The 54,964-nt window shown below is 67.2% G+C and carries 59 protein-coding genes (1 of these 59 cut by a window edge); 33 read left to right on the top strand and 26 right to left on the bottom strand.

The window, feature by feature from the left end; genetic code table 11:
* The coding region (locus AC5Y4T_RS18090; RefSeq protein WP_499954748.1) for a metal ABC transporter solute-binding protein, Zn/Mn family at nt 1–479 on the bottom strand (479 nt) is incomplete at its 3' end.
* A gap of 121 nt (nt 480–600) precedes the next feature.
* Here AC5Y4T_RS18090 and AC5Y4T_RS18095 point away from each other — a divergent pair.
* Nucleotides 601–1,680: an Rv3575c family transcriptional regulator gene (locus AC5Y4T_RS18095; RefSeq protein WP_499954668.1), complete on the top strand. Its 1,080-nt coding sequence runs from the start codon at nt 601–603 to the stop codon at nt 1,678–1,680.
* A gap of 6 nt (nt 1,681–1,686) precedes the next feature.
* On the opposite strand, the gene kstR is transcribed toward AC5Y4T_RS18095, so the two are convergent.
* Nucleotides 1,687–2,286, bottom strand: a complete 600-nt coding sequence (gene kstR / locus AC5Y4T_RS18100; protein ID WP_499917630.1) for a cholesterol catabolism transcriptional regulator KstR — start codon at nt 2,284–2,286, stop codon at nt 1,687–1,689.
* 343 nt (nt 2,287–2,629) lie between these two features.
* On the opposite strand from kstR, the gene AC5Y4T_RS18105 reads away from it, so the two are divergent.
* From AC5Y4T_RS18105 to AC5Y4T_RS18115, 3 genes are all read left to right on the top strand, one after another.
* Nucleotides 2,630–4,753 (top strand): acyl-CoA dehydrogenase family protein, encoded by a 2,124-nt coding sequence (locus AC5Y4T_RS18105; RefSeq protein ID WP_499954750.1) that lies wholly within the window; start codon nt 2,630–2,632, stop codon nt 4,751–4,753.
* Between the two features lie 304 nt (nt 4,754–5,057).
* Nucleotides 5,058–5,411 carry a hypothetical protein gene (locus AC5Y4T_RS18110; RefSeq protein WP_499954670.1) on the top strand — a complete coding sequence of 118 codons (354 nt, stop codon included), beginning with the start codon at nt 5,058–5,060 and terminating at the stop codon, nt 5,409–5,411.
* A 47-nt stretch (nt 5,412–5,458) separates the two neighbouring features.
* Nucleotides 5,459–5,923 carry a lipoprotein LpqH gene (locus AC5Y4T_RS18115; protein WP_499954672.1) on the top strand — a complete coding sequence of 155 codons (465 nt, stop codon included), beginning with the start codon at nt 5,459–5,461 and terminating at the stop codon, nt 5,921–5,923.
* Nucleotides 5,924–6,123: 200 nt separating this feature from the next.
* Here the strand turns inward: AC5Y4T_RS18115 and AC5Y4T_RS18120 are convergent, their stop codons facing one another.
* Nucleotides 6,124–6,378 (bottom strand): hypothetical protein, encoded by a 255-nt coding sequence (locus tag AC5Y4T_RS18120; protein WP_499916996.1) that lies wholly within the window; start codon nt 6,376–6,378, stop codon nt 6,124–6,126.
* On the opposite strand from AC5Y4T_RS18120, the gene AC5Y4T_RS18125 reads away from it, so the two are divergent.
* From AC5Y4T_RS18125 to AC5Y4T_RS18135, 3 genes are all read left to right on the top strand, one after another.
* Nucleotides 6,371–7,183 (top strand): MAP_0585 family protein, encoded by an 813-nt coding sequence (locus tag AC5Y4T_RS18125; protein WP_499954674.1) that lies wholly within the window; start codon nt 6,371–6,373, stop codon nt 7,181–7,183. The two genes, AC5Y4T_RS18120 and AC5Y4T_RS18125, sit on opposite strands and share 8 nt — an antisense overlap.
* A 58-nt stretch (nt 7,184–7,241) precedes the next feature.
* Nucleotides 7,242–7,538 (top strand): hypothetical protein, encoded by a 297-nt coding sequence (locus AC5Y4T_RS18130; protein WP_499916992.1) that lies wholly within the window; start codon nt 7,242–7,244, stop codon nt 7,536–7,538.
* Between the two features lie 288 nt (nt 7,539–7,826).
* Nucleotides 7,827–10,580: an AAA family ATPase gene (locus tag AC5Y4T_RS18135; protein WP_499954676.1), complete on the top strand. Its 2,754-nt coding sequence runs from the start codon at nt 7,827–7,829 to the stop codon at nt 10,578–10,580.
* 19 nt (nt 10,581–10,599) lie between these two features.
* On the opposite strand, the gene AC5Y4T_RS18140 is transcribed toward AC5Y4T_RS18135, so the two are convergent.
* Both AC5Y4T_RS18140 and AC5Y4T_RS18145 read right to left on the bottom strand, forming a co-directional pair.
* Nucleotides 10,600–11,133 carry a hypothetical protein gene (locus AC5Y4T_RS18140; protein ID WP_499947447.1) on the bottom strand — a complete coding sequence of 178 codons (534 nt, stop codon included), beginning with the start codon at nt 11,131–11,133 and terminating at the stop codon, nt 10,600–10,602.
* Between the two features lie 46 nt (nt 11,134–11,179).
* On the bottom strand, nt 11,180–12,274 hold the full coding sequence (locus tag AC5Y4T_RS18145) for a 2Fe-2S iron-sulfur cluster-binding protein (RefSeq protein WP_499954678.1): 1,095 nt from the start codon (nt 12,272–12,274) through the stop codon (nt 11,180–11,182).
* Between the two features lie 212 nt (nt 12,275–12,486).
* On the opposite strand from AC5Y4T_RS18145, the gene hsaA reads away from it, so the two are divergent.
* From hsaA to hsaB, 4 genes are read left to right on the top strand one after another with little or no spacing between them, the layout of a single operon-like run.
* Nucleotides 12,487–13,671 carry a 3-hydroxy-9,10-secoandrosta-1,3,5(10)-triene-9,17-dione monooxygenase oxygenase subunit gene (hsaA, locus tag AC5Y4T_RS18150; protein WP_499916984.1) on the top strand — a complete coding sequence of 395 codons (1,185 nt, stop codon included), beginning with the start codon at nt 12,487–12,489 and terminating at the stop codon, nt 13,669–13,671.
* Nucleotides 13,672–13,674: 3 nt separating this feature from the next.
* Nucleotides 13,675–14,550: a 4,5:9,10-diseco-3-hydroxy-5,9,17-trioxoandrosta-1(10),2-diene-4-oate hydrolase gene (hsaD, locus tag AC5Y4T_RS18155; protein WP_499947449.1), complete on the top strand. Its 876-nt coding sequence runs from the start codon at nt 13,675–13,677 to the stop codon at nt 14,548–14,550.
* Nucleotides 14,547–15,449 carry an iron-dependent extradiol dioxygenase HsaC gene (gene hsaC / locus AC5Y4T_RS18160; protein ID WP_499916980.1) on the top strand — a complete coding sequence of 301 codons (903 nt, stop codon included), beginning with the start codon at nt 14,547–14,549 and terminating at the stop codon, nt 15,447–15,449. Before hsaD ends, hsaC begins: the two co-directional genes overlap by 4 nt.
* A 10-nt stretch (nt 15,450–15,459) precedes the next feature.
* Nucleotides 15,460–16,026 carry a 3-hydroxy-9,10-secoandrosta-1,3,5(10)-triene-9,17-dione monooxygenase reductase subunit gene (gene hsaB / locus AC5Y4T_RS18165; protein WP_499916978.1) on the top strand — a complete coding sequence of 189 codons (567 nt, stop codon included), beginning with the start codon at nt 15,460–15,462 and terminating at the stop codon, nt 16,024–16,026.
* A gap of 6 nt (nt 16,027–16,032) precedes the next feature.
* On the opposite strand, the gene AC5Y4T_RS18170 is transcribed toward hsaB, so the two are convergent.
* Entirely contained in the window at nt 16,033–16,530 is a 498-nt protein-coding gene (locus AC5Y4T_RS18170; protein ID WP_499954680.1) for a hypothetical protein, read from the bottom strand.
* A 130-nt stretch (nt 16,531–16,660) separates the two neighbouring features.
* Between AC5Y4T_RS18170 and AC5Y4T_RS18175 the strand changes: the two genes are divergently transcribed.
* The gene (locus AC5Y4T_RS18175; protein WP_499954682.1) at nt 16,661–17,491 is read left to right on the top strand and encodes an arylamine N-acetyltransferase family protein; all 831 of its coding nucleotides are present in this window, start codon (nt 16,661–16,663) and stop codon (nt 17,489–17,491) included.
* Between the two features lie 18 nt (nt 17,492–17,509).
* Here AC5Y4T_RS18175 and AC5Y4T_RS18180 read toward each other — a convergent pair whose 3' ends face one another.
* The 5 genes from AC5Y4T_RS18180 to fadD3 are packed head-to-tail and all read right to left on the bottom strand — an operon-like array spanning nt 17,510 to nt 23,256.
* Nucleotides 17,510–18,676, bottom strand: a complete 1,167-nt coding sequence (locus tag AC5Y4T_RS18180; protein WP_499954684.1) for a pyridoxal phosphate-dependent aminotransferase — start codon at nt 18,674–18,676, stop codon at nt 17,510–17,512.
* Entirely contained in the window at nt 18,673–19,629 is a 957-nt protein-coding gene (gene ipdE2 / locus AC5Y4T_RS18185) for an acyl-CoA dehydrogenase IpdE2 (RefSeq protein ID WP_499916970.1), read from the bottom strand. Before ipdE2 ends, AC5Y4T_RS18180 begins: the two co-directional genes overlap by 4 nt.
* The gene (locus AC5Y4T_RS18190) at nt 19,626–20,570 is read right to left on the bottom strand and encodes an acyl-CoA dehydrogenase family protein (protein ID WP_499916968.1); all 945 of its coding nucleotides are present in this window, start codon (nt 20,568–20,570) and stop codon (nt 19,626–19,628) included. The genes ipdE2 and AC5Y4T_RS18190 overlap by 4 nt, the downstream gene beginning before the upstream one ends.
* Entirely contained in the window at nt 20,567–21,712 is a 1,146-nt protein-coding gene (locus AC5Y4T_RS18195) for an acyl-CoA dehydrogenase family protein (protein ID WP_499954686.1), read from the bottom strand. The genes AC5Y4T_RS18190 and AC5Y4T_RS18195 overlap by 4 nt, the downstream gene beginning before the upstream one ends.
* A complete protein-coding gene (gene fadD3, locus AC5Y4T_RS18200) occupies nt 21,712–23,256 on the bottom strand; it encodes a 3-((3aS,4S,7aS)-7a-methyl-1,5-dioxo-octahydro-1H-inden-4-yl)propanoate--CoA ligase FadD3 (protein WP_499916964.1) in 1,545 nt (514 codons plus the stop codon). The genes AC5Y4T_RS18195 and fadD3 overlap by 1 nt, the downstream gene beginning before the upstream one ends.
* A gap of 81 nt (nt 23,257–23,337) precedes the next feature.
* On the opposite strand from fadD3, the gene ipdE1 reads away from it, so the two are divergent.
* The 5 genes from ipdE1 (at nt 23,338) to fadA6 (ending at nt 28,383) form a co-directional block, all read left to right on the top strand.
* Nucleotides 23,338–24,486, top strand: coding sequence for an acyl-CoA dehydrogenase IpdE1 (gene ipdE1 / locus AC5Y4T_RS18205; protein ID WP_499916962.1), 1,149 nt, complete (start codon nt 23,338–23,340; stop codon nt 24,484–24,486).
* Nucleotides 24,483–25,271 carry a (5R,7aS)-5-hydroxy-7a-methyl-1-oxo-2,3,5,6,7,7a-hexahydro-1H-indene-carboxyl-CoA reductase gene (gene ipdF, locus AC5Y4T_RS18210; protein ID WP_499916960.1) on the top strand — a complete coding sequence of 263 codons (789 nt, stop codon included), beginning with the start codon at nt 24,483–24,485 and terminating at the stop codon, nt 25,269–25,271. Before ipdE1 ends, ipdF begins: the two co-directional genes overlap by 4 nt.
* Before the next feature lie 82 nt (nt 25,272–25,353).
* Nucleotides 25,354–26,526, top strand: a complete 1,173-nt coding sequence (locus tag AC5Y4T_RS18215; RefSeq protein WP_499916958.1) for a hypothetical protein — start codon at nt 25,354–25,356, stop codon at nt 26,524–26,526.
* Between the two features lie 74 nt (nt 26,527–26,600).
* Nucleotides 26,601–27,221, top strand: coding sequence for a TetR family transcriptional regulator KstR2 (gene kstR2 / locus AC5Y4T_RS18220; protein ID WP_499916956.1), 621 nt, complete (start codon nt 26,601–26,603; stop codon nt 27,219–27,221).
* A gap of 1 nt (nt 27,222) precedes the next feature.
* The gene (fadA6, locus tag AC5Y4T_RS18225) at nt 27,223–28,383 is read left to right on the top strand and encodes a steroid 3-ketoacyl-CoA thiolase FadA6 (protein WP_499916954.1); all 1,161 of its coding nucleotides are present in this window, start codon (nt 27,223–27,225) and stop codon (nt 28,381–28,383) included.
* 21 nt (nt 28,384–28,404) lie between these two features.
* On the opposite strand, the gene AC5Y4T_RS18230 is transcribed toward fadA6, so the two are convergent.
* The 8 genes from AC5Y4T_RS18230 to echA20 all read right to left on the bottom strand — a co-directional run bounded on the left by AC5Y4T_RS18230 (nt 28,405) and on the right by echA20 (nt 34,246).
* Nucleotides 28,405–28,836 carry a VOC family protein gene (locus tag AC5Y4T_RS18230; protein ID WP_499916952.1) on the bottom strand — a complete coding sequence of 144 codons (432 nt, stop codon included), beginning with the start codon at nt 28,834–28,836 and terminating at the stop codon, nt 28,405–28,407.
* Between the two features lie 33 nt (nt 28,837–28,869).
* On the bottom strand, nt 28,870–29,310 hold the full coding sequence (locus AC5Y4T_RS18235) for a helix-turn-helix domain-containing protein (protein WP_499916950.1): 441 nt from the start codon (nt 29,308–29,310) through the stop codon (nt 28,870–28,872).
* Nucleotides 29,311–29,332: 22 nt separating this feature from the next.
* Nucleotides 29,333–30,073 (bottom strand): hypothetical protein, encoded by a 741-nt coding sequence (locus tag AC5Y4T_RS18240; protein WP_499916948.1) that lies wholly within the window; start codon nt 30,071–30,073, stop codon nt 29,333–29,335.
* Nucleotides 30,070–30,717 carry a SatD family protein gene (locus tag AC5Y4T_RS18245; RefSeq protein ID WP_499916946.1) on the bottom strand — a complete coding sequence of 216 codons (648 nt, stop codon included), beginning with the start codon at nt 30,715–30,717 and terminating at the stop codon, nt 30,070–30,072. Before AC5Y4T_RS18245 ends, AC5Y4T_RS18240 begins: the two co-directional genes overlap by 4 nt.
* Before the next feature lie 67 nt (nt 30,718–30,784).
* Nucleotides 30,785–31,858, bottom strand: coding sequence for a (3aS,4S,5R,7aS)-5-hydroxy-7a-methyl-1-oxo-octahydro-1H-indene-4-carboxyl-CoA dehydrogenase (ipdC, locus tag AC5Y4T_RS18250; protein WP_499916944.1), 1,074 nt, complete (start codon nt 31,856–31,858; stop codon nt 30,785–30,787).
* On the bottom strand, nt 31,858–32,610 hold the full coding sequence (ipdB, locus tag AC5Y4T_RS18255) for a cholesterol ring-cleaving hydrolase subunit IpdB (RefSeq protein WP_499916942.1): 753 nt from the start codon (nt 32,608–32,610) through the stop codon (nt 31,858–31,860). Before ipdB ends, ipdC begins: the two co-directional genes overlap by 1 nt.
* On the bottom strand, nt 32,607–33,491 hold the full coding sequence (gene ipdA / locus AC5Y4T_RS18260) for a cholesterol ring-cleaving hydrolase subunit IpdA (protein ID WP_499916941.1): 885 nt from the start codon (nt 33,489–33,491) through the stop codon (nt 32,607–32,609). The genes ipdB and ipdA overlap by 4 nt, the downstream gene beginning before the upstream one ends.
* Nucleotides 33,488–34,246, bottom strand: coding sequence for a (7aS)-7a-methyl-1,5-dioxo-2,3,5,6,7,7a-hexahydro-1H-indene-carboxyl-CoA hydrolase (gene echA20 / locus AC5Y4T_RS18265; RefSeq protein ID WP_499916939.1), 759 nt, complete (start codon nt 34,244–34,246; stop codon nt 33,488–33,490). The genes ipdA and echA20 overlap by 4 nt, the downstream gene beginning before the upstream one ends.
* Before the next feature lie 96 nt (nt 34,247–34,342).
* On the opposite strand from echA20, the gene AC5Y4T_RS18270 reads away from it, so the two are divergent.
* A complete protein-coding gene (locus tag AC5Y4T_RS18270; RefSeq protein WP_499917628.1) occupies nt 34,343–35,098 on the top strand; it encodes an SDR family oxidoreductase in 756 nt (251 codons plus the stop codon).
* A 14-nt stretch (nt 35,099–35,112) separates the two neighbouring features.
* Nucleotides 35,113–36,018, top strand: a complete 906-nt coding sequence (locus AC5Y4T_RS18275; protein ID WP_499916937.1) for an SDR family oxidoreductase — start codon at nt 35,113–35,115, stop codon at nt 36,016–36,018.
* On the opposite strand, the gene AC5Y4T_RS18280 is transcribed toward AC5Y4T_RS18275, so the two are convergent.
* Genes AC5Y4T_RS18280 through AC5Y4T_RS18295 form a run of 4 tightly spaced genes read right to left on the bottom strand, consistent with a single transcriptional unit; the run spans nt 36,015 to nt 38,547 of the window.
* Entirely contained in the window at nt 36,015–36,467 is a 453-nt protein-coding gene (locus AC5Y4T_RS18280) for a nitroreductase family deazaflavin-dependent oxidoreductase (RefSeq protein WP_499916935.1), read from the bottom strand. The genes AC5Y4T_RS18275 and AC5Y4T_RS18280 overlap by 4 nt on opposite strands.
* A 38-nt stretch (nt 36,468–36,505) precedes the next feature.
* Nucleotides 36,506–36,958 (bottom strand): nitroreductase family deazaflavin-dependent oxidoreductase, encoded by a 453-nt coding sequence (locus AC5Y4T_RS18285; protein WP_499916933.1) that lies wholly within the window; start codon nt 36,956–36,958, stop codon nt 36,506–36,508.
* 18 nt (nt 36,959–36,976) lie between these two features.
* Nucleotides 36,977–37,363, bottom strand: coding sequence for a DUF8021 domain-containing protein (locus tag AC5Y4T_RS18290; RefSeq protein ID WP_499954689.1), 387 nt, complete (start codon nt 37,361–37,363; stop codon nt 36,977–36,979).
* Between the two features lie 8 nt (nt 37,364–37,371).
* Complete coding sequence (locus AC5Y4T_RS18295; RefSeq protein ID WP_499916929.1) at nt 37,372–38,547, bottom strand: steroid 3-ketoacyl-CoA thiolase; 1,176 nt, start codon at nt 38,545–38,547, stop codon at nt 37,372–37,374.
* 132 nt (nt 38,548–38,679) lie between these two features.
* On the opposite strand from AC5Y4T_RS18295, the gene AC5Y4T_RS18300 reads away from it, so the two are divergent.
* The 7 genes from AC5Y4T_RS18300 (at nt 38,680) to AC5Y4T_RS18330 (ending at nt 45,590) form a co-directional block, all read left to right on the top strand.
* Nucleotides 38,680–39,930, top strand: coding sequence for a cytochrome P450 (locus AC5Y4T_RS18300; protein ID WP_499954691.1), 1,251 nt, complete (start codon nt 38,680–38,682; stop codon nt 39,928–39,930).
* The gene (locus tag AC5Y4T_RS18305) at nt 39,930–40,943 is read left to right on the top strand and encodes an acyl-CoA dehydrogenase family protein (protein ID WP_499954693.1); all 1,014 of its coding nucleotides are present in this window, start codon (nt 39,930–39,932) and stop codon (nt 40,941–40,943) included. The genes AC5Y4T_RS18300 and AC5Y4T_RS18305 overlap by 1 nt, the downstream gene beginning before the upstream one ends.
* Nucleotides 40,934–42,097, top strand: coding sequence for an acyl-CoA dehydrogenase FadE29 (fadE29, locus tag AC5Y4T_RS18310; RefSeq protein ID WP_499916923.1), 1,164 nt, complete (start codon nt 40,934–40,936; stop codon nt 42,095–42,097). Before AC5Y4T_RS18305 ends, fadE29 begins: the two co-directional genes overlap by 10 nt.
* Complete coding sequence (locus AC5Y4T_RS18315; RefSeq protein ID WP_499954695.1) at nt 42,094–43,056, top strand: bifunctional MaoC family dehydratase N-terminal/OB-fold nucleic acid binding domain-containing protein; 963 nt, start codon at nt 42,094–42,096, stop codon at nt 43,054–43,056. Before fadE29 ends, AC5Y4T_RS18315 begins: the two co-directional genes overlap by 4 nt.
* Complete coding sequence (locus tag AC5Y4T_RS18320) at nt 43,053–43,454, top strand: MaoC family dehydratase (RefSeq protein ID WP_499947473.1); 402 nt, start codon at nt 43,053–43,055, stop codon at nt 43,452–43,454. The genes AC5Y4T_RS18315 and AC5Y4T_RS18320 overlap by 4 nt, the downstream gene beginning before the upstream one ends.
* Nucleotides 43,455–44,624, top strand: a complete 1,170-nt coding sequence (gene ltp2 / locus AC5Y4T_RS18325) for a 17-hydroxy-3-oxo-4-pregnene-20-carboxyl-CoA lyase (protein ID WP_499916917.1) — start codon at nt 43,455–43,457, stop codon at nt 44,622–44,624.
* A gap of 126 nt (nt 44,625–44,750) precedes the next feature.
* Nucleotides 44,751–45,590, top strand: coding sequence for a putative endonuclease domain-containing protein (locus tag AC5Y4T_RS18330; protein WP_499947475.1), 840 nt, complete (start codon nt 44,751–44,753; stop codon nt 45,588–45,590).
* A gap of 130 nt (nt 45,591–45,720) precedes the next feature.
* Here AC5Y4T_RS18330 and chsH3 read toward each other — a convergent pair whose 3' ends face one another.
* Nucleotides 45,721–46,593: an enoyl-CoA hydratase ChsH3 gene (gene chsH3 / locus AC5Y4T_RS18335; protein ID WP_499954697.1), complete on the bottom strand. Its 873-nt coding sequence runs from the start codon at nt 46,591–46,593 to the stop codon at nt 45,721–45,723.
* A 1-nt stretch (nt 46,594) separates the two neighbouring features.
* Nucleotides 46,595–48,277 (bottom strand): 3-oxosteroid 1-dehydrogenase, encoded by a 1,683-nt coding sequence (gene kstD, locus AC5Y4T_RS18340; RefSeq protein ID WP_499954699.1) that lies wholly within the window; start codon nt 48,275–48,277, stop codon nt 46,595–46,597.
* 71 nt (nt 48,278–48,348) lie between these two features.
* Here kstD and AC5Y4T_RS18345 point away from each other — a divergent pair, with 71 nt between their 5' ends.
* The 7 genes from AC5Y4T_RS18345 to AC5Y4T_RS18375 all read left to right on the top strand — a co-directional run bounded on the left by AC5Y4T_RS18345 (nt 48,349) and on the right by AC5Y4T_RS18375 (nt 54,752).
* Nucleotides 48,349–49,134 carry a 2-keto-4-pentenoate hydratase gene (locus tag AC5Y4T_RS18345; protein WP_499954701.1) on the top strand — a complete coding sequence of 262 codons (786 nt, stop codon included), beginning with the start codon at nt 48,349–48,351 and terminating at the stop codon, nt 49,132–49,134.
* 47 nt (nt 49,135–49,181) lie between these two features.
* On the top strand, nt 49,182–50,114 hold the full coding sequence (locus AC5Y4T_RS18350) for an acetaldehyde dehydrogenase (acetylating) (protein WP_499916907.1): 933 nt from the start codon (nt 49,182–49,184) through the stop codon (nt 50,112–50,114).
* Nucleotides 50,115–50,186: 72 nt separating this feature from the next.
* Nucleotides 50,187–51,242, top strand: a complete 1,056-nt coding sequence (gene dmpG, locus AC5Y4T_RS18355) for a 4-hydroxy-2-oxovalerate aldolase (RefSeq protein ID WP_499916905.1) — start codon at nt 50,187–50,189, stop codon at nt 51,240–51,242.
* Between the two features lie 58 nt (nt 51,243–51,300).
* Entirely contained in the window at nt 51,301–51,606 is a 306-nt protein-coding gene (locus AC5Y4T_RS18360) for a hypothetical protein (protein WP_499916903.1), read from the top strand.
* A gap of 88 nt (nt 51,607–51,694) precedes the next feature.
* Nucleotides 51,695–52,822: a hypothetical protein gene (locus AC5Y4T_RS18365; protein ID WP_499954703.1), complete on the top strand. Its 1,128-nt coding sequence runs from the start codon at nt 51,695–51,697 to the stop codon at nt 52,820–52,822.
* Between the two features lie 2 nt (nt 52,823–52,824).
* Nucleotides 52,825–53,607, top strand: coding sequence for an SDR family oxidoreductase (locus tag AC5Y4T_RS18370; protein ID WP_499917627.1), 783 nt, complete (start codon nt 52,825–52,827; stop codon nt 53,605–53,607).
* The gene (locus tag AC5Y4T_RS18375) at nt 53,607–54,752 is read left to right on the top strand and encodes a sulfotransferase family protein (protein ID WP_499947480.1); all 1,146 of its coding nucleotides are present in this window, start codon (nt 53,607–53,609) and stop codon (nt 54,750–54,752) included. Before AC5Y4T_RS18370 ends, AC5Y4T_RS18375 begins: the two co-directional genes overlap by 1 nt.
* 177 nt (nt 54,753–54,929) lie before the next feature.
* Here the strand turns inward: AC5Y4T_RS18375 and AC5Y4T_RS18380 are convergent, their stop codons facing one another.
* Nucleotides 54,930–54,964, bottom strand: partial view of a hypothetical protein gene (locus tag AC5Y4T_RS18380; RefSeq protein ID WP_499916897.1) — the final stretch only. Its footprint extends 424 nt past the window's final position; 35 of the gene's 459 nt are visible here — the last part of the coding sequence; the start codon falls outside the window, past its right edge; the stop codon is at nt 54,930–54,932.

Below are 54,964 nucleotides of genomic sequence, written 5' to 3' on the forward strand. Positions count from 1 at the left end.
GTCGCGAGCCGATCGGCAATGGCGACGGCAACGGATTTGGCGACGGTCAGGTCGTAGAAAACGTGCTCGTTGCGGGGCTGTCCGCTGGTCTCCAGGAAGGAGTAGGCGATGACGGGCTTGGCGTCGCGGTGGTGGGCCAGCACCTCGTCGACCCAGCCGTCATAGCCGCCGCCGTTGAACACCACCAGCGGGGCGTCGGCGATCGCGGCGGCGTCTGCCGGGCTGACCTCATAGGAGTGCGGGTCGATGTCGGCCCCGCTGAGAATGGATTTGACGGCGACGTGCCGGCCGGTGACGGCGCGGGCCACGCTGCCCCACACGTCGGTGGAAGCGACGACGGAAAGGGCGCGCGACTGCGCCATGCCGCTGCAGCCAATGAGCAGCAGGCCGCCGGTCACCACCAGAGCGGCCGCCAGCCATCGCGTCGCATCGGCGGGCCCGGCCTCCGCCGTTCGTTGCCGCGTCAGTGCCGTGCGCAAGTCCGATGCCTCCTGCCGGCCCGTCAGCCGAACCATAATACTAATGAAAATCGTTTCCATTACAAAACCGCAACTTGAAGCTCGTACGCGGGGACCCCGGTCCGCTGTACCCTCAGCGGACGTGAGCCCCCCACCGCGCCGGCGTGCGACTCTGGCGTCGTTGGCGGACGAGCTCAACGTTTCCCGCACGACGATTTCGAATGCCTTCAACCGGCCCGATCAGCTCTCCCCGGACCTGCGCGAGCGCGTGCTCGCGACTGCCAAGCGGCTGGGATACGCCGGCCCCGACCCGGTGGCGCGTTCGTTGCGGACCCGCAAGGCCGGCGCCGTCGCTCTGGTGATGGCCGAGCCGCTGACCTACTTCTTCAGCGACCCCGCGGCGCGTGACTTCGTCACCGGGGTGGCGCAGGCATGCGAGGAGGTGGGTCAGGGGCTGTTGCTGGTGGCCGTCGGGCCCAGCCGCAGCCTCAAAGACGGCACAGCCGCCGTGCTTTCGGCCGGCGTGGACGGCTTCGTGGTGTATTCGGTGTGCGACGAAGATCCCTACCTGCAGGTGGTACTGCAGCGCCGGCTGCCGGTTGTGGTGGTCGATCAACCCAAGGGGCTGGCCGGCGTCTCGCGGGTAGGTATCGACGACCGCGCCGCGATGCGTGAGCTTGCCGACTACGTGCTGGGCCTGGGGCACCGCGAGATCGGGCTGCTGACCATGCGGCTGGGGCGGGATCGACGCCAGGGCCTGGTGGACCCCGACCGGTTGCGCTCGCCCGCGTTTGACGTGCAACGCGAGCGCATCGTCGGCGTGTGGGAGGCGATGGCGGCCGCCGGTATCGACCCGGACTCCCTGACGGTGGTGGAAAGCTACGAGCACCTACCCGAGTCCGGCGGCGCGGCCGCCAAGGCGGCCCTGGAAGCCAATCCGCGGATCACCGCGCTGATGTGCACCGCCGACATCCTGGCCCTGTCCGCCATGGATTACTTACGGGCACACGGCATCTACGTGCCCGGGCAGATGACCGTCACCGGTTTCGACGGCGTGCCCGACGCGATGAACCGCGGCCTGACCACGGTGTCGCAGTCCAGCCTGCAGAAGGGCTGCCGGGCCGCGGAGTTGTTGTTGAAGCCGCCGCGATCGGGTCTGCCCGCGATCGAACTCCTGGACACGGAGCTGATCCGGGGCCGCACCGCCGGTCCGCCGGCGTGAGCCGGACTACTTGGAGTCTTGGTCGCCGATCAACAGCCGCACGGCCAGGTCCAGCCGCTTGCTGACGTCGGTGGCGGAGGCCCGGCGGGTGAGCCATGCCAGCAGGTTCGACAGCCACACGTCCGAGATCACCCGGGCGATGTGGTACTGGTCCTCGGTCGGCTCGCCGTCGGACATCGCCCGCGCGAACATCGAATCGATGAGCTTCTCGACCTGGTCGACCTCGCTGGCCGCCGACGCGTCGGCGAACACGTACGCGCGCGTCATCGCCTCGGTCAGCAGGGGATTGCGTTGCATCGCCCGGTTGAGCTTTTGCACCATGAAGTTGAGTCGCTGAAACGGCGTGCCGCCGGTCATGGCCGAGCGGTCCGTCTTGGCGTCGATGCGGCTGAACTCGCGGCCCAGCGCCGACACGAGCAGGTGCACCTTCGAGGGGAAATAGCGGTACAGCGTCCCCACCGCGACGTCGGCGCGATCGGCCACCGCGCGCATTTGAACCGCCTCGTAGCCGCCCTTGGAGGCGATGGCCATGGTGGCATCGAGGATGCGCTTGCGGCGTTCCCGCTGCGCCTCAGACCCCAGTTCGGATTCCGCCAGTACCGCCACGTTCATGACCTCGCGCGGCTGCGAGTCGGAAACGCGGCTCGGATTTGCGTTGGCTGGCATGTGACGGTTTGCTCCTGTTCCCGGCGGTTCGTTCGCAAACGATACGCATTCTGCGTGTGAATCTCCCACCTCCATACCGCCGCGGACAAGCGTTGTGCTGCTGTGATGGCGTTCGACTTGACGGTCGATCACTGGCACTATTAGAACACGTTCTAGTCTCTGGAGAGCGGGTTGCGTGCCAACACGCGACTGCAGAGGTACCCGCTCGACGGGCAGATCGCACAATCAGGGCAAGGGCCCAACCCTTGTCATCGTCGAAGTCATGGACGCGGAGGTCCTCAAGGTGGTAGCGACCGTCACCGACGAGCAGTTTGCCGCGCGAGCCCTGGTGCGCGACTGGGCCCGCAATGCGGCGTCCGGGCCCGGCGGAACCGCGGCGATCCGCGATGTGGAGCAGGGTAAGTCCGACGCTTGGCGGCCGGTGTTCTCCCGGCTGGCGGAACTGGGGATCTTCGGCGTCGCGATCCCGGAGCAATTCGGCGGCGCGGACGGCAGCATCGAAGATCTGTGCGCGATGGTCGAGGAAGCGGCGAAAGCGCTGATCCCCGGGCCGGTCGCCACCACCGCGCTGGCCACGTTGGTTGTCTCGGATCCAGAGTTGTTGGGCGCCCTGGCGTCCGGGGAGCGCTTCGCCGGGCTGGCTCTGGAGGGCGACATCGAGTTCGACGACGCGACGTCCACGGCTTCGGGCGCCGTGGCGTTCGCGCTGGGGGTGGCCGACGGTGCCGTGTTGTTGGCGCCGGCCGGCGAGAGGTGGCTGCTGATCGACACCGACGGCGAGGGTGTGCAGATCGAGCCGCTGGTCGCCAGCGACTTCTCCAGGCCGTTGGCCCGGGTGGCGCTGAACTCGGCCCCGGCCACGGTGGTGTCGGACACCCGCGAACGCGTCGAGGAGCTGGCCGCGACGGTGCTTGCGGCCGAGGCGGCCGGCATCACCCGGTGGTCGCTGGAGACCGCCGTCGACTACGCGAAGGTCCGCGAGCAGTTCGGCAAGCCGATCGGCAGCTTCCAGGCCGTCAAACACCTCTGCGCCGAGATGCTGTGCCGCGCCGAGCAGGCCGAGGTGGCCGCCGCCGATGCCGCGCGCGCCGCGGCGGACGGCGACGAATCCCAGTTCTCCATCGCCGCGGCCCTGGCCGCGAGCACCGGCATCGCCGCCGTGAAGGCCAACGTCAAGGACTGCATCCAGGTGCTCGGCGGCATCGGCTGCACCTGGGAGCACGACGCGCACCTGTACCTGCGCCGGGCGCATGCCATCGGCCGCTTCCTGGGCGGGGCGGAGGCGTGGCTGCGCCGCGTCACCGCGCTGACCCAGGCGGGCGTGCGACGCCGGCTGGGGATCGACCTCAGCGAGGTCGAAGACCAGCGTCAGGAGATCGCCGCCGCCGTCGCCCAGATCGCCGGCCTGCCCGAGGAGAAGCGGCAGGCCGCGCTGGCCGAGGCGGGCCTGCAGGCGCCGCACTGGCCGGCACCCTACGGGCGCGGCGCGGGACCGGCCGAGCAGCTGTTGATCGACCAGGAGCTGGCGGCTGCCGGTGTGGCCCGGCCCGACCTGGTGATCGGTTGGTGGGCGGCGCCGACCATCCTCGAGCACGGCACGCCGGAACAGATCGAGCGTTTCGTGCCGGGCACCGCGCGCGGCGAATTCCTGTGGTGTCAGCTGTTTTCCGAGCCCGGAGCCGGTTCGGACCTGGCCTCGCTGCGCACCAAGGCGGTCCGGACCGACGGGGGATGGCACCTCACCGGGCAGAAGGTCTGGACGTCGGCGGCGCACAAGGCGAAGTGGGGAGTGTGCCTGGCACGCACGGATCCGGACGCGCCGAAACACAAAGGCATTACGTACTTCCTGGTGGAGATGAGCTCACCGGGCATCGAGATCCGTCCGCTGCGCGAGATCACCGGCGATTCGTTGTTCAACGAGGTGTTTTTGGACAATGTGTTCGTTCCCGACGAACTGGTGGTCGGCGAGGTGAACGACGGTTGGCGGCTGGCCCGCACCACGCTGGCCAACGAGCGGGTCGCGATGGCCAACGGAACCGCGCTGGGCAACCCGATGGAGGAGCTGCTCGAGGTGTTGGCCGAGCTCGACCTCGACGCCGCGGGGCGAGATCGGTTGGGGCGCTTGATCGTCGCCGCGCAGACCGGCGCGCTGCTGGACCAGCGGATCGCTCAGCTGGCCGTCGGCGGGCAGGATCCCGGGGCGCAGTCCAGCGTGCGCAAGCTCATCGGCGTCCGCTACCGCCAAGCGCTGGCCGAATACACGATGGACGTGTCCGAGGGCGGCGGCTTGGTGCACAACCAGGCGGTGTTCGATTTCCTCAACACCCGCTGCCTGACGATCGCGGGCGGCACCGAGCAGATCCTGCTGACGGTCGCCGCCGAGCGGCTGCTCGGCTTGCCCCGCTGATACAGGCTTTCGGCCACCCGTTGCTCGCGCGACCTTGATGGCCGATGGCGAGTCGCGGCGAAGCCGTTAGGCGAAAAGTGTAGGGAAATCCCTAATTGAGACGGCTGCGCGCGCGGCCTTAGCGTGTAGCGACCGCTCCGGCGATAGTTGCTCACCGTGAGACTGCGGGCGCGCCTGCGTGTCGCCGCGATCGCGTATCGAAAGGGACGCCATGCCAACGGATTCGGCTCGCCACCACTTGAATGCTGACTCTTGCCGGAGGTGCCGCGCCGGCAAGGCGCCACGGCCGAGCGCGCTGGCCGGTGTGTTCGCGGCTGTCGCCATCGCGATGAGCGCAGCGCCGCCGGCCATGTTGCCCGCCGCCAAAGCGGATCCGACGCAGCATACGGTCGTGTACCGGATCCTCGGGGGCGGTGACGTCTTCTCCGTCATCCCGGACCCCGGAACCCCGGTGTATCCGGCGAGCACCACGACCTGGGTTTCAGTCCCCTGGTCGCAGACCGTGCAGGTGACCGGAAGCCCGTACCTGGCGTTGAACTACACCGACAAAACCGGCGGTCCACACGACTGCGCGATCCAGGTGGACGGGCAGTCCGTCAGCCTCACCGAACACACGGCCGGCAGGTGCGCTTATCAAATCCCGGGCCCCGCGCAGTAACCGTCGGGGTCGCGAACAGTGGACACCCCACATGAAGGAGAACAGCGGTGAAGCGTCAGATCATCGTCGGCGTAGCCGGCCTGGCCATCGTAATCGCCAGTGGCACTGGCTGTTCCGGCAATAAGTCGATCCCGCAAGCGTCGAACTCGGCCGGTCCGCCCGCCGGGCCGCAGGTGATCGTCGACGGCAAGACCCAGAACGTCAGCGGTCCGGTCACCTGCAAACCGGTCGGCGACAACATCAACATCGGCATCGGCGACCCGGCCAAAGGCGTTGGTGCGGTGGTCAGCAAGGACAACCCGCCAATCGTTCACGCGGTCGGACTGGGCAACGTCGACGGCATCACGCTCGGTTTCTCCGACGCCGCAAAGGGGCAGGGCGGCAACGCCGGAGCCGCGGTGGGCGACAACGCAATTCAGATCAAGGGCACGGCCACCGGCGCCGATGTGAGCGATCCCCACCAGCCGAAGCCGGTGACCAAGCCGTTCGAGATCGACGTGACCTGTCCGTAGCGCCAGCCGAATCGTTCGGACCGAAGCCCGAGAGGGGACGTAACAATGTCGATCAAACGCCTCGCCGCAGCCGCGGCAGTCGCGACGGGCCTGGGAATGTCGGTAACGGCTGTCAACGGGAGCTTCGCGAACTCCGCCCCGCTGGACCCATGCCCCAGCTGGCAGAAAGGCTGTTCCGGTAACCCCAGCCCCAACCCCGGTTACGGGGGCACCGGCACGCCGCCGGTAGCCACGACGCCGCACGGCACGCCGCCGCCACAGAGCACGTGGCAGTCGACGCCGGCCCCGCACACCACGCAACCGCCCAGCACGCCCCCGCCCAGCACGTGGCAGTCCACTCCCGCGCCGCACACCACGCCACCGCCGCCCAGCACGCCGCCGCGTAGCTCGCCGCCGCCCGCGTCGAGCACCTGGCAACAGGCGCCGCCGAACAGTACGACGGCCCCGATGCCCACCGAATGCCCCAACTGGGACAAGAACTGCACCCCAGCCCCCGCCCCCAGCCCGAATTCCGGTTACGGGGGCTCGGGCTCGACACCGCCGAACAACACGCCGCCGAGCCCGTGGCAGCAGCAGTCGCCGAACAACACGCCGCCGAGTCCGTGGCAGCAGCCGGCGCAGAACGGCTCGACGTCGCCGCTGCCGACGGTGTGTCCCGCCTGGTACAAGAACTGCACCCCCGCGCCCAACCCCAACCCCAATCCCAACCCCGGTTATGGGGGCTCGGGCTCGACGCCACCGAACGGCTCGCCGTGGGGCGGCGTTACGCCGACCACCGAGGCGCCGTGGGGCGGTACGACCAACCAGCCGGGCAACTCATACCCGCCCAGGCCTCCTCGCCCGATCCTCAACGCGCCGTGGAGTCAGCCTCCGCACCCGCCGTACTACCCGCCGCCCCCGCCCATCCTTCATCCCACCGGGGAGATAGGCGGCCCCACCAACCTGCCGAATGGCTACTGGGTCCCGGGCCAGGGAGCGCCACCTCCGCCGCCGCCGAGCGGCTACGGCTGGAACAACGGCCCCGCCCCCGGGGCCCCACCGCCGAACTGGGAAGGCCCGCCACCGGCCGGTGGCTGGAACGGCCCGCCGCCCGCCGGCGGCTGGAACCAGCCCTGGCAGGGGACGCCGGTTGACGCGTCCTACGGACAGAACTATTACGCGCCCTTCACCTACAACAACTTCACCGTCCTTCCGGTCTTCAACGCGGACTATGGGGGCTTTGGTTACTGGTTCTTCGGTACCTGGATACCGCTGTACTGACGGCGACGACGGCTGAGCCGGGGGCCTCGATTCGGTTGCCCCCGGCCGCGAGGAACAAATGGTGATCACCGGGCCTCAACCACGACGGTTCCTCGTCGAGTGGTACGGACCACGAACGTCCGCCCCCTCGATAGGCGATATCGTCGATCGGCTGAATAGCCGTGCCGAACTGATGACGACCCGTGGCACGCCGGTCCAGCTTCTGACGGCGATGACGGTGCCGGCCGACGACTACATGTTCGGTGTCTTTGCTGCCGAGTCGGCCGAGCTGGTCGCGCAGATCTGCGCCGACGTCGGCACGCCCGCCGAACGGATCAGCTGCGGCGTCGGTTGGACGCGGCCCCTGGACCGCTGACGGGCCGGTTCGATGGCTGCAGCCCTGTCTTCGGGTGGGCCGGCCGGTGCCGTCGAGCAAAGTTTTCCGGCTGTGCACGCATAGTTGCCGATCATTTTTGTCTGGGAAATCGAGCCGTTTCAGCGAAGTTCTGCGAGAATCCCTGCAGTAGCCACCGACCGGGTCGGGCTCCAGGGCTGGCAAACGAAGGAGCCAAGGGTGTGGGTGTCGGGCCGTGAAGGATAGGCCGTCATCGCGACCCCAGTGCCGAGGTGGCAGCCCAGCCGTCTGATGGTGCGAAGGGTTGATGTGACGGAGCGATTGGTCGGCAGGCAGGCCGAAGAGCGCGCCGTGAGCGACTTCCTCGATTCTTTGCCACATCGATCGTGCGCACTGGTGATCGAGGGCGAGGCGGGAATAGGCAAGACGGCGGTGTGGGCCGACGCGGTCCGTCGGGCTGATGAATGCGGATATCGCGTGTTGAGCTGCCGCGCCGCGGCGGCCGAGTCGGTGCTGGCGTACACGGTGCTGGCCGACCTGCTCGATGACGTCGATGACTCGGTGTGGGCCGACCTGCCGGCTCCGCAGCAGCAGGCTTTGGGCGGAGCGCTGTTGAGAGACCTCGTCGAGGCTTCCGGGATTGATCCCCGGGCCGTCGCGGCGGCGTTCGTGGCAATCATCGGCCGACTCGCCGCCGTTCGGCCCCTCGTGATTGCCATCGACGATCTGCAGTGGTCGGACCTGTCGAGCGCCAGTGTGGTGGCCTACGCCGCGCGCCGCCTTCGCGCCGGCGCGGCCCTGTTGTGCACGACGCGTACCGAAGAGGCCGCCGCGCGGTTGCAGCTGCCAAGCCCCGACGACGTGCGTCGCATCCGAATGCAGCCGTTGACCGTAGGCGAGTTGCATCAGGTTCTGCTGCTGCGGCTGGGACATTCGGTGGCGCGTCCTACGCTGCTACGCATTCACGAGATCGCCGCGGGCAACCCGTTTTTCGCGCTTGAGCTGACCCGAGAACTGCACGCGGAGGGACACGCTTTCCAGGCGAGTCTGCCGGGCAGCCTCACTGAGTTGGTCCGCGCGCGGATCAGCCGGGTCGGCGCCGAAGACGTTCTGCTCGCCATTGCCAGCCTGCCCGATCCGACGGTGGCGATGGTGGCACAGGCCACCAATTGCCCGCCGGATCAGGTGGTGCAATCGCTCAGGCAAGCCGAAGACCAAGCGGTGGTGGCTATCGACGGGAGCCGGGTCCGGTTCACCCATCCCCTCCTGGCGCACGGCGTCTACAGCGCAGCGGCGCCCGGTCGCCGCCGCGAAATGCACCGCCGGCTCGCCGAACTCATCGCCCATCCCGAGTTGCACGCCCGCCACCTCGCGCTCGCCGACACATCCGGGAAGCCGGAGACGGTGGCCGCGCTGGACAGGGCCGCCGAGATCGCCCGCGGCAGGGGTGCGCCGGCCGCCGCCGCCGAGCTGGTCGAACTGGCCGTCGGTCTGGCCGGTGACAACGATCCAGAACGCAAGATACGCTGTGCGACACACCATTTCGTTGCGGGAGATCCCGCCCGCGCCCGGCGGATCCTGGATGCGGTCATCGCAGCGCTGCCGGCCTGCCCCACCCGCGCCGAAGCATTGCATCAGCTGGGGCTGATAGTCCTCTCCGACGACAGCTTCCTGGAAGCGGCGGGCGTCCTCGAGCAGGCTGTCGACGAAAGCGGTACCGACGCCGCCTTACGCGTCCGCATCCTGATCAGCTTGGCATTCGCTCTGCTCAACGCGGGCCGGCACGAGCACGCCTATGCGCGAGTCGAGCGGGCGGTGACCGAATCCGAGCGGCTCGGCACCGCCGCACTGCTCGGGCCGGCGCTGGGCATGCGGGTGATGATCGACTTCATGGGCGGCAAGGGCTTTGACGAGCCCGCGATGCAGCGCGCAGTCGAACTGGAAGGGCCGGGCGCGCCAGTCCCGTTGCCGTTGCGGCCTCGCGCACAGATGAGCCTGCTGCGCGCCTGGACGGGTGAATTGGGGACGGCCCGCGACGAGCTGGCGGAAATTGAACGGGAATGTCTCGCCCTCGGCGAGGAAGCGGAGCTGATCTTCATCGGGTTTCACCTCACGCTCATCGATATCTGGCTCGGCGACCTCGCCAGTGCGGCGGTCATCGCGGACGCCACGCTGGAGCGGGCGACTCTGCTGGGCGGTGACTTTCCGATGTTCATCGGGCTCACCCTTCGGGCCGCGGTCGCCGCCCACGTCGGCCGCCTCGGCGACGCTCGAAGCGATCTGGGCCGGGCGATAGCGGCTGCCCGGCGTTGTGGCTCAAGACGTTTGGCCGAGTGGCCGGCGACGATAGCCGGATTCGTCGAGGTGTCATCGGGTGACTACCAAGCTGCCATGACTGCGCTCGAACCGCTGTTGCCCATGGTGGGTCTCTTCCCGGAAGCAAGTGAGATCATCTCGTCGTCGTTCGTTCCCGAGGCCGTCGAAGCCATGGTCGGTCTCGGTCGATTGGATGATGCCGAGCCGCTGGTGGAAGCCTTGGAGCGCAATGGCCTCCGGCTTGACCGGGCATGGACCTTGGCGGTCGGTATGCGTTGTCGCGCCATGCTGCAGGCTGCGCGCGGCGATGTCACAGGCGCGCGGACGAGCGTCGAGCTGGCTTTGGCCGAGCACCAACGCCTTTCGATGCCGTTCGAACGCGCCCGCACTTTGCTGTTGGCTGGCCAGTTGCAGCGCCGCCAGCGCCGGCGCGACGCGGCCGGTGCAGCGCTGCGCGAGGCGCGGGACATCTTTGTGCAACTCGGCACGGCGGTGTGGGCCGAGCGCGCCGAAACCGAACTGGCGCGCGCCCTGTCGAGCCGAGGCCGCGACCCCGGGTTGACCGCCACCGAAGAACGCGTTGCCGACCTGGCCGTGTCCGGATTGACCAATCGCGACATCGCGGCCGCCCTGTTCGTGAGCCCGAAGACCGTGGAAGTCAACCTCAGCCGCATCTACCGCAAACTGAGCATCCGATCCCGCGCCGAGCTCTACCGGGCACTTCAAGCCTGGAAGGAAAGACCTTGACCCGATCCGCCTCGGCGTTTCAGGAGAACGTGGTGACCGCGCAGGTGCTCGGGGACGTGATGTTGACCCCGGAGTAGACCACCTGGATGTGGGTGCAGGCGATGACGTTGTTGTCGGTCTTGGGCTGGCCCGTCTGCCAGTCGGTGGAATCGATGCGCCCGTGCGTCTGATACTTGTCCGGCGGGCCCTCGCCCATGTAGATGGTGGTGATCTCGTCCGAACCCATCGCCTTGTGCACCCGCTCGTACTGGCCGTCGGCGTGCGCGTCGAGGTAGGCCAGCCGGTTGGAGGACCGGATCTCGGTGGTCTGCCGGGCCCACAGGCCGGGCGGGAAGCCGGTCACCCCGTCGGGCGTCAGCATGTCAGCCCCTGCCGTGAAGTCGCAGTGGCCATCGGCCTTGAAGCAATTCAGGATGACGCGCGTCTCCAGCTGATTGGGCCCGTCCAGCGGGAACAGCGTGGTGGCGGTGTTGCTCGCCGCCGCGCACACCCCGGCGGGCAGAAACATCGGCAGCGCCGCGACCGCCGCGAGTCCCGATACCAGCCGCATCATCGATGCTTCCCTTCCCTGTGATCCAAGGGTGAACTTAACCCCGCGACTACTCGTCGTAGGTGACTTCTACCGAATCAGATTCAGGGTGAGATTGACAGGCCAGGATCAGGCCCTCGTCCAGATCTTGCTGCTCGAGCACGTCGTTGACCTCCATGCTCACGTTGCCGCTGCGCAACGTGCACGCACACGCGCCGCAATGGCCCTCGCGGCAGGAGAAGGGCGCGTCGAGGCCCTTGGCCAGCAGCACGTCGAGCAGCTTGGCGTTGCGCGGCCACGACACGGTGTGGGTTTCGCCGTCCAGCTCGACCACCGCGGTCGCCGGCGGCTCGTCACCTTCGGCGGTGTCCTCGATCTTCACCGCCGCGAACGGGTCCGAGTCCAGCGACTTGAAGACTTCGATATGTATCTGCGGCGCAGGCACTTTCAGCGTTTCCAGCGCTTGTTTCGCCGAGTCCATGAAGGCGCCCGGGCCGCAGATGTACACAGGCCGTCCCGTGTAGGGGGCGGCAAGCTTGGCCAGCGCGGCCACGCTGGGCAGGCCCTGCAGCGATTCCAACCAGTGCAGCACCGTGAGCCGGTCGGGATATTTGGCCGACAGCTCGCGCAGCGCGTCGGAGAAGATCACCGACCGGTCGTCGCGGTTGGCGTAGACCAGCGTCACCTGCCCGCTGCCCTCGGCCAGCGCCGACTTGCAGATCGACATGATCGGCGTGATCCCGCTGCCCGCGGCCATCAGCAGGAAGTCGTCGCCCAGCGTTTTGGGGACGAAGTTGCCCGACGGGGCCAGCACGTGGATCCGCATGCCCGCCTTGGCGTGGTCGCACAGCCAGTTGGACGCGTAGCCGTCCGCGGTTCGTTTGACCGTGACCGTCAGAGCTTCGTCGGTGAACGGCGAGCTGCACAACGAATAGCAACGGGCCACCGACCCGGTGCGCTCGCTGGGGATGCGCAACGTCAAGAACTGGCCCGGCGCGTATCGCAGCCGCTCGGGCGGGATGTCGGGATCGCCCGCGTCATCGGGCACCGCGAACACCAGCGACCGCGCATCGTCGGTCTCGGCGATGACCTCGGCGACCTGCAGTTCAAGGACGTGGTCACCCAGCGGCTCGTCGGGTGCTTGGTCCAGATCCGCCTCGGTCAAGGCCCGTCCCTTCCTTTCGTTGCAAAACGTGGCGACCCGCTGCGACCGGCTCCGCCGCTCTTGCGATCGCCACGGGCAACTAGAACATGTTACAGAAAAGCGGATTCGTATCGCTACCAGCCGCAGGAATACCCTGCTCGACACAAATCGGAACGTGTTCTAGTCTCTGGTGTAAGTCCGCTGAGTAAGTCTGGCGCAGGAGGCAAACGTAAGTGACGTCCATTCAACAGCGTGATGCGCAGTCGGTTTTGGCTGGCATCGATGATCTGCTCCCGCAGATACGCGAACGCGCTCAGGCGACGGAGGACCTGCGGCGGCTGCCCGACGAGACCGTCCAGGACCTGCAGGACGTGGGGTTCTTCACCCTGCTGCAGCCCGAGCAGTGGGGCGGGCTGCAGTGCGATCCGGCGCTGTTCTACGAGGCGGTGCGGCGGCTGGCCAGCGCGTGTGGTTCCACCGGCTGGGTGAGCTCGATCATCGGCGTGCACAACTGGCACCTGGCGCTGTTCGATCAGCGGGCGCAGGAGGAGGTCTGGGGCGAGGACCCCAAGACCCGGGTCTCGTCGTCGTACGCCCCGATGGGCGCGGGCGTCGTGACCGACGGCGGTTATCTGGTCAACGGTTCGTGGAACTGGTCGTCGGGTTGTGACCACGCCACGTGGGCGTTCCTCGGCGGTCCGGTGATCAAGGACGGCCGCCCTGTCGACTTCGGTTCCTTCCTGATCCCGCGCAGCGAGTACCGCATCGACGACGTGTGGCATGTCGTCGGCCTGCGCGGCACCGGCAGCAACACCGTCGTCGTCAAGGACGTCTTCGTGCCGCGGCACCGATTCCTGTCCTACAAGGCCATGAACGACGGCACCGCGGGCGGCTACGAGACCAACACCGCCGCGGTCTACAAGATGCCTTGGGGCACAATGCATCCCACCACGATCTCGGCGCCCATCGTCGGCATGGCCTACGGCGCGTACGACGCGCACGTCGAGCACCAGGGCAAGCGGGTGCGCGCGGCGTTCGCCGGCGAGAAGGCCAAGGACGACCCGTTCGCCAAGGTCCGCATCGCCGAGGCGGCCAGCGACATCGATGCGGCCTGGCGCCAGCTGAGCGGCAACGTCGCCGACGAGTACGCGCTGCTGTCGGCCGGTAAGGAGATCCCCTTCGAGCTGCGTGCCCGCGCTCGCCGCGACCAGGTGCGCGCCACCGGCCGTGCCATCGCCTCCATCGACCGGCTGTTCGAGGCTTCCGGTGCCACCGCCCTGGGCAATGACCAACCGGTGCAACGGTTCTGGCGTGACGCTCATGCCGGCCGCGTACACGCGGCCAACGACCCCGAGCGGGCCTACCAGATCTTCGGGAACAACGAGTTCGGGTTGCCGCCCGGCGACACCATGGTGTGATCCATGACTGCGACCGAGGAATTGACCTTCGAGTCCACCTCGCGCTTCGCGGAGGTGGACGTGGATGGGCCGCTGAAGCTGCACTACCACGAGGCCGGTGTCGGCAACGAGCAGACGGTGGTGCTGCTGCACGGCGGCGGCCCGGGCGCGGCGAGTTGGACGAACTTCTCCCGCAACATCCCGGTGCTGGCGCAGCAGTTTCACGTGCTGGCCGTCGACCAGCCCGGCTACGGCCACTCCGACAAGCGCGCCGAGCACGGACAGTTCAACCACTACGCGGCGCGCGCGCTCAAGGGCCTCTTCGACCAGCTCGGCCTGGGACGCGTTCCGCTGGTGGGGAATTCGCTGGGCGGTGGCACCGCGGTCCGCTTCGCGCTGGACTACCCGGACCGGGCGGGCAAGCTGGTGCTGATGGGCCCGGGCGGGGTGAGCGTGAACCTGTTCGCGCCCGACCCGACCGAGGGCGTCAAACGGCTGGGCAAGTTCTCCGCCGAGCCCACCCGCGAAAACCTCGAGGCGTTCCTGCGGGTCATGGTCTACGACCAGAAGCTGATCACCCCGGAATTGGTCGAGCAGCGTTTCGAGTTGGCCAGCACACCCGAATCGCTGACGGCGACGCGCGCGATGGGGATGTCGTTCGCCGGAGCGGATTTCGAGCTCGGCATGATGTGGCGCGAGGTGCATCGGCTGCGCCAGCCGGTGCTGCTGATCTGGGGCCGCGAGGATCGGGTCAACCCGCTGGATGGTGCACTGGTCGCACTGAAAACCATCCCGCGCGCACAGCTTCACGTTTTCGGGCAATGTGGGCACTGGGCGCAGGTGGAGAAGTTCGACGAGTTCAACAAGCTCACCATCGATTTCCTGGGAGGTGCGCGATGAGCATCCGCTCGCTGGGCTATCTGCGTATCGAGGCCACCGACATGGCGGCCTGGCGCGAGTACGGCTTGAAGGTCCTCGGCATGGTCGAGGGCAAGGGCGCGACCGAAGGAACACTGTATCTGCGGATGGACGATTTCCCGGCCCGGTTGGTGATCGTGCCCGGCGAACAGGACCGGCTCATCGAGGCGGGCTGGGAGTGCGCGAATGCGGCTGGCCTGCAAGAGATCCGGAACCGGCTGGACGTCGAGGGCACCCCCTACAAGGAGGCCACCGCCGCCGAACTGGCCGATCGCCGGGTCGACGAGATGATCCGGTTCTCCGACCCGTCCGGCAATTGCCTGGAGGTCTTCCACGGCGCCGCTTTGGAACACCGCCGCGTGGTCAGCCCGTACGGCCACAAGTTCGTCACCGCCGAGCAGGGCCTGGGGCACGTGGTGCTGACCACCCGCGACGACGAAGAGACGCTGCACTTCTACCGGGATGTGCTGGACTTCAAGCTGCGCGACTCGATGCGGCTGCCGCCCCAAGTGGTCGGCCGGCCCGCCGACGGCCCGCCGGCCTGGCTGCGGTTCCTGGGCTGCAACCCTCGCCATCACAGCCTGGCCTTCATGCCCGGACAGACCCCCAGCGGCATCGTGCACCTGATGGTCGAGGTCGAAGAGGCCGACGACGTCGGGCTGTGCCTGGACCGGGCGCTGCGTAAGAAGGTGCCGATGTCGGCGACGCTGGGCCGGCACGTCAACGACCTGATGCTGTCCTTCTACATGAAGACACCCAGCGGATTCGATGTCGAATTCGGCTGCGAGGGAAGGCAAGTCGAGGACACCGATTGGATCGCCCGGGAGAGCACCGCAATCAGCCTGTGGGGCCACGACTTCAGCGTCGGCTTCAAGGGTTAAATTCGGGGTTATGACTGCCGCGCCGATCGACCCGCGCACGTTCCGCAGCGTGCTCGGTCAGTTCTGCACCGGGATCACCATCATCACCACCGTGCACGACGACGTCCCGGTCGGCTTCGCCTGCCAGTCCTTCGCCGCGCTCTCGCTGGATCCGCCGCTGGTGCTGTTCTGCCCCACCAAGGTGTCGCGGTCGTGGAAGGCCATCGAGGCGAGCGGCCGATTCTGCGTCAACATGCTGACCGAGCAGCAGAAGCACGTCTCGGCCCGCTTCGGCTCCAAGGAGCCGGACAAGTTCGCCGGGATCGACTGGCACCCTTCCGAACTCGGTTCCCCGATCATCGACAATTCGCTGGCCTACATCGATTGCACGGTTGCCTCCGCGCACGACGGCGGCGATCACTTCGTTGTTTTCGGTGCGGTTCAATCGCTTTCGGAGGCGCCCAAGATCAAACCGCGGCCGCTGCTGTTCTACCGCGGCGAATACACCGGCATCGAGCCGGACAAGACGACGCCGGCGCAATGGCGCGACGACCTGGAGGCGTTCCTGACCACCACCACCCAGGACACCTGGTTGTAGCAGTCCTCAGGTAGGCCCGCCGCGATGGCTTCCGGCGTCACGCTCGGTGCCCGAGAGGTTCACCGTGGGAGAGTTGTCCGGGATCGGCTGCTCCTGGCTCCACGCGGCGTCGCGGTCGGCTTCGCCCTTGTCGGCAGCGGAGTCTTTTTCGGCCTTCACTTTGGGATCCAGGCTGTCGGCCCGCTGCCACTGCTCGTTCAGCTGTTCGCGCGAGGACGCCACTTCGCTCTGATGCGCTGACGCCCGGTCCTGCAGCCGCGCGGCTTCGGCCGCCTTGGCCTCGGCTTCGGCCTGCGCGGCGCGCGCTTTCGCGGCGGTTTCCGCGGCCAGTGCCTCGCGGCGCTCGACCTTGGCGGTCTCCACTCGGGCCTGTTCGCGAATCCCCTCGGCCTGCCGCTCGCGGCGGCGCATGCTCGCTCTGCGGGCAAGCATGACGAGAACGATGATGATGAAGACGGCCACGACTGCGGCGACGACGATCCAGACGGTGTTGCTGGTGTTCATGATGGACTCCGTTGTCAGTGTTGGGAAGCGCTGAGTTCCCCGTTGACGGGTTGCCGTATTCGACATGGATGAAACAACCGATGCCGGCGCCCGCTGCCGCGGCCGGGGGGCCGCGCGCCAGAATGGTGGCATGACGCTGGATCTTGGCGCGTACTTCGACCGCATCAACTACGGCGGTCCCGCCGAGCCGACCCTCGAGGTGCTGCAGGACCTGATGACCGCGCACACCGGCTCGATCCCGTTCGAAAATCTCGACCCGCTGCTGGGCGTCCCGGTCGACGACCTGAGCCCGGAAGCGTTGACCGACAAGCTGGTCTACCGGCGCCGCGGGGGTTACTGCTACGAGCAGAACGGGCTGATGGGGTACGCGCTGACCGAAATCGGCTTCCGGGTGCGGCGGTTGGCCGGGCGGGTGGTCTGGATGCAGCCGCCCGACGCGCCGCTGGGCGCCCAGACACATACGGTGCTGGCGGTGACCTTCCCCGCCTCGGAAGGTTCCTTCCTGGTCGACGTCGGCTTCGGCGGCCAGACCCTGACCTCTCCCATCCGATTGCAGACCGGGAACGCCCAGCCGACCACGCACGAGCCGTACCGGCTGAACGACCGCGGTGACGGCCTGGTCCTGCAAGCCCTGGTCCGCGACGAGTGGCGACCCCTGTACACATTCGGCACCCAGACGGTGCCGCAGATCGATCTGGCGGTGGGCAGCTGGTACGTGTCCACGCACCCGTCGTCGATCTTCGTGACCGGCTTGACGGTCGCGCTGACCACCGAGGACGCCCGCTACAACCTGGCCGGTAGGAACCTGACCATCCACCGCGCCGACGGCAGCGAGAAGATCCGCCTCGACGACGCCGCCGCGGTTGTCGACGCGATCGTTGGGCGGTTCGGCATCGACGTGGCGGGTGTCGGCGATCAGGGTGCGCTCGAGGCGCGCATCGCGCAGGTGCTCGACGCTTAGGCGCCTGTCCGGCTGTCGCTAGCGGGCCGAAAGCCAGGGGCCGAGCCGTCGCAGCGCTTCGTCGATGTCGTTCGTCGGCCCCGCAAATGACAGTCGCACGAACGAATCGCCCCGCTCGGTGTCGAAGTCGATGCCCGGCGCGATCGCAACGCCGGTGTCTTCCAACAGCTTCGAACAAAACGCGAGCGAGTCGTCGGTGAATTCCGAGACGTCGGCGTACACGTAGAAGGCGCCGTCGGTCGGGGCCAAACGCTCGATGCCGATGCCGCGTAGCCCGTCGAGCACCCGCGAACGATTGGCCGCATAGTGATGCAGGTGACCGTCGGCCTCGGCGGTCGCCTCCGGGGTGAAGGCCGCGACCGCGGCGACTTGCGACAGCACGGGCGGACAGATGGTGAAGTTCCCGGTGAGGCGATCCACCGCGCGGCGCAGCTCGGACGGCACCAGCAGCCAGCCCAGCCGCCAGCCCGTCATCGCGTAGTACTTCGAAAAGCTGTTGACCACAACGGCATTTCGCGACGTCTGCCACGCGCAGCTGGTCTGCGGTGACCCGTCGTAGACCAGACCGTGGTAGACCTCGTCGCTGATCAGCCGCGCCCCCGTCGCATCACACCACGACGCGATCGCGGCCAGCTCCGTCGGCTCGATGACCGTGCCAGTCGGGTTGGCCGGGCTTGCGACGATCACGCCCTGCACCGGGGGGTCGAGTTCGGCGAGCATCCGCGCGGTGGGCTGGAAGCGCGTCTGCGGTCCGCAGGGGATTTCCACCACCTCACATCCCAACGCCGACAGGATGTTTCGGTAGCAGGGGTAGCCAGGGCTGGCCAGGGCCACCCGGTCACCGACGTCGAAGCAGGCCAAAAAGGTGAGCAGGAAGCCACCCGAGGAGCCCGTCGTGATCACCACCGCGTCGGGTTCCACGTCGAGCCCGTGCTGGCGCTGATAGTCGGCGGCGATCGCGGCTCGCAGGTCCTGAATGCCCAGTGCCACCGAGTAACCGAGTTCGTTGGACTGCACGGCGGCGGCCGCGGCCGCTCGCACCGGTCCGGGCGCGCCCACGCTGGGCTGGCCGGCCGACAGGTTGACCAAGTCGCCGTGGCTGCGCTGGCGTTGCGCGGCAGCCAGCCAGACATCCATCACGTAGAACGGTGGGATGCCGGCTCGTAGCGAGACGCGGTCGGTCACGGCGCCGTGAGTACCTCGGATTCCAGTCGCTTCAGTAGTTCTTGGCACGATTCCAGCAGATGCGCGCTGCCGTGGGCACGTTTGAAGTACAGGTGCATGTCGTGTTCCCAGGTGATCGCGATGCCGCCGTGCAGCTGGATGCCCTCGGCGGCCACGGTGTTCAGTGCCTCGGTGGCGGCTAGCCGGGCGGCGGCGGCGTTGGTGGGCGTGGGGTGGTCGCACGCATCGGCGACGACGGCCTTCGCGGCGGCGACGGTGACATACAGATCGGCCATCCGGTGCTTGAGGGCCTGAAAGCTGCCGATTGGTCGGCCGAATTGCACGCGGTCCTTGGCATATTCGACGGTCAGTTCCAGGCAGCGTTCGGCGGCGCCGATCTGCTCGGCGGCCAGCAGGATGGCCGCTTGGTCCGCCAGGCCCGGGTCCGTGCCGATCGGCACGGTCTCCTCGGCTTTCACCCGCGCCAGGCGCCGGGTCGGGTCCATGGTGGTGACGGGCTCGGCGCCGAATCGGGTCCACCGGCTGAGCCGCCCGTCCTCGACGGCGACCACGACGTCGGCGACATCGCCGTTGATCACGTAATCGGCATCGAGCACCAGCGCGCCGATCGAGCCGCCCTCGGCAAGGCTTTCCAGCGTCGCGGTGTCCGGCTCGGCCGCGCTCAGCAGCGCCAGCTCGGCCAGCGTGGTCCCCAGCAGCGGGGAAGGCACCAGCGCGCGGCCCAGTTCCTGCAAAACTGCTGCGGCGTCGGCCAATTCGCCGCCCGCGCCGCCCAACTCCTCGGGCACCACCAGGGCGGCGGCGCCGACCTGCTCGCACAGCAGTCGCCACAGCGATTCGTCGTAGCCACGGTCGGACTCCATGGCCGCGCGCACGGCGGCCGGGCCGGCGTGCTTGGCCACCAGGGCGGCGACCGTCTCGGCCAGCATCTGCCGTTCTTCAGTTGTGGTCATAGCGCCTCCAGCACTCGCCGCCGATGTTCCACCGGCGTACCCCAGGCGGACCGCAACGCCTGCACGCGCAGCAGCAACAGCGACAGGTCGTGTTCCTGGGTGAAACCGATTGCGCCGTGGGTCTGCAAGGCCGACCGAGCCGCCAGCAGCCCCGCCTCAGATGCGGCCGCCTTGGCGGCGCTGACGTCGCGCGGATCCATGGTCAGCGCCGCGCCGTAGACCAGCGGACGGGCCAGTTCGATGGCGATGTGCACGTCGGCGAGCTTGTGCTTGATCGCCTGGTACGAGCCGATCACCCGGCCGAACTGGGTGCGTTGCTTGGCGTAGTCGACCGCGCCGTCGCGCAGCGCCTCGGCCGCGCCGATCAGCTGGGCCGCGGTGGCCAGCGCGCCGAATTCGTAGGCGCGCTTGATGTCTGCTTGCCACGCCGCACCGGTCGCGGTCACATCGGAGAGCTTACGGCTGGGGTCGACGGATTCGTGGACGGCGCCCGGTGTCGCCTCGGTGACGCCGTCCTCGCCGGCCAGCAGCAGCAGGCCGGCCACGTCGGCGTCGACGGCACGCGGTGCCTGCGGCGGCATGGCGACCGTGGCGATCAGCTCCCCGGATGCCAATCCCGCGCAGCGCTCGGCGTGATCATCAGAGCCGAGCAAAACCGGTGCCACGGCGATGGATTCGGTCACCGGGCCCGGCACGCACCAGCGCCCGAGCCGCTCGATGGCGACGACGAGGTCTACCGGATGGGCCTCGATGCCGTCGAATTTCTCCGGCACGGCCAGAGCGGTGACGCCCAGGTTGGCCAACTGCTCCCACACCTTGCGGCCCGGTGCGGTATCGCCGGCGGACCACGCCCGCACGGCGCCGGGCAAGTCCGCCGCACCGAGCGCGGCGTCGATGCTGGCCGCGAAGTCGCGCTGCTGTTCGTCTAGCGCAAATTTCACTTCTTGCCCCCGGACTTCTCGCGCGGCAGGCCCAGCAACCGCTCGGAGATGATGTTGCGCTGAATCTCGTTGGTGCCGGCGTAGATCGGGCCGCCCAGCGCGAACAGCAAACCCTCCGTCCACCGGCCGGCGAGCTCCCCGTCGGCGGCGAGTAGGTCGAGCGCGGCCTGGTGCAATTCGACGTCGAGGTCTGACCAGAACACCTTGGTCACCGACGACTCGGCGCCCAGCTCGCCGCCGAGGGCCAGCCGGGTCACCGTCTCGAAGGTCTGCAGCCGGTAGGCCTGCGCCTTGATCCAGCCGTCGGCGACCCGGTCGGCGAATGCGGCGGGCGAGCCACTGTCCTTCCACAGCCGCACCAACCGCTCGGCGGTCGCCAGGAAGCGCGCCGGGCTGCGCAGCGACATGCCGCGCTCGTTGCTCGACGTGCTCATGGCCGCCCGCCAGCCCTCGTGCGGGGTACCGATCACGTCCTCGTCGGGCACGAAGACGTCGTCGAGGAAGATCTCGCCGAAGCCGGTGTCGCCGCCCAGCTGGACGATGGGCCGCACCGTGACACCCTCGGCCTTCAGGTCGAACATGAAATACGTCAGCCCGTTGTGCCGCTCGGCGCCGGGATCGGAACGAAACAGCCCGAAACCCCGCTCGGCGAACGGGGCTCGCGAGCTCCAGATCTTCTGCCCGTTGAGCAGCCAGCCCCCGTCGGTCTGGGTGGCGGTGGACCGCAGCGACGCCAGGTCGCTGCCGGATTCGGGCTCCGACCACGCCTGAGCCCAGATCTGTTCGCCGCTGGCCATTTTCGGCAGAATCCGGTCGAGTTGCTCTTCGGTGCCGTGCGCGAAGAGGGTCGGCGCCAGCATCGAGGTGCCGTTGGCGCTGGCCCGGCCCGGCGCACCGGCCCGGAAGTACTCCTCTTCGAAGACCACCCAGTGCAGCAGCGGCGCGTCCCGGCCGCCGTACTTCTTCGGCCAGGTGATCACCGAAAGGCCGGCGTCGAACAGCACGCGGTCCCAATGTCGGTGCTGCTCAAAGCCTTCGGCGTTGTCGTATGACTTCGTCGGGACGGCATCGGCGTTGGCCGACAAGAAGTCCCGCACCTCGGCCTGGAAGGCCAGGGTGTCTTCGTCGAGTTCCAGATCCATTAGCCCTGCTCTCGCAGTTGTGGTTTGAGCACCTTGCCGCCCGCATTGCGCGGCAGCGCGTCGACGAACCGCACCGACCGCGGTGCCTTGAAGTTCGCCAAATGTTCTCGGGTGTAAGCGATCACGGATTCTTCATCGAGCTGGGCGCCGGGCCGGGTAACCAGGTACGCCCGGCCCACTTCGCCGAGGCGCTCGTCGGGAACCCCGATCACCGCGGCGTCGGCCACGCCGTCCATGCGGGCCAGCACCTGCTCGACCTCGGCGGGGTAGACGTTGAATCCACCGCAGATGTACATGTCCTTGAGCCGGTCGGTGATGCGCAGGTTGCCGGCCGCGTCGACGGCGCCGATGTCGCCGGTGTGCAGCCAGCCGTCGGCGTCGATGGCGGCCGCGGTGGCCTCCGGGTCCCCGAGGTAGCCCAGCATCACGTTCGGCCCGCGCAGCAACACCTCTCCCGAATCCTCGGGCGGGTCGGCGTCGATGCGCAGTTCGAAGTCGGCGAAGGGGCGCCCGCAGGTGGTTGCCACGGTGATCGCGTCGTCGTCGGCGCGGCACATGGTTCCCATGCCGTTGGCCTCGGTCAGCCCGTAGGCGGTCAGCACGATGTCGATGTCGAGTTCGGATTGCATGCGCTCGACCAGCACGACCGGCACGGTAGCGGCGCCGGTCACCGCGAACCGCAGTGAGGTCAGGTCGTAGTCGTTGCGTGCCGGGTGGTCCAGCAGCGTCTGGTAGATGGTGGGCGGCCCGGGCAGCACGGTGATGCGGTGCCGCTCGATCGCTTGCAGCGCGCGCAGCGGGTCGAAGGTCAGGTGGGGGATCAACGTCGCGCCGGTCTGCAGACAGGCCAGGATGCCGGCCTTGTAGCCGAAGTTGTGAAAGAACGGGTTGATGCACAGGTAGCGGTCGTCACTGGTGATCTTGCCGTTGGCCGCCCAGGATGCGGAGGCCGACAGCGACTGCCGATGCGCGCACAGCACGCCTTTGCTGCGGCCGGTGGTGCCGGACGTGAAGAGGATGTCGCTGACGTCATCGGGCGCGACGGCGGACGCGCGAGCGGCGACGGCGTCGAGGTCGCTGCCCCGGGCGACGAACTCGTCCCAGGTCCCGGTCCCGGTCTCGTCGGCCTCAACCGGTATCCGCACGATGTGGCGCAGCGCCGGGAGCGCCGCACGGTCCAGGTCGGCAACGCGATCGTGGCCCAGGAATCGGCCCATGCCGAACAACACGGGCGCGCCGGTGCGGGCCAGGACGTCGCCGGCCTCGGCGGCGGTGTAGCGGGTGTTCAGCGGCACCATCGCCGCGCCGGCGTGGTGTATTGCCAGGCAGGCCACCACCCAATGCCAGGTGTTCGGCGACCAGATGGCCACCCGGTCGCCCGCTTGGACGCCGAGATCGATGAGGGCGGCGGCGGCTCGGTGCACCTCGTCGCGCAGCGCGGCGGCGGTGAAAGACCGTTCGTCGGTGATCAGCGCGTCGTGGTCGGGCAGCTGGTCCGCGAAACGATCCAGCGCCGCGGGCACCGTGCGCGGATCGTCGGTCATCGAATGCTCCTAGAGAGTTCCGCGCGCGAGGCGCAGTCACCGAGCTACAAAGCAAGTGCTTGGTAGGTTAGCCTACAGGTCATGCAGGACGTCGAGGAGTTCCGGGCGGAGGTCCGGCAGTGGCTCGCCGACAATCTGGTCGGCGAATTCGCAGCTCTCAAGGGTCTCGGCGGACCCGGACGCGAGCACGAGGCGTTCGAAGAGCGCTGCGCATGGAATCAGCATCTGGCCAAGGCCGGGCTGACCTGCCTGGGCTGGCCGGTCGAGCACGGTGGTCGGGGCCTGTCCACCGCGCACCGGGTGGCCTTCTACGAGGAGTACGCCAAGGCCGACGCCCCGGACAAGGTCAATCACTTCGGCGAGGAGCTGCTGGGCCCCACGCTGATCGCCTTTGGGACGCCCGAGCAGCAGCAGCGCTTCCTGCCGAAGATCCTCGACGTGACCGAGCTGTGGTGCCAGGGCTATTCGGAGCCCGGCGCCGGCAGCGACCTGGCCAACGTGGCGACCACCGCCGAACTCGACGGCGACGAGTGGGTGATCAACGGCCAAAAGGTGTGGACGTCGCTGGCGCACCTGTCGCAGTGGTGCTTCGTGGTCGCGCGCACCGAGAAGGGCTCCAAGCGGCACGCCGGCCTGTCCTACCTGCTGGTGCCGCTGGATCAACCGGGCGTGGAGGTCCGTCCGATCGTCCAGATCACCGGCACGGCGGAATTCAACGAGGTGTTCTTCGACGACGCCCGCACCGAGGCTTCGCTGGTGGTCGGCGAGCCCGGCGACGGCTGGCGGGTCGCCATGGGCACGCTGACCTTCGAGCGGGGCGTGTCCACGCTCGGGCAGCAAATCCGTTACGCCCGTGAGCTTTCCAACCTGGCCGAGCTCGCCCAGCGCACCGGGGCGGCCGACGACCCGTTCATCCGCGAGCGGCTGACCAGGGCGTGGACCGGGCTGCGGGCCATGCGCAGCTACGCGTTGGCCACGATGGACGTCGAGCAGCCCGGTCAGGATAACGTGTCGAAGTTGTTGTGGGCCAACTGGCATCGGGATCTGGGCGAGCTGGCCATGGACGTCATCGGCAAGCCCGGACTGACGCTGGCCGACGGCGAGTTCGACGAATGGCAGCGGCTGTTCCTGTTCACCCGTGCCGACACCATCTACGGCGGATCCAACGAGATCCAGCGCAACATCATCGCCGAGCGGGTGCTCGGCCTACCCCAAGAGGTCAAAGGATGAGTCTGTCCGAAGCTCCGAAAGAGATTGCCGGACACGGACTTCTGCAGGGCAAGGTGGTGGTCGTGACGGCGGCCGCGGGCACCGGCATCGGCGCGTCGACGGCACGACGGGCGCTGGCCGAGGGCGCCGACGTGGTGATCTCGGACCACCACGAACGCCGGCTGGGGGAGACCGCCGACGAGCTCGCCGCGCTGGGACAGGGCCGGGTCGAAAGCGTGCTGTGCGACGTGACGTCGACCGCGCAGATCGATGCGCTGTTCGCGTCGGCCACCGCGCGGATGGGACGCGTCGACGTCCTGGTGAACAACGCCGGGCTGGGCGGCCAGACCCCGGTGGTCGACATGACCGACGAGGAGTGGGACCGCGTCCTGGACGTCACCCTGACGTCGGTGTTTCGCGCCACCCGCGCGGCGCTGCGCTACTTCCGCGACGCGCCGCACGGCGGGGTCATCGTCAACAACGCCAGCGTTCTCGGCTGGCGCGCGCAGCACTCGCAGTCGCACTATGCCGCCGCCAAGGCCGGTGTGATGGCGCTGACCCGTTGCAGCGCAATCGAAGCCGCCGAATACGGCGTGCGGATCAATGCGGTGTCGCCGAGCATCGCGCGGCACAAATTCCTGGAAAAGACGTCGTCGTCGGAATTGCTCGACCGGCTGTCGGCCGGCGAGGCCTTCGGGCGTGCCGCCGAGCCGTGGGAGGTCGCGGCCACCATCGCGTTCCTCGCCAGCGACTACTCGAGCTATCTCACCGGAGAGGTCATCTCGGTTTCCAGCCAACACCCGTGAGCTGCGATATCGCTGACTGGCGCGCCGCCGCGACGTGTTTACAATTGTCGACCAACGCGGTTGATGCAGGTGGGAGGGTGCTGTGAGCGAAGGGCCGGGTCACCGACCGTGGGGTGAGAACCCGACGCCTGCAAACACACCCGGCCAGCCCCCGGGCGCCCCCTGGCAATCCGACGCCGGATGGCCAGAACAGTGGGGTCAAGGCGGCCAGGCGGCCCCGTTCGGGCAGCCCGCGTACGGGTCGTGGTCCTCGCCACCCCCGGTCACCGTCGCCAACTTCAACGGGCCGCACGGCAGCCCCGGTCAGCGCAATCGCAAGCCACTGATCATCGGACTGAGCGTGGCCGCCGTCGTCATCGTCGTCATCGTCATCACCGTGATCGCCGTCAGCAGCGGTGGCGGCTCGGGCAGCGCCGGCGATGCGGCCAAGGGCTACCTCGAAGCGCTTGCCCGCGGCGACGCGCAAGCCGCGCTGACGTACAGCACCGACCAGCCCGCGTCCAAAGACTTTCTGACCGACGACATCCTCAAACGGCAGATCGCGCGGTGGCCGATCACCGACATCAAGATCCTCGACGACAATTCCGCCCGCGGCTTCGGCTTCGGCCAGGTGCATGTCTCGGCGAAATTCGGCGAGAACACCTCGGACGTGACCATGTCGATCAAGAAGGCGGGCAGCGACTGGAAGCTCGATCACGCTGCGATCAAGGTGGACACCCTCAACGCGGGCATCGAGCAGGCCGCCGTCAAGACCGCGACGTTCTTCGACAAGCCCGTCGGCACCGCACCGGTGTACGTCTTTCCCGGTTGGGTGGACGTCGCCAGCACCAATCCGAATCTGGCCGTCACCTTGAAAAAGCCGTTCCTGCTTGACAATTTGACGGCATCGGGCGCGTACTTCAACGACCTGGAGTTCAAACTCAGCGACAGGGGGTTGTCGGCGACCAGCGCCGCGATATCGGCCGCGCTGGCCAATTGCGCGAACTCGAACCAACTGCGACCGCCCGACTGCCCCCAACACGCCTTCGACTACGACCTGGTGGACGGGACCGCGGCCTGGGGCAAGCCGGACATCGGTGGGCTCAAGATCAACCTGTTCGACCCATTCCGACTCGAGGCGACCTTCTCCGGGTCGGTCAACTTCCCGCTGACCGCCCAGACCCGGTCGGGCGGCACCAAAACGAGCGTGGTCAACGCGTTCGTATCCGGCAACGCCGACGAGTCGCAGACCCCGCCGGCCGTCTCGCTGCGCTGACGCTTGCGGCGGGACCCCGAAGTCGAAATACCACCTCAGTGGCCAAGCAAGCGCTTGGTTGATACTCTGATCGGGTGGACCGAGCGCCCGGTCAGGCCAACAGCCGTCGAGACGAGTTACTGGAGCTCGCCGCGACCATGTTCGCCGAGCGTGGCTTGCGCGCGACCACCGTCCGCGACATCGCCGACAGCGCCGGCATCTTGTCCGGCAGTCTGTATCACCACTTCTCCTCCAAAGAGGAGATGGTCGACGAGCTCTTGCGAAGTTTTCTGGACTGGTTGTTCGCGCGCTACCGCGAGATCGTGGACAGTGAGGCCAACCCTTTGGAGCGGCTCAAGGGACTGTTCATGGCGTCGTTCGAGGCGATCGAGCACCGGCACGCGCAGGTCGTCATCTACCAGGACGAGGCCCAGCGGCTGTTGTCCCAGCCCCGGTTCGCCTACATCGAGGACATGAACCGGCAACAGCGCAAGATGTGGCTCGAGTTGCTCAATCAGGGCGTCGAGCAGGGCTACTTTCGCCCCGACCTCGACGTCGACCTGATCTACCGCTTCATCCGGGACACCACCTGGGTGTCGGTGCGCTGGTATCAGCCGGGGGGGCCACTCACCGCCGAACAAGTCGGTCAGCAATACCTCGCCATCGTTCTCGGCGGAATCACTGCGGGATCAAACAAGATCGAAGAAGGAGTCTGAAATGACTGAGGCGTACGTCATCGACGCTGTGCGTACCGCGGTCGGCAAGCGCGGGGGATCGCTGGCCGGGATTCACCCGGTGGACCTGGGTGCCCTGGGCTGGCGCGGGCTGCTGGACCGGGTCGACGTCGATCCCGCCGCCGTTGACGACGTGATCGCCGGCTGTGTCGATGCCATCGGCGCGCAGGCCGGCAACATCGCCCGCCTCTCGTGGCTGGCCGCCGGCTATCCCGAAGAGGTTCCCGGCGTCACCGTCGACCGGCAGTGCGGTTCCAGCCAGCAGGCCATTTCCTTTGGCGCACAGGCGGTTCTGTCCGGCACGGCCGACCTCATCGTCGCCGGCGGCGTGCAGAACATGAGCCAGATCCCGATCTCGTCGGCCATGACGGTGGGCGAGCAGTTCGGATTCACCTCGCCCACCAACGAATCCAAGCAGTGGCTGCACCGCTACGGCGACCAGGAGATCTCGCAGTTCCGCGGTTCGGAGCTGATCGCCGAGAAGTGGAATCTGTCGCGCGAGGAGATGGAGCGCTACGCGCTGACCAGTCACGAGCGCGCGTTCGCGGCCATCCGCGGCGGCCACTTCGACAACGAGATCATCACCGTCGAAACGGAATCCGGGCCGTTCCGGGTCGATGAGGGTCCGCGCGAGTCGTCGCTGGAGAAGATGGCCGGGCTCAAGCCGTTGGTCGAGGGTGGCCGGCTGACGGCGGCAATGGCCAGTCAGATTTCCGACGGCGCCAGTGCCGTGCTGCTGGCGTCCGAGAAGGCCGTCAAGGAGCACAACCTGACCCCGCGGGCCCGCATCCATCACATCAGCGCTCGCGCCGCCGACCCGGTCTTCATGCTGACCGGGCCCATCCCGGCGACGCGCTATGCACTCGACAAGGCCGGGTTGTCGATCGATGACATCGACACCGTCGAGATCAACGAGGCTTTCGCGCCGGTGGTGTTGGCGTGGCTCAAGGAGATCAAGGCCGACCCGGAAAAGGTCAACCCCAACGGTGGCGCGATCGCGCTCGGCCACCCCCTGGGTGCCACCGGCGCCAAGCTGTTCACCACCATGCTCAACGAGCTCGAGCGCATCGGCGGCCGCTACGGTCTGCAGACGATGTGCGAAGGGGGCGGCACGGCCAACGTCACGATCATCGAGCGCCTGTAGCCGCCTGGAACGGGTGGGCGATCAGCCCCGGGTCGGATCGAACTCGAGTACTTGGGTGAGCCGAATGTTGTTGCCGGACGGGTCGCGGAAGGAAGTGTCGATGCCGTACGCCTGCCGGGTGGGAGGATCGTTGAACGTAACACCGCGAGCGGACAATTCGTCGTAGCGAGCCTGGCAATCGTCGGTTTCCAAGAACAAAGTGCCGCCCGCCCCCTTGGCCACCAGTTCGGCTAGCTGTGTGCTGGACTCGGCGTCGAGCATCGGTGGTTTCGGAACGGGCATCAGCACCAGCCCGACATCGTCTTGCCCGACGGGCCCGACGCACAGCCACCGAAAGTTCCACGCCTCCATCGTCACGTCCGCTCGGATCTCCCAGCCGAGCGTCTTGGTGTAGAACTCCAGCGCTGCGTCTTGGTCATGCACCCAGAATTGGGCGTTCGCGATCTTGAGCATCGGTTCTCCTGAGTTTGGTCTGTCGCTTTGAAGCTACGGAGGTCGCGGTTCGCAGTCTTCTCGAAACGTGCGGTTTTGCGGGCGTCCGTAAGCCAGCGCGACACAGCGTGGAATTCGCACGTGGCGTTCGGCCGGCGGGAACTTGTTCCGGTACGCCTGCGGCGTGCCGCCGAACATGCGGCGAAAGCTGGTGGTGAACGAGCCGACGCTTTCCCAGCCGACGGCGAAGCAAACTGCGGCGACCGTCCAGTCCGTGGTGCGCAGCAACGCCGCGGCTCGTTCGAGCCGTCGCGTCAGTAGGTACTGGTGCGGCGACTCGCCGAACGTTTGCTTGAAGAGGCGACTGAAGTGGGCAGGTGACAAACCCGCCGCCGCCGCCAGGTCGGCGATGGAGAGCGGCTCGTGATAACGGGCGTCGACCAGGTCTTTGGCGCGCAGAAGATGTCGGGCTGTTGGTGCAGCTGCCACCCGCATAGTGTGCCGCACCTCCAAACGCTCAGCGGGTAGCCACGACCAGACCGATGCCGCCCAGGGCGAGTAGCCAGCTCGTGAAGCTGCCGACCAGGAAGTACTCGGTCACCTCGTCGATGCCGACGGCGCCGTTGCGGTTCGTTTGGGCGTTCAATTCCGGAAACCGGATGATGCCCTTGGCCGCGACGACGGCGCTGGCCGCGGCCACCTGTCCGCCGACGCCGAGGCTCAGGATCAGCAGGCGTTCCATCGGGCCCAGCAGCCTGCCGCCCTTCAGCCGGTCCGACGGCTGCGGCTCGCCGGCCGGTCGCACCGCGCCCACCGAGCCAAGCACCAAGCGCACCAGCTGATTTGCGGTGGCGAACTGGACCAGGACCACGCCGACGAGCATCAGCAGCCGGGTCGGCGTGACGTGGCCGAGAGGCAGGTGAACCCAGGCCGACCACCGCGCCACGGCGCCATCGGCCGGTGACGACCAGCCGGACATCACCGCCAGCAACGCCAGCACGGAGCCGAAAACGGCCAATGGTGCGCCCTGCGCGGTGCCGGTGCGTTCGCTTCGCGCGCATAGCCATTCCCAGGCGATCACCGCCGCGGCCGCCAGCACGAGCAATACGATGTCACCGGCATGCCACAGGGCGCCCAGCGCCGCGCATGCCGAGACGGTGACCGGTCCGATCAACAGCGGCGGCCAGGCCGCGCTGGCCGCTCGCCGGCAGAAATCGGCGACGCCCAGTGCGATGAGCAAAACCGCGATGACGCTCACGGCAGGCTCCGAAGATATTGGCTGGCAACAACAATCAGGTCCAGGCCGTCGCGGCTGGCGCGCTGGGAAACCGCCGACGGGGTGATGCCCTCGTCCGCGGCGAGCTCCTTTTTGGTCCGGCCGGTCATCAACCCCCTCACAATCCGCAACGATCTCTCATCGAGCGATCCAAGCAGATGGTCCCGACAGATCAGGGCCGCGTTGACCGCGGCGACGTCGCCGCGCGTCTCGCCATCGGCCCGGAAGGTCGTGCGTATCAGCGCGAAGCCGGGCTGTCGCTGAGCGTGTGCGGTCTGCTGGATCGCCTCCCGCGCGGTCCACCAGCCCGGTCCGTCCTGGATTCCCGCGTCGGCGTCGAGGATGGTGACCGTGCCCCAGCCGATGCCGAACCGGACATCGACTGCGGGGCCGACGGCGAGCCGCAGCCCCAGGGCGGCATCGATCGCCGCGCCGACGGTCGGGTAGCTGCCCTGGAACTCGTCGCCGACGGTGAACGCCGGCGGGTCGATTGCGTCGCGGACGGCTTGCCGCAGGGCGCTCGCCAGGATCTGATGCAGCCCCGGGCGGTCGGCGGCGCGGCGGGAACCGACGACGTCACCGATGAGGGTCGCCCGTGGTGAAGAACTCGGCTTCATCGAGCCCATTTGAAGATTATAGCTTAATAGCGGATCAATTTAGTTATAAGCTTCATTCGGGTCGCCGACTGGCGGGTTACGCCCCGTCCACCAGCCCGGACGCCGCCTGCAGATGCTTGATCGCGTCGCGCACGATGCCCTCGATCAGCTCGGCACATGACGGCAGGTCTTCGAGAATGCCGGCCACCTGCCCGGAAGCCAGCACGCCGGCCTCGGTGTTGCCGTCCACCAGGCCGGCCTTCAACAGCATTGGCGTGTTGGCCGCCATCACCACCTGCGACCAGGTCAGCTCCTTGCCGTGGCGCATCGCCAGGCCGTCGCTGATCATCGACCGCCAGGTCATCTGCGACATGTGTTTGAACTTGGCGGCGTTGCGCACCGCGGCAGTCAGGCCCCTGATCGGCGTGCCGCTTTCCAGCTTCTCGACGAGGCCGGTGCGCAGCACCCGGTGCGGCATGCCGTCCACCCGCGTCGTGACGACGGTGCCGTCCAGCGCCGACTCCAGGTAGCGACGTTTCACCGCGTCCGGCACCGTCGAATCCGAGGTGAGCAAAAAGCGGGTGCCCATCGCGACGCCGGCGGCGCCGTAACTCAACGCGGCCGCAAGGCCGCGCCCGTCGAAGAAGCCGCCGGCCGCGATCACCGGAATACCGGTGCCCTGCACGGCATCCAGGACCGAGGGCAGCAACAAGGTCGTGGCGACGGGCCCGGTGTGGCCGCCACCCTCGCCGCCCTGCACGATCATCGCGTCGGCGCCCCAGCTCGCCACTTTGCGGGCGTGCTTGGCCGCACCGATCGACGGAATCACCACGGCGCCGGCATCTTTCAGCCGGGCGATGAGTTCCTGCTTGGGCGCCAGGGCGAAGGACGCCACCTTGACGCCTTCGCGGATCATCAGGTCGACGCGGTCGCCGGCGTCGGCGGCATCGGCGCGGATGTTCACGCCGAACGGCTTGTCGGTGGCGGCCTTGACCTTGCCGATGGCCGTCGCCAATTCGTCCAGGGTCATGGTTGCCGAGGCCAGGATGCCCAGCCCGCCGGCGTTGGCGGTGGCGGACACCAGCCGGGCGCCGGCCACCCAGCCCATCCCGGTTTGCACCACCGGGTGCTCGACACCGACCAGCTCGGTCAGCGGCGTGCGCAATTTCATCAACGGATCTCCCTGTCGCGCAGGGCCTTCGGGTCGATGACCTCGCGGATCAAGCGCAGTTCGTCCTCGGTCGGCAATCGGGTCTCCGCCGCGGTGTCCAGGCCGTGGATGTCGAACGACGTGTTTTCGGCTACCTCGTCCGCCGTGACGCCGGGATGCAACGACACCGCCCGCATCGTACGGTCCGGGCCGCCGAAGTCGAAGACGCCGAGGTTGGACACCACCCGATACGTGTTGGCGAAGCGGAAGGCCGGGTTGTCGGGATCGACGTTGTCCCAGCCGATCCCGCAGACAACGTCGACCTTCTCGCAGAACACCCGCTTGGAGTGGTTGCCCACCCAGTAGCTGGTCGCGTGGTTGATGGCGTTGCCGGGCGCGCCGCGGACACCGAACATCTGGCGTTTGGGCTGCTGCAGCGGGCCGAACGCCGAGATGTTCTGATTGCCGAAGCGGTCAACCTGATTGGCACCCATCACCACGTGGCGCCGGCCCCAGGCCAGCGTTTCGAAGACCCGGCCGAACGGCATCCAGCCCTCGACGGGTGCCGACGCGCCCAGGGCGGGGGTCTCGGCCAGCAGCTGCGCCTCGCCGTCGGTGAGCAAAATGTCCGGCGAGAAGGTCAGCCGGGCCAGTCGGGCCCCCACCGAGGCCATGTTCGTCATCGGGCTCACCATGATTTCGCCGGCGCCCCGGAACAATTCGGCGCACGCGACCGCGCAGACCTCGGGGCGGGTGATCGCATCGCGGCTCATGACGATGTCTCCTCTTTGAACGCGCGCACGGCCGCCTGGTAGTCCTCTTCGCTGCCCGACAGGTACGTCTGCACGAACTGCTGCCAACCCTCGTCCGTCGAGGCTGCTTCGGCGTAGTGCCGCTGGAATTTCTCGTCTCGGCCGTAGTCCGGTGCGGCGGTGGTGAAGTGGGCGCCGCCCGGCGCCTCCACCACGCCGTCGACCATCATGCGGTTGATTAGCAGGGCCTGCGGCGGGACCGCCTTGACCAACTCCTGGGTGGACACGATGCGCTCCACCGACAGGAAGCGCCTCTCGGCGGCCATCAAAAACAGGTCGTCGAAGTACGGGTCGATCCCGGTGTAGGCCGCATTGCCTTGCGCGTCACCGAGATTGAGGTGCGCGAATGCGGCGTCCAGGCGCAGCGCGGGCATTGCGAGCAATGTCTCGTGCCCGCCCCCCGGTGCCGGGTACGGGCTGGTCACCGTCTGCAGTTCGCCCTCCCAGAAGTCCAGCACCGAGCTGCCCAGCCCGGCCCGAATCGGCAGGAACGGCAGGCGTTGCGCCGCGGCCTGCAGCCCGCAACGCAGCATGCCTTCATCCATCTCGCGGGCCTCGATCGCGCCACCCGCGCGGGCCTTGGCGAACCAGGGATCGTAGAAGGGCGGGGAGTCGAGCGAAACGAATCCGTAGTAGACCCGCTTGACCTTTCCCGCCGAACACAGCAGGCCGAGGTCCGGCCCGCCGTAGGTGACGACGGTCAGGTCGGTGACGTCGGTGCGCAGCAGCGCGCGCACGAACGCCATCGGCTTGCGCCGCGATCCCCAGCCGCCGATACCGATCGTCATGCCGCTGCGCAATTGCGCGACGGCCTCGTCGAGAGTGGTTCTCTTGTCGCTCAAGATTTTTCACCCTTCGTCGTACCGGCGAACGCGTCGCGGTGCTCGTCGGAGACCCCGGCGAGGTTGAGCTCGAAGGTAAAGCCTTGCTCCATGCGGTAACTCGAGTTGACTCGTTGCACGTCGATGAGGTTCAGCGCCTCCTTGGCGGCCCGGATGACGCGGGTGTCTTTGGCGGCGATGTCGCGCGCGACGCGCAACGCTGCCTCGTCGAGCTCGTCGTGCGGCACCACCTCGTGCACCGAACCGAAGTGGTGCAGGGTGGCGGCGTCGACGGTGGCCGCGGTGAAGAACAGCCGCCGCATCATGTGCTGCGGAACCAGTCGCGACAGGTGCGTCGCCGCGCCGAGTGCGCCGCGTTCCACCTCGGGCAGCCCGAAGGTGGCGTCGTCGGAGGCCACGATGACGTCGGAGTTGCCGACCAGCCCGATGCCGCCGCCGACGCAGAATCCGTTCACCGCCGCGACGACGGGCACCGCGCACTCGTAGACCGCGCGGAACGCGGCGAAGCACCCGCGGTTGGCGTCGATCAGGGCGGTGAATCCCTCGGTGCGCTGCATTTCCTTGATGTCGACCCCGGCGTTGAAGCCCCTGCCCTCTGCGCGCAGGATCACCACGTGGGTGTTGGGGTCTTGGCCGGCCGCGGTGATGGTGTCGGCGAGGTCGAACCAGCCGCGCGACGGGATGGCGTTGACGGGCGGGAAGTCGACGGTGACCGCGACGATGCCCGGTTCGGTGATTGTGGATGTGATGGGCAAGGTGCCACTTCCTTGTGGGGGTAACTACCTAAGCAAGCACTTGCTTGGTACGCTAGCACAGTGACTCGCGCCGAAGCATGCCCCCCTTCTGACGCCATCAAGTTGGGGCTGGCCGGGCGGGTCGTTCTCGTCACCGGCGGTGTGCGCGGGGTGGGTTCTGGCATCAGCTCGGTTTTCGCCGAGCAGGGCGCCACCGTCGTCACCTGTGCGCGGCGGCCGGTCGAGGGATCGCCGTATGAATTCCACTCCTGCGACGTCCGCGACGACGACGCCGTCAAAGCCTTGATCGACACGATCGTGGACCGGCACGGCCGGCTAGACGTCGTCGTCAACAACGCGGGGGGATCGCCCTACGTGCTGACCGCCGAATCCAGCGCCAAGTTCAACCGCAAGATCATCGAGCTGAATCTGATTGGTGCGCTGTCGGTTTCGCAGCACGCGAACGCTCACATGCAAACCCAGCGGGGCGGGTCGATCATCAACATCTGCAGCCTGTCCGGCCGCCGCCCCTCCCCGGGCACGGGCGCCTACGGGGCGGCCAAGGCCGGCCTGGAAAGCCTCACCCAAACCCTCGCCGTGGAGTGGGGCCCGAAGGTGCGGGTCAACGCCTGTGTGGTCGGCATGGTGGAGACCGAGCAGTCCGAGCTGTTCTATGGCGACGCCGACTCCATCGCCGCTATCTCGAAGAATGTGCCGCTGGGCCGGTTAGCCAAGCCCGAGGATGTCGGCTGGGCCGCAGCGTTTTTGGCTTCGGACGCGGCCGCCTATATCAGCGGCGCTTCGTTAGAGGTGCACGGTGGCGGCGAGCCGCCGCACTATCTGTCCACGACGACCGCCAGCGCGGTCAAGTAGAGGAGACAAGGGCTATGGGAGTGGTTGACGGCCGTGTCGTCATCGTCACCGGAGCGGGCGGCGGTATCGGTCGCGCGCATGCACTGGCGTTCGCGGAAGAGGGCGCGCGGGTGGTGGTCAACGACATCGGGGTGGGCCTGGACGGTTCGCCGGCCGGCGGCGGCAGCGCCGCCCAGACCGTCGTCGACGAAATCACCGCCGCCGGTGGCGAAGCCGTCGCGGACGGCTCCAACATCGCGGATTGGGACCAGGCGGCGAGCCTGATCAAAACCGCCGTCGAAACCTATGGCGGCCTAGACGTTTTGGTGAACAACGCCGGCATCGTGCGTGACAGGATGATGGCCAACACCAGCGAAGAGGAATTCGACGCCGTCATCGCCGTGCACCTCAAGGGGCACTTCGCCACGATGCGCCACGCCGCGTCGTACTGGCGTGGGCTGTCCAAGGAGGGCAAAACCGTTGACGCCCGGATCATCAACACCAGCTCGGGCGCCGGCCTGCAGGGCAGCGTCGGGCAGGGCAACTACAGCGCCGCCAAGGCCGGCATCGCGGCGATGACGTTGGTCGGTGCCGCCGAGATGGGGCGCTACGGTGTCACCGTCAACGCCATCGCGCCTTCGGCCCGCACCCGCATGACCGAGACGGTGTTCGCCGAGATGATGGCGACGCAGGACCAGGACTTCGACGCCATGGCCCCGGAAAACATTTCACCGCTGGTGGTTTGGCTGGGCAGCGCCGAATCGCGCGACGTCACCGGCAAGGTGTTCGAGGTCGAGGGCGGCAAGATCCGTGTCGCCGAGGGCTGGGCGCACGGGCCGGAAATCGACAAGGGCGCGAGGTGGGATCCCGCGGAACTGGGACGCGTCGTCGCCGATCTGCTCGCCAAGGCCCGACGGCCGGTTCCCGTCTACGGCGCCTAGCGCGGTTCGCACACCACCAGCGGGATAACTCGATCGGCGGCCTCGCGGTACTTGCGGTAGGGCGGGTACATCCGCGTCAATTGTGGCCAATACCGTTGGCGCTCAGCCTCTGTGGCGTCGCGCGCGATCAAGTCCAGGCGCTGCGCGCGGATTTGCACCCGCACGTCGGGGTTTTCCTTGAGGTTGAGATACCACGACGGATCCTTGTCGCGCCCGCCGAAGGACGCGGGCAGGATCACCCGCTCGCCGTCGCGCAGGTACAGCGTCGCGGTGGTTCGCGGCTCGTCGGATTTGCGCCCGGTGGTGGTCAGCAGGGCCGCCGGGAACCGCAGCAGCTTCGCCCCGACCTTGCCGTTGGTTCGTCGGTACACCCAGATATGGGCGCGCGCGAAATACTTGAGCAGCAGGGCAATCGGGCGCGAATTACGGATCCAGCGGCGGTCGGTCATGGTGCCCTGATGATTCCCCACTCGGGCGGCAGGGAAACTCAGGGATCGCAGATGACGATCGGGATGACCCGATCGGTCCACGACCGGTAGTCGTCGAACGACGGATACATGGCATCCAGCTTCGGCCAGTACTCGGCGCGTTCCGCCTCGGTGGCATCGCGGGCCCGCAGTCGCAGGACCTCGTCCTTGATCTGCACGGAGACTTCGGGGTTGGCCTTGAGGTTGAAGTACCACTGGGGGTGTTTGTCACTGCCTCCCTTGGAGGCGACCAGAATCACCCGGTTCCCCTCGCGCAGGTAGAGCAGCGGGCTGACCCGGGGTTCACCGCTCTTGCGACCCGTGGTGGTGAGCAGCGCGACCGGCGCTTTCTGGAACGTGTTGCCCAGCTTTCCGTTGCTGCGCTGATAAATCCATGCGTTGCTCTTGGCCATCCACTTGATGATGAAGCCGACCCACGGGGCATTGAGTGAACGAGGCTTCGGTTTCGGCATGCGAGCTCCTTGACGTCCTCACCGCTGGATAAAGGGTTGGAAGCGAACCTTGATGTGGTGGATTTCGGCTTTCCCGCTTGCGCTTTCGGCCGGAATCACGAAGGTCTCGTCGACGTGTGCGGCGAGCCGCCGACCACCGAACGCCGCCCTGGTCAGCACCCGGTATGCCGCGTGCACCCGGTCGCCGTCGATGCGGTAGTCCGGTGGTGTCGTGTCCGCGAGCAACCGGTACTGCATTCCGCGATTGAGGCTGCGCCGCAGGTGATTTCCCGAGAAGCCGTTCTTGATTCCCTGCTCGATGCGGGTGCACCCGCGCGCGAACGGAACGGCGTCACCCTCATGGCTGACGAGCGCGTCGATGTATGACTGCGCCGCGGCGATGCGGCTCTCTTCGGAGACGATCAAGGGCGGGGCTAGATGCGTTCGATGATGGTGCCGGTCGACAGGGCGCCGCCCGCGCACATGGTGATCAGCGCGGTCGTCTGGTCGGTGCGCTCCAGCTCGTGCAGCGCGGTGGTGATGAGCCGGCTTCCGGTGCTGCCGACCGGGTGCCCCAGCGCGATGGCCCCGCCGTTGACGTTGACCTTGGCCATGTCGGGATCGTGCACCCGTGCCCACGACAGCACCACCGAGGCGAACGCCTCGTTGATCTCGGTGATGTCGATGTCGCCCATCTTCATCCCGGCCTTCTCCAGCACCTTCGCCGTCGACTGCACCGGGCCGTCCAGGTGGTAGTACGGCTCGGCCCCGACCAGCGCCTGGCTGACGATGCGGGCTCGCGGCCGCAGGCCCAGCGCCTTGGCCTTGTCCTCGTCCATCCACAGCACCGCCGCCGCGCCGTCGGAGATCTGCGACGACGTTCCCGCGGTGTGGATTCCGCCCTCGAGCACGGGCTTCAGCGCGGAGAGGCCCGACAGGGTGGTGTCGCGCAGGCCCTGGTCGCGGCTGATCGTGACGCGCTCGGACGTCGGTTGTTTGTTCTCGTCGAGCGCCGGGGCCTCGATCGGGGAGATCTCGCGATCGAAACGGCCTTCTTCCCACGCCTGCTTGGCTTTGGTCTGGGACGCCAGGCCGAATTCGTCGATCTCGTCGCGAGTGATGCCGCGCCGCTTGGCGATCCGCTCGGCCGCGGTGAACTGGTCGGGAAGGTCGATGTCCCACGACGACGGGCGCAGGATGGTGCGGTCGGGACCCGCGTTCGCGCCGAGCCCGACGCGGCTCATGGCCTCGATGCCGCACGCGATGCCGATGTCGATGGCGCCCGCCGCGATAAGACCGGCGACCAGGCCGTTGGCCTGCTGGCCGCTGCCGCACTGGCAGTCCACGGTCATCGCACCGACGTGCTCGGGCAGGCCCGCGACGAGCCAGCTGACGCGCGTGATGTTGTTGGACTGCTCGCCGAACTGCGTGACGCAGCCGCCGACGATCTGCTCGACCATATCTATTTCGAAGCCGGAGTCGGCTCGTACCTTCTCCACGAGGGCCTTCTGCGTGGCCCCCAGCAACTCGGTGGCGTGCAGACCGGACAGCCACCCGTTCCGTTTGCCGATGGGGCTGCGAGTGGCTTCGACGATGACAGGGTTACCCATTCCGTCAGGCTAGAACACGTTTCATTACTCTGACAAGCGAGGATGGTGACCTGCCTTTTATCTGCGCAGGAGGCGTGTTTTACTGGCACTAGAACACGTTGCAATTAGTGTTGTAAAAGGAGCGCACCCTACATGGCACCCCCCAACATTCCCGCCGATTTCGACTTTCTCGACCCCGACGTCAACCTCGCCGGGCTGCCCGTCGAGGAGCTCGCCCAGCTTCGCAAGGCGGAGCCGATCCACTGGGTCGACATCCCGGATGGCGCGGGCGGGTTCGAGGACCACGGCTACTGGCTCGTCACCAAGCACGCCGACGTCAAGGAGGTGTCCAAGCGCAGCGACGTCTTCTCGAGCTGGATGAACGGCGCCATCCCGACCTGGCCGCCGGAGATGAAGCGGGAGCAGGTCGAGCTGCAGCGCAGCGTGATGCTGAACATGGACGCGCCGCACCACACCCGGCTGCGCAAGATCATCTCCCGCGGGTTCACCCCACGGGCCATCGGGCGGCTGGAAGCCGAACTGGCCCAGCGTGCCCAGAACATTGCCGCGACCGCCGCCAAAGAGGGCAGCGGCGACTTCGTCGAACAGGTCTCGTGCGAGCTGCCGCTGCAGGCCATCGCCGGTCTGCTCGGCGTTCCCCAGGAGGATCGGGACAAGCTGTTCCGCTGGTCCAATGAGATGACCGGTGGCACCGACCCCGAATACGCCCACGTCGACCCCGCGCAGTCGTCGCTGGAACTGATCACCTACGCCATGGCGATGGCGGCGGAGCGCAGCAAGAACCCCACCGACGACATCGTCACCACGCTGATCGAGGCCGACATCGACGGCGAGAAGCTCTCCGATGACGAGTTCGGTTTCTTCGTGGTCATGCTGGCGGTGGCGGGCAACGAGACGACGCGGAACTCCATCACCCACGGCATGATCGCGATGGCGAACAACCCCGATCAATGGGAGCTGTTCAAGAAGGAGCGGCCGGTGACCACGGCCGACGAGATCATCCGGTGGGCCACTCCGGTTTCGGCCTTCCAGCGCACGGCCAATGAGGACACGGAGCTGTCCGGCGTGCCGATCAAGAAGGGTCAGCGGGTGGTGATGTCGTATCGGTCGGCCAACTTCGACGAAGAGGTCTTCGAAGATCCGCACACCTTCAACATCCTGCGCGACCCGAACCCACACGTCGGCTTCGGCGGCACCGGCGCCCACTACTGCATCGGTGCGAACCTCGCCCGCATGACGATCAACCTGATCTTCAACGCGGTCGCCGATCACATGCCGGACCTCAAGCCGATCGGCGAGCCCGAGCGGTTGCGGTCGGGGTGGCTCAACGGCATCAAGCACTGGCAGGTCGACTACGCCGGCAAGCCCGCGGTGACGTCCTGATGGACTTCGACCTCACCGCGACGCAACAGGCCGTCGCCGATGTCGTCACGTCGGTGTTCGAGCGTGAATTGAGTTGGGACGGTTTGGTCGACGGCGGTGTCACGGCACTACCGGTGCCGGAGCGCCTCGGTGGCGACGGCGTCGGCCTAGCGGAGGTCGCCACCGTGCTGACCGAGATCGGCCGCCACGGCGCCATCACGCCGGCCCTGGCCACCCTGGGTTTCGGCGTGCTGCCACTGCTCGATCTGGCCTCCGATGAACAGCAGGACCGGTTTTTGGCCGGCGTCGCCAAGGGCGCCGTGCTGACCGCCGCCCTCAACGAGCCGGGTGCGGCGCTGCCGGACCGGCCGTCGACCACCTTCGCGGGCGGCCGCCTATCGGGCACCAAGGTCGGCGTCGGCTATGCGGGACAAGCGGATTGGATCGTCGTCACGGCCGACAGCGCGGTCGTCGTCGTGTCGTCGAAGGCCGACGGTGTCGACATGGTCCAAACCCCCACCTCGAACGACTCCGAGGAGTACACGGTCACGTTCGCCGACGTCGCGGTCGAAGACTCGAACGTTTTGGCGGGCGCGACGGCGTCCCGGGTCAACCAGTTGGTGCTGGCCGCCGTCGGCGCCTACGCCGACGGCCTGGTGGCCGGGGCACTGCGGCTGACGGCCGACTACGTGGCCAACCGCAAACAGTTCGGCAAGCCACTGTCGACGTTCCAAACCGTCGCCGCCCAGCTCGCCGAGGTCTACATCGCTTCGCGCACAATCAATTTGGCGGCGACGTCGGTTGCGTGGCGGCTGTCGGAAGGCCGGGACGCGGACGACGACCTGGATGTCCTCGGCTACTGGATCACGTCACAGGCGCCGCCGGTCATGCAGATCTGCCATCACCTGCACGGCGGGATGGGAATGGACATCACCTATCCGATGCACCGGTACTACTCCACGATCAAAGACCTGTCCCGGCTGCTGGGCGGTTCTTCTCATCGTCTCGACCTGGTGGGAGCGCAATGTTCATAGACCTGACTCCGGAGCAGCGCCAGCTGCAAGCGGAACTACGGGAATACTTTTCGAACCTGATCTCGTCCGACGAGATGAAGGCGATGGAGCAGGACCGGCACAACGAGGCCTACCGCGCGGTGATCCGGCGGATGGGTAAGGACCGCAAGCTCGGCGTCGGATGGCCGAAGGAGTTCGGCGGCTTGGGCTTCGGCCCCATCGAGCAATCGATCTTCGTCAACGAGGCGCATCGGGCCGACGTGCCGCTGCCCGCGGTGACGCTGCAGACGGTCGGTCCGGTGCTGCAGCAGTTCGGCAGCGAGGAACAGAAGAAGAAATTCCTGCCCGCCATCCTGGCCGGCGAGGTGCACTTCGCGATCGGCTACACCGAGCCCGAGGCCGGCACCGACCTCGCCGCCCTGCGGACGACCGCGGTGCGCCAGGGCGACGAGTACATCGTCAACGGGCAGAAGATCTTCACCACCGGCGCCCACGACGCCGACTACATCTGGCTGGCCTGCCGCACCGACCCGGAAGCCGTGAAACACAAAGGCATTTCGATCCTGATCGTCGACACGAAGGACCCCGGCTACTCCTGGACGCCGATCATCCTGTCCGACGGTGCCCACCACACCAACGCCACCTATTACAACGACGTGCGGGTGCCCGCCGACATGCTGGTCGGCGAGGAGAACGGCGGGTGGCGGCTGATCACCACCCAGCTCAACAACGAACGCGTCATGCTGGGCCCGGCGGGCCGGACCGCCGGCATCTACGACCGGGTGCACGCCTGGGCGTCCAAGCCGGGCAGCGACGGCGTCACGCCGATCGACCACCAGGACGTCAAGCGGGCCCTCGGTGAGATCCATGCCATGTGGCGGATCAACGAGCTGCTCAACTGGCAGGTGGCCGCCGCCGGTGAGGACATCAATGTGGCCGATGCCGCGTCGACGAAAGTCTTTGGTACCGAGAAGATTCAGTACATCGGCCGGCTCGCCGAGGAGATCGTCGGCAAGTACGGCAACCCCGCCGATTCGGATACCGCCGACCTGTTGAAGTGGCTGGACTCGCAGACCAAGCGCAACCTGGTCATCACCTTCGGCGGCGGCGTGAACGAAGTGATGCGGGAGATGATCGCCGCGGCCGGACTCAAAGTGCCGAGGGTGCCTCGATGACCGACATCAAGGAAGCGGTCGCGGAGATCACCGCCACCGTCGTGGCTGCCCCGCGCCAGGCCCGGGATCCGGTGAACCAGCCGACGATCAACAACTGGGTCGAGGCGCTCGGGGACCGCAACCCGATCTACGTCGACGAGGCCGTCGCCAAGGCCGCCGGCCATCCCGGAATCGTCGCCCCGCCGGCCATGATCCAGGTGTGGACCATGTTCGGGCTGGGTGGGGAACGCCCGACCGACGACCCCATGGGCCCGATCATGCAGCTGTTCGACGAGGCCGGCTACATCGGGGTGGTCGCCACCAACTGCGAGCAGACCTACCACCGGTATCTGCGTCCGGGCGAGCAGGTCACGGTCGTCTCCGAGATGCGCGACGTGGTCGGCCCGAAGCAGACGGGGCTCGGCGAGGGATGGTTCATCAACCAGCACATCACCTGGCGGGTCGGTGACGAGGATGTCGCCGAAATGGCCTGGCGCATTCTGAAATTCAGGCCTCGCGAAGATTCCGGCGCGACCGGGTCCGTCCCGCAGGACCTGGACGCCGACGCCATGATGCGACCGGCGGTGTCGCGTGACACCGCCTTCTTCTGGGAGGGCGTGGCGGCGCACGAGCTGCGCATCCAGCGCCTCGCCGATGGCGCCCTGCAGCACCCGCCGGTGCCTGCGGTGTGGCAGGATAAGGCCGAACCCATCGACTACGCGGTGGCCAGCGGCCGTGGCACAGTGTTCAGCTTCGTGGTGCACCACGCGCCGAAGGTGCCCGGGCGCACGCTGCCGTTTGTGATCGCACTGGTCGAACTGGAAGAGGGCGTCCGCATGCTCGGCGAGCTACGCAACGTCGAGGCCGCCGAAATCAAAATCGGAATGCCGGTCCGCGCAACCTATATCGACTTCCCGGCCGGTGAGTCCGGCCCGGAGTGGAGCCTCTACGCCTGGGAGCCCTTGGGAGATCAAGCATGAGTGCACTCGTCGTTGAAGTGGGCACCACCCTGCCCGAACTCAAGCTGCACGGCACGCCGACGTTCATCATCTCAACGGCCCTGGCCACCAGGGACTTTCAGGATGTGCACCACGACCGGGACCTGGCCCAGGCCAAGGGTTCCAAGGACATCTTCGTCAACATCCTCACCGACACCGGCCTGGTGCAGCGTTATGTCACCGACTGGGCGGGCCCAACGGCGCTGATCAAGTCGATCGGCCTGCGGCTCGGCGTGCCGTGGTATGCCTACGACACCGTCACCTTCTCCGGCGAGGTGACCGCCATCGACGACGGCCTGATCACGCTGAAGGTGTTCGGCCGCAACAGCCTTGGTGATCACGTCATCGCGAACGTGACGCTGACGATCGGGGGTTCGTAGATGTTGTCGGGTAAGGCCGCGATCGTCGGTATCGGCGCCACCGACTTCTCCAAGGACTCCGGCCGCAGCGAGCTGCGGCTGGCCGCGGAGGCTGTGCTGGATGCGCTCGACGACGCCGGGTTGAGCCCCTCCGATGTCGACGGGCTGACCACCTTCACGATGGACACCAACAACGAGACCGCCGTCGCGCGTGCGGTCGGCATCGGTGACTTGAAGTTCTTCTCCCAAATCGGGTACGGCGGCGGCGCCGCGTGCGCGACCGTCCAGCAGGCGGCGATCGCCGTAGCCACCGGGGTGGCCGACGTCGTCGTCGCGTACCGGGCGTTCAACGAGCGTTCGGGCATGCGGTTCGGTCAGGTACAGACGCGGTTGGTGGGAAACGCCGGGGTGCAGGCCGATTCGACCGCGGCGGACAATTCGTTTTCCTATCCGCACGGCCTTTCCACGCCGGCCGCGCAGGTCGCGATGATCGCCCAGCGCTACATGCATCTGTCGGGTGCCAGCAGCCGGGACTTCGGTGCGATTTCGGTGGCCGACCGCAAGCACGCGGCCAAGAACCCGAAGGCGTACTTCTACGAGAAGCCGATAACCATTGAGGATCACCAGAATTCGCGGTGGATCGCCGAGCCGCTGCGGCTGCTGGACTGTTGCCAGGAGACCGACGGCGCCGTCGCCATCGTGGTGACGTCGCCGGAGCGCGCGAAGGATCTCAAGCAGCGGCCTGCGATCATCGAAGCGGCCGCGCAGGGCTCCAGTCCCGACCAGTACACGATGGTCAGCTACTACCGGCCGGAGCTCGGCTTGCCCGAGATGGGGGTCGTTGGCCGGCAGCTGTGGGCGCAGTCGGGGCTGAAGCCGACCGACATCCAGACCGCCGTGCTCTACGACCACTTCACCCCGTTCACGCTGATTCAGTTGGAGGAGTTGGGATTCTGCGGCAAGGGTGAGGCCAAGGACTACATCGCCGACGGTGCCATCGAGATCGGTGGGCGGCTGCCCATCAACACCCACGGGGGCCAGCTCGGCGAGGCGTACATCCACGGCATGAACGGCATCGCCGAGGGAGTGCGCCAATTGCGGGGCACCTCGGTGAATCCGGTGCCCGCCGTCGAGCACGTGCTCGTCACCGCGGGAACCGGCGTGCCCACGTCGGGCCTGATCTTGGGCTAGGGCCTGGCGGCGAGCTTGCTTCCGGCCGAGCGTGAAGTTAGTTTCACGCTCGCTGCCGACCGTGAAACTAACTTCACAGTCGACGAGTGAAGTGACGCCGGCAATGACACGTGCGACGCTGCCGTCGTGGTTGAGCCGTTCCTGGGGAGTGAGGCCGTTGCTCGAGGCGTATTAACCAGAGGCCAACTCTGCACTGGCTATCTCCGGCTGTTCCGAGACGTCTACGTCGATCGGGATGCGGATGTCACCGCCGCGCTACGAGCGAGGGCCGGCTGGTTGTGGTCCGGACGCAGGGGCGTGGTTGCCGGGTTCGGCGCCGCAGCATTACACGGGAGCAAATGGGTCGACGACTTGACGGTGGTGGACCTCATCCACGACAACCGCCACTTCCAGGCTGGGATCAGGGCGCACGGCGACCGTATCGAGGACGACGAAATCGTCGTCATGGGAAAGATCCCGCTGACCTCGGCAGCTAGGACAGCCCTCGATATCGGATGCTGGTATTCGAAGAATGCAGCGGTTGCCGGAATGGACGCGTTGGCCCGCGCGACCGGAATCAAGGCGGCCGACGTCGAGATACTCGCGGAAAGGTACTCGCGCCGCCGAGGCATCGTGCAGGCGCGCAAGGCCATAGCGCTATTCGACAGCGGCGCGCAATCACCGAAGGAGTCGTGGCTGCGGATTGTCTTGATCGAGGCCGGCTTGCCGCGGCCGCAAACCCAGATTCCCGTGCTCGACGAATTGGGCAGCGCGATCGCATATTTGGATATGGGTTGGGAGGACGTCAAAGTAGCGGTCGAGTATGACGGTGAACATCACCGCAGCGATCGCTGGCAGTACAGCTGGGACGTCCGGCGATTGGAGAACATCGAGCGTCGCGGCTGGATCGTAGTGAGGGTGCTCGCAGGCGACAGGCCGGCCGGAATCGTCCGTCGGGTGCGCGCGGCTCGCGCCCGCCGAGCGTGAAACTGCTTTCACGCTCGTAGCCGAACGTGAAACTAACTTCACGCTCGGCGCGAGAAGGCTGGAAGCTCGGCGCGAGAAGGCTCGGCGCGAGAAGGCTCGGCGCGAGAAGGCTGGACGTTCGGCGCGAAAGCTACGCAGGGACCAGTTCGACGCCCGACAGCACGACGGCGTTGTCGCGCGAGGGCGCGACAACGCTGGCCAGGAAGCGGCCTTCAGAAGACGTCGAGTCCTTCCAGATGCCGACCTTGAGCGTTTCACCGGGGAACGCCACCCCGGCGAAACGCGCGCCGTAGGCCGCGACCGCGCCGGCATCACCGTCGAGCAGCGCATCGGTGATCGCCTTGCAGGTCATGCCGTACGTGCACAGTCCGTGCAGAATGGGCTGCGAAAACCCTGCGGCGGCGGCGAATTCGGGATCGGAGTGCAGCGGGTTGCGGTCGCCGCACAGCCGGTAGAGCAGTGCCTGTTGCGGCAGGATCGGCACGTCGACCTCGAGATCGGGAGCACGATCCGGCGCGCCGTCCGAGGTCGAGGCGCCACGCTCGCCGCCGAATCCGCCTTCGCCGCGGGCGAAGATGGACCGGCGCTGCGTCCACAGCAGCGTGCCATCCGGCGCGGTCACCGTCGTCTCGCTCCAGATCACCGCGGCCTTGCCCTTGTCCCAGATGTCCGTGAACCGGGTGACGGCCTTGGCCGAGCCCGACGGCGGCAGCGGAGCGGGCGCTTCGACGCGCTCGCTGGCGTGCAGCACCTTGCCCAGCTCGATGTCGATGCCGGGGAACTTGACCGTCGGCGGTTTCGTGGCATGGAAGGTGGCGGCCACGTTGCCGAATGTCGGCAGCACCTGCGGGGTGTCGTCGATCAGGTAGCGCAGCTCGCGCGGGTCCATCGGATCGGCGCCCGCACCCAGTCCCAGGTGGTAGAGCTGCACATCGCTACTGGCCCAGGAGAATTCGATGGGATCCAGCTCGGCATTCAGCGCGACTTCTACGTCGATCGGCATCTCAGCTTTCCTCCGCGATGTGCAACGCCGCCAGGTAGCCGAATGTCATGGCCGGACCGATGGTGCCACCCGGACCGGGGTACGTGTGGCCCATCACCGGAGCACTGACATTGCCTGCGGCGTAAAGGCCTTCGATGATACTGCCGTCGTCGCGCAGCGCGCGGCCGTGGACATCGGTGCGGATGCCACCCTTGGTCCCCAGGTCGCCGGGCACCATCTTGGCCGCGTAGTAGGGCGCATGACTGATCTCGCCGAGGTTGGGGTTCGGCTTGTTGGTCGGGTCGCCGTAGTACCTGTCGTACGCGCTCTCGCCGCGCTTGTAGTCCTCGTCGACGCCGGAGCGCGCGAACCCGTTGAAACGTTGGACCGTCGCGGCGAGTTCGCCCGGTGGGAGGCCGGCCTGCTGCGCCAGCTCGGCCAGCGTGTCGGCCTGGATGATGACCCCGGACTCCAGCCACTTACGCGGAATACGTTGTCCGGGCTGCAATCCCGCGAAGATGTAGCGGTCCCGGTACTGCTGGTCGAACACCAGCCACGCGGGAATGTTTTCGCCCGGGCCGGGTCCCTGACCGTATTGGCCGCCATACATGTGATGGCAGGCTTCGACGTAAGGCATCGATTCGTTCATGAACCGCCTGCCCGACATGTTGACGATGATCGATCCGGGCGAGTTGCGCTCGGACAACGCGAACCAGGGCGCACCCACCAGCGGGACGGTCGGACCCCACCACGCGTCTTCCATGATGTCCAGTGCGGCGCCGAGCTTTTCGCCCGCCAGGATTCCGTCGCCGGTGTTGGCGACCGCGCCCACGGTCCACTCGGTGGTGATCGGTGCGCGCTGGTATTTCACCCGCATCTGCTCGTTGTGCTCGAACCCGCCCGACGCCAGGATCACGCCACGGCGGGCCCGGATCAGCTGGGGCTCACTGGATTCGGCGTCGCCGGTGCCGCGCGCGTAGACGCCGCGCACGACGCCGTCTTCGACGTAGAGGTCGGTGAGCGCGGTGTTGAGCACTACCGGCACCCCGGCTCGCTGCAATCCGATGCGCAGCGGACCGATCAATGCCCGGCCCATGCCGACGAGGTTCTTGCCGCTCGCCTTGGCCCACATGGTGCGTGCCCCGACCTTCAGGCTGCGCGCCACGCCGCGGGGGTGCCGCTTGAGCTGGTTCAGCCGCACGTAATCCTGTTGCATCACCACGACGTTCAGCGGGACCTTGCCGTACGCCGGCTCCAGGCCGGATTCGTCGGCGCCGAGCTTGCGGGCGTTGAACGGCTTCGGCTCGATCGATCGGCCCTCCGCGCGGCCGCCCGGCGACTCGGGGTAGTAGTCGGAGTAGCGCGGGACCCAGCACATCTTCAGCGGAGTGTGCTTGAGGACGAACGACAGCATCTCGGGGCCGCGCTCGAGGTAGGTATCGATGCGCTCGGGCTCGACGACGTCTCCGATGATCCCGTGCAGATAAGTGCGGGCGGCCTCGGCGGTATCGCGGACCCCGTCACGCTTGAGCACTTCGTTATTTGGGATCCAAACGCCGCCTCCTGAGCGTGCGGTGGAGCCGCCGAAGTGGGGGGCCTTCTCGATGACTATGGTGGAAAGACCCCGGTGAGCGGCGGTAAGGGCGGCCACCATGCCGGCTCCGCCGCTTCCGACCACGACGACGTCGTACTCCTGCGCTGACATGTAGAACACGTTATAGAATTGCCCGGGGCGGCCGCTACTGGCCCGGTCGAGCGACGAGGAGACTTGGAGAGATGCTCAGTGTTGCCATGCGCGACGAGCTGGCCGCCGACTTGGCGCAAGCCGAGCGCAGCGGCGAGCCGATAACCCCGCTGACCGCCACCTATCCGGAGATCGACGTCGTCGACGCCTATGAGATTCAGCTGATCAACATCCGCCAGAGGGTCGCCGAAGGAGCCCGGGTGCTGGGCCACAAGGTCGGCCTGTCCAGCGAGGCGATGCAGCAGATGATGGGGGTCGACGAGCCGGATTACGGCCATCTGCTCGACGAGATGCAGCTGTTCGAGGACACTCCGGTCAAGACGAACCGCTACCTGTACCCGCGGGTGGAGGTAGAGGTCGGGTTCATCCTGTCCGCCGATCTGCCCGGCGCCGGCTGCACCGAGGACGACGTGCTGGCGGCCACCGAGGCGCTGGTCCCGTCGATCGAGTTGATCGACACCAGGATCACCGACTGGAAGATCGGGTTGTGCGACACCATCGCCGACAACGCGTCTTCGGCGGGTTACGTACTGGGTCAGGCGCGGGTCTCGCCGGCCGAGCTCGACGTGACGAAGATCGACGCGGTGCTGACTTGCAACAATGAGGTGATCGCCAAGGGACGTAGTGACGCGGTGCTGGGCAATCCGGTCACCGCGGTGGCCTGGTTGGCGCGCAAGGTGGAGAGCTTCGGCGTCCGGTTGCGCAAGGGTGACGTGGTGCTGCCCGGGTCGTGCACGCGGGCGATCGACGTGCACCCCGGCGACGACTTCGTCGCCGATTTTGCGGGCCTCGGTTCGGTCCGCCTGTCGTTCGAATAGGCTCGAATTTAAATCATCTAACTAAACCTCAAAGCTCGAGGAGCATCATGCCGACTAAGGCGACTGTGGCCATTGTCGGGTCGGGGAACATCAGCACTGACCTGCTTTACAAGCTGCTGCGATCGGATTGGCTGGAACCCCGCTGGATGGTCGGCATCGACCCGGAGAGCGAGGGCTTGGCCCGGGCCCGAAAGCTGGGTTTGGAGACCACCCACGAGGGTGTGGACTGGTTGTTGGCGCAGCCGGAGAAGCCCGACCTGGTGTTCGAAGCGACCAGCGCCTACGTGCACCGCGACGCCGCACCCAAGTACGAGGCCGCCGGGATCCGCGCGATCGATCTGACGCCGGCCGCCGTGGGCCCGGCGGTGATCCCGCCGGCCAACCTGCGCCAGCACCTGGACGCACCGAACGTCAACATGATCACCTGCGGTGGGCAGGCAACCATCCCGATCGTGTACGCGGTGTCGCGTGCCGTCGCCGACATCGGCGGCGTGCCCTACGCCGAGATCGTCGCCTCGGTCGCCTCACTCTCGGCCGGTCCCGGCACCCGCGCCAATATCGACGAGTTCACCAAGACCACCAGCAGGGGCGTAGAGACGATCGGCGGAGCCAAGCGCGGCAAGGCGATCATCATCCTGAACCCGGCCGACCCGCCGATGATCATGCGCGACACCATTTTCTGCGCCATCCCGGAGGACGCCGACCGCGACGCGATCGCCAAGTCGATTCACGACGTGGTGGCTGAGGTGCAGACCTATGTGCCGGGTTACCGGCTGCTCAACGAGCCCCAGTTCGACGACCCGTCGATCAACTCGGGTGGGCAGGCGCTGGTCACCACATTCGTCGAAGTGGAGGGTGCGGGCGACTATCTGCCGCCTTACGCTGGAAATCTCGACATCATGACCGCCGCGGCCACGAAGGTCGGCGAGGAGATCGCCAAGGAGTCCTTGAGCGCGACGGCCGGAGGAGCGCAATCATGACCCGTGCCGACGACGATGCAGTGGGGATACCGCCCGCTTGCGGGGGACGAAGCGATGAGGAGAAGTGGCGCCATGAGTGAAGTCTTCTTCAACCCGGTCTGGGACGTCCGGATGACCGATACGTCGCTGCGGGACGGCTCCCACCACAAGCGTCACCAGTTCACCACCGACGAGGTCGGCGCGATCGTGGCCGCTCTGGACGCCGCCGGAGTGCCCGTCATCGAGGTCACCCACGGCGACGGCCTGGGCGGCTCGAGCTTCAACTACGGGTTCTCCAAGACCCCCGAGCAGGAGCTGATCAAGCTCGCGGCCCAGACCGCCAAGGAGGCGAAGATCGCCTTCTTGATGCTGCCCGGCGTCGGCACCAAGGAAGACATCAAAGAGGCCCAGAACAACGGCGGCTCGATCTGCCGGATCGCCACGCACTGCACCGAGGCCGACGTGTCGATCCAGCACTTCGGCCTGGCCCGCGAGCTCGGCCTGGAAACCGTCGGGTTCCTGATGATGAGCCACACCATTGCGCCCGAGAAGCTGGCGGCGCAGGCCCGCATCATGGCCGACGCCGGCTGCCAGTGCGTCTACGTGGTCGATTCGGCCGGAGCGCTGGTCCTCGAGGGCGTGCGGGACCGGGTGGCGGCGCTGGTCGCCGAGCTCGGCGACGACGCCCAGGTCGGCTTTCACGGCCACGAGAACCTGGGGCTCGGGGTGGCCAACAGTGTGGAGGCGGTCCGGGCGGGCGCCAAGCAGATCGACGGCTCCTGCCGCCGGTTCGGCGCCGGGGCGGGCAACGCGCCCGTCGAGGCGCTGATCGGGGTGTTCGACAAGATCGGCGTGAAGACCGGGATCGACTTCTTTGACATCGCCGACGCGGCCGAAGAGGTGGTCGCCCCGGCGATGCCCGCCGAGTGCCTGCTCGACCGCAATGCGTTGATCATGGGGTATTCCGGGGTGTACTCGAGCTTCCTCAAGCACGCCATCCGCCAGTCCGAGCGCTACGGTGTGCCGGCCCACCAGCTGCTGCACCGCGCCGGGCAGCGCAAACTCATCGGTGGCCAGGAAGACCAGCTCATCGACATCGCGCTCGAGATCAAGCGCGAGCAAGAGAGCGGCGCCGCGGCGTCGCGCTGATCCGTCTCTCGCCTGCACGCACAGGCCACGCTAAGGTGCCGCGAGTAGCCTGGCGCACATGAGCACATCCAACACAGTCGGCGCTCGGCGTCGTGGGCTGTACGGCCTGCTCGCCGGGGGATTGATGACCGCTGCCGCCGCTGCGGTGATCGCGGTGCCCTTGGCCGGCACGGCCAGCGCGCAGTGCAACCAGGACGTGGGTGCATCCATCGATGCGTACCTGCAGAAGCACCCGGACCTCCACCAGCAATTGCAGCAGAGGTCTCAGGCCGAAGGCGGCAACGGCAACGTCATCGACTACCTCAATCGGCATCCCGACGTGCGCCAGCACCTGATCGACCTTTCCCACTCCTGCCCTCCGTAGTGAGTCTGCGTCGTCCGTGAACGCCGCGGCCGACGCGCGGGAACGTTCGCCATTGACGAAAAAGTAGAACACGTTCTAGCGTCTAGGCGTGTTCTCTGATTCCCTCATCGAAGCCATCGCCGAGTCCGAGAAGCTGGTGGCCGCGGCGCCTCACATCGAGACCGAAGCCGACCTGCTGGAAGGGCTGCAGTACCTGGCCGGCTGCATCGCCGGCTGTCTGCACCTGTCGTTCGACTACGACCGCGACCATCCCTTCCTGCAATCGGGCACCGGGCCGTTCACCAAGATGGGCCTGGACAACCCCGACACGCTCTACTTCGGCACGAGGGTGCACGCCAACCACGATTACGTGGTCACCGGCCGGCGCGGCACCACCACCGACCTGAGCTTCCAGCTGCTGGGCGGGGAATACACCGACGACAACGTCCCGGTCAGCCAGGCCGCGTTCGACGACCGGGAACTGCAGATCGCACCCGACGGCAGCTTCGAGTGGCGGGTACGGCCGACGAGTCCCGGGCAACTGGTCATCCGCGAGGTGTACGGCGACTGGGCGGCGCAGCGCGGCACGCTTTCCATCTCGCGCCTGGACACCGCGGGCACCGCGCCGCCCCCATTGAGCCGCGAAATCATCGAAAAGCGTTATGCCACAGCCGGAAAGCAACTGGTTAACCGGGTGAAGACGTGGCTGCAGTTCCCGCAGTGGTTCTACTTCAACATTCCGGTGAACACGATGGTCGCGCCCCGGCTCACGCCGGGTGGACTGGCGACCCAGTATTCGTCGGTGGGCCACTACGAGATGCGGCCCGACCAGGCGCTGGTGATCACCATCCCGGCCACCGACGCGCCCTACCTCGGTTTCCAGTTGGGCAGCCTGTGGTACATCTCGCTGGACTACATCAACCACCAGACGTCGCTGAACAACACTCAGGCCCAGGCGGATCCGGACGGCAAGGTGCGCATCGTCGTCGCCGACCAGAACCCGGGCGTGACCAACTGGGTCGAAACCCTCGGCCATCGCAAGGGCATCCTGCAGTTCCGCTGGCAGCGGGTGTCGCGTCAACTCACCGAAGCCGACGGCCCCTCCGTCGAGCTGGTCGACGTCGACGCCATAGCGACCACGCTGCCCTACTTCGAGCACAACAAGATTTCCGAGGACGAGTGGCGCGCGCGAATCGCGCTGCGCCAACAACAAATTGCGGCAAGGATGCTGGGGTGACGGTGTCAGGGATGCTCAACGACAAGGTAGTGATCATCAGCGGCGTCGGCCCGGGTCTCGGTACCACGCTGGCACACCGATGTGCCGACAACGGTGCCGACCTGGTGCTGGCGGCCCGTACCGTCGAACGGCTGGACGAGGTTGCCAAGCGGATCAACGACTCCGGCCGCAAGGCCGTGGCGGTCCGCACCGACATCACCGACGACGACGAAGTCGCCTACTTGGTCGAGACCACTATGGCCACCTACGGCAAGGTCGACGTGCTGATCAACAACGCGTTCCGGGTGCCGTCCATGAAGCCGTTGGCCGGCACCAGCTTTCAGCACATCCGGGACGCGATCGAGCTCAGTGCGCTGGGCGCGCTGCGGCTGATCCAGGCCTTCACGCCGGCGTTGGAGGCGACGCACGGATCGATCGTCAACGTCAACTCCATGGTGCTGCGCCACTCGCAGGCGAAATACGGCGCGTACAAGATGGCGAAGTCCGCGCTGCTCTCCATGTCCCAATCGCTGGCCACCGAGCTCGGTGACAAGGGCATCCGGGTCAATTCCGTTGCGCCGGGGTATATCTGGGGCGACACATTGCAGGCGTACTTCGAGCACCAGGCGGGCAAGTACGGCACGACAGTCGACGAGATCTATGCGGCCACCGCGGCGAACTCCGATTTGAAGCGCTTGCCCACCGAGGACGAGGTGGCATCGGCCATTCTGTTCCTGTCCAGCGATCTGTCCAGCGGCATCACCGGGCAGACCCTGGACGTCAACTGCGGGGAGTACCACGTCTGATGTCCGACCGCACCGATATCGGCACCGTCGACGAGCTGCACGCGTCGGCCACCAAGCTGACCGGGCTCGACGACTTCGGCGCTGACGACGACAATTACCGCGAAGCGCTGCGCGTCCTGCTGGACTCCTACCGGACCGAGGCCGGGCTTACGGTGTTGGGCAGCAAGATGAATCGCTTCTTCCTGCGCGGAGCGCTGGTCGCGCGATTGCTCTCCGAATCGGCGTGGAAGCAGTACCCGCAATACGCCGACGTCGTCATCGAACGGCCCATCTTCGTCACCGGCCTGGTACGCACCGGAACCACGGCGCTGCACCGGCTCCTGGGCGCCGATCCCGCGCATCAGGGCCTGCACATGTGGCTCGCCGAATTTCCGCAACCGCGGCCACCGCGCGAGACGTGGGAATCGCACCCGCTGTATCGCCAGCTCGACGCGCAGTTCACCCAGCACCACCAGGAAAACCCCGGCTACACCGGGCTGCACTTCATGGCCGCCTACGAGCTGGAGGAGTGCTGGCAGCTGCTGCGGCAGTCGCTGCATTCGGTGTCCTACGAAACGCTGGCGCACCTGCCCAGTTACGCCCAGTGGCTCTCGGAGCAGGACTGGACGCCGTCATATCAGCGGCACCGCCGCAACCTTCAGCTGATCGGGCTCAACGACGCCGACAAACGCTGGGTGCTGAAGAATCCCAGCCACCTGTTCGCGTTGGACGCGTTGATGGCGACCTATCCCGACGCGTTGGTGATCCAGACTCATCGTCCGGTCGAAACGATCATGGCCTCGATGTGCTCGCTGGCGCAGCACACCGCGGAGGGGTGGTCGACGTCGTTCACCGGGGCTCAAATCGGCGCTGATGCAATGGAAACCTGGTCGCGGGGACTGGAGCGGTTCAACACCGCGCGAGCCAGATACAGTCCGTCGCAGTTCTACGACGTCGACTACAAGGAATTGATCACCGACCCGATGGGCACCGTGGCCGACATCTACCGTCACTTCGGCCTGACGCTGACCGATGAGGCCAAGGCCGCCATGGAGAAGACTCACGCCGACAGCCAGGCCGGCGAGCGTGCGCCGAAGCACACTTATTCGCTGGCCGACTATGGACTCAGCACCGAGGCCGTCAAGGAGCGCTTCGCGGGCCTTTAAATCACAGGCGCCACAATAGTTTCCGGATTTATGGGTGCGCGTTTTGCCCGCCTCGCAGCGACAACATTCGCGAATCGCGCTGTCGCGCCGGCGTTGTCGCTCGAAGGTGGGCAATACACCAATGCCGGAGCGGCGGCCCGTTCATAACCGCGGGCAGGGCCCGGAGTTGACGTCCGCTCAGTCGTCGTCCGGCTCGTCGTCGAGGTCCAGAT

Source organism: Mycobacterium sp. NGS11, assembly GCF_059813315.1.

What these genes read in the sequence shown, in the direction of transcription:
- AC5Y4T_RS18125 (WP_499954674.1), top strand. Translation starts at nt 6,371, where the DNA reads ATGCCCACCGAATGCCCCAACTGGGACAAGAACTGCACCCCAGCCCCC.
- AC5Y4T_RS18130 (WP_499916992.1), top strand. Translation starts at nt 7,242, where the DNA reads ATGGTGATCACCGGGCCTCAACCACGACGGTTCCTCGTCGAGTGGTAC.
- AC5Y4T_RS18140 (WP_499947447.1), bottom strand. Translation starts at nt 11,133, where the DNA reads ATGATGCGGCTGGTATCGGGACTCGCGGCGGTCGCGGCGCTGCCGATG.
- hsaD (WP_499947449.1), top strand. Translation starts at nt 13,675, where the DNA reads ATGACTGCGACCGAGGAATTGACCTTCGAGTCCACCTCGCGCTTCGCG.
- hsaC (WP_499916980.1), top strand. Translation starts at nt 14,547, where the DNA reads ATGAGCATCCGCTCGCTGGGCTATCTGCGTATCGAGGCCACCGACATG.
- hsaB (WP_499916978.1), top strand. Translation starts at nt 15,460, where the DNA reads ATGACTGCCGCGCCGATCGACCCGCGCACGTTCCGCAGCGTGCTCGGT.
- AC5Y4T_RS18170 (WP_499954680.1), bottom strand. Translation starts at nt 16,530, where the DNA reads ATGAACACCAGCAACACCGTCTGGATCGTCGTCGCCGCAGTCGTGGCC.
- AC5Y4T_RS18175 (WP_499954682.1), top strand. Translation starts at nt 16,661, where the DNA reads ATGACGCTGGATCTTGGCGCGTACTTCGACCGCATCAACTACGGCGGT.
- ipdE2 (WP_499916970.1), bottom strand. Translation starts at nt 19,629, where the DNA reads ATGACCACAACTGAAGAACGGCAGATGCTGGCCGAGACGGTCGCCGCC.
- AC5Y4T_RS18195 (WP_499954686.1), bottom strand. Translation starts at nt 21,712, where the DNA reads ATGGATCTGGAACTCGACGAAGACACCCTGGCCTTCCAGGCCGAGGTG.
- fadD3 (WP_499916964.1), bottom strand. Translation starts at nt 23,256, where the DNA reads ATGACCGACGATCCGCGCACGGTGCCCGCGGCGCTGGATCGTTTCGCG.
- ipdE1 (WP_499916962.1), top strand. Translation starts at nt 23,338, where the DNA reads ATGCAGGACGTCGAGGAGTTCCGGGCGGAGGTCCGGCAGTGGCTCGCC.
- ipdF (WP_499916960.1), top strand. Translation starts at nt 24,483, where the DNA reads ATGAGTCTGTCCGAAGCTCCGAAAGAGATTGCCGGACACGGACTTCTG.
- fadA6 (WP_499916954.1), top strand. Translation starts at nt 27,223, where the DNA reads ATGACTGAGGCGTACGTCATCGACGCTGTGCGTACCGCGGTCGGCAAG.
- AC5Y4T_RS18230 (WP_499916952.1), bottom strand. Translation starts at nt 28,836, where the DNA reads ATGCTCAAGATCGCGAACGCCCAATTCTGGGTGCATGACCAAGACGCA.
- AC5Y4T_RS18235 (WP_499916950.1), bottom strand. Translation starts at nt 29,310, where the DNA reads ATGCGGGTGGCAGCTGCACCAACAGCCCGACATCTTCTGCGCGCCAAA.
- AC5Y4T_RS18245 (WP_499916946.1), bottom strand. Translation starts at nt 30,717, where the DNA reads ATGGGCTCGATGAAGCCGAGTTCTTCACCACGGGCGACCCTCATCGGT.
- ipdC (WP_499916944.1), bottom strand. Translation starts at nt 31,858, where the DNA reads ATGAAATTGCGCACGCCGCTGACCGAGCTGGTCGGTGTCGAGCACCCG.
- ipdB (WP_499916942.1), bottom strand. Translation starts at nt 32,610, where the DNA reads ATGAGCCGCGATGCGATCACCCGCCCCGAGGTCTGCGCGGTCGCGTGC.
- AC5Y4T_RS18275 (WP_499916937.1), top strand. Translation starts at nt 35,113, where the DNA reads ATGGGAGTGGTTGACGGCCGTGTCGTCATCGTCACCGGAGCGGGCGGC.
- AC5Y4T_RS18280 (WP_499916935.1), bottom strand. Translation starts at nt 36,467, where the DNA reads ATGACCGACCGCCGCTGGATCCGTAATTCGCGCCCGATTGCCCTGCTG.
- AC5Y4T_RS18285 (WP_499916933.1), bottom strand. Translation starts at nt 36,958, where the DNA reads ATGCCGAAACCGAAGCCTCGTTCACTCAATGCCCCGTGGGTCGGCTTC.
- AC5Y4T_RS18295 (WP_499916929.1), bottom strand. Translation starts at nt 38,547, where the DNA reads ATGGGTAACCCTGTCATCGTCGAAGCCACTCGCAGCCCCATCGGCAAA.
- AC5Y4T_RS18300 (WP_499954691.1), top strand. Translation starts at nt 38,680, where the DNA reads ATGGCACCCCCCAACATTCCCGCCGATTTCGACTTTCTCGACCCCGAC.
- AC5Y4T_RS18305 (WP_499954693.1), top strand. Translation starts at nt 39,930, where the DNA reads ATGGACTTCGACCTCACCGCGACGCAACAGGCCGTCGCCGATGTCGTC.
- fadE29 (WP_499916923.1), top strand. Translation starts at nt 40,934, where the DNA reads ATGTTCATAGACCTGACTCCGGAGCAGCGCCAGCTGCAAGCGGAACTA.
- AC5Y4T_RS18315 (WP_499954695.1), top strand. Translation starts at nt 42,094, where the DNA reads ATGACCGACATCAAGGAAGCGGTCGCGGAGATCACCGCCACCGTCGTG.
- AC5Y4T_RS18320 (WP_499947473.1), top strand. Translation starts at nt 43,053, where the DNA reads ATGAGTGCACTCGTCGTTGAAGTGGGCACCACCCTGCCCGAACTCAAG.
- ltp2 (WP_499916917.1), top strand. Translation starts at nt 43,455, where the DNA reads ATGTTGTCGGGTAAGGCCGCGATCGTCGGTATCGGCGCCACCGACTTC.
- chsH3 (WP_499954697.1), bottom strand. Translation starts at nt 46,593, where the DNA reads ATGCCGATCGACGTAGAAGTCGCGCTGAATGCCGAGCTGGATCCCATC.
- kstD (WP_499954699.1), bottom strand. Translation starts at nt 48,277, where the DNA reads ATGTCAGCGCAGGAGTACGACGTCGTCGTGGTCGGAAGCGGCGGAGCC.
- AC5Y4T_RS18345 (WP_499954701.1), top strand. Translation starts at nt 48,349, where the DNA reads ATGCTCAGTGTTGCCATGCGCGACGAGCTGGCCGCCGACTTGGCGCAA.
- AC5Y4T_RS18350 (WP_499916907.1), top strand. Translation starts at nt 49,182, where the DNA reads ATGCCGACTAAGGCGACTGTGGCCATTGTCGGGTCGGGGAACATCAGC.
- dmpG (WP_499916905.1), top strand. Translation starts at nt 50,187, where the DNA reads ATGAGTGAAGTCTTCTTCAACCCGGTCTGGGACGTCCGGATGACCGAT.
- AC5Y4T_RS18360 (WP_499916903.1), top strand. Translation starts at nt 51,301, where the DNA reads ATGAGCACATCCAACACAGTCGGCGCTCGGCGTCGTGGGCTGTACGGC.
- AC5Y4T_RS18375 (WP_499947480.1), top strand. Translation starts at nt 53,607, where the DNA reads ATGTCCGACCGCACCGATATCGGCACCGTCGACGAGCTGCACGCGTCG.